Source organism: Arthrobacter antibioticus, from assembly GCF_030063205.1.
GTDB lineage: Bacteria > Actinomycetota > Actinomycetes > Actinomycetales > Micrococcaceae > Specibacter.
The window spans coordinates 1-57,671 of sequence record NZ_JASISQ010000003.1; the positions used below are offsets into that span (position 1 = coordinate 1).

Annotated in this window: 48 protein-coding genes and 1 riboswitch (1 of these 49 running past the window's edge); of the genes, 20 read left to right on the plus strand and 28 right to left on the minus strand. The window is 58.9% G+C overall.

Annotation, left to right across the window (positions count from 1 at the left end):
* Nucleotides 1-180 precede the first annotated feature (180 nt).
* The gene (locus tag QMG40_RS07620; protein WP_283530151.1) at nucleotides 181-1,314 is read right to left on the minus strand and encodes a lactonase family protein; all 1,134 of its coding nucleotides are present in this window, start codon (nucleotides 1,312-1,314) and stop codon (nucleotides 181-183) included.
* A 77-nt stretch (nucleotides 1,315-1,391) separates the two neighbouring features.
* Between QMG40_RS07620 and QMG40_RS07625 the strand changes: the two genes are divergently transcribed.
* Genes QMG40_RS07625 through QMG40_RS07640 form a run of 4 tightly spaced genes read left to right on the plus strand, consistent with a single transcriptional unit; the run spans nucleotide 1,392 to nucleotide 2,517 of the window.
* Nucleotides 1,392-1,688, plus strand: a complete 297-nt coding sequence (locus QMG40_RS07625; protein WP_283530153.1) for a PadR family transcriptional regulator — start codon at nucleotides 1,392-1,394, stop codon at nucleotides 1,686-1,688.
* Nucleotides 1,669-1,947, plus strand: coding sequence for an HAAS signaling domain-containing protein (locus QMG40_RS07630; protein ID WP_283530154.1), 279 nt, complete (start codon nucleotides 1,669-1,671; stop codon nucleotides 1,945-1,947). The genes QMG40_RS07625 and QMG40_RS07630 overlap by 20 nt, the downstream gene beginning before the upstream one ends.
* A 48-nt stretch (nucleotides 1,948-1,995) precedes the next feature.
* Nucleotides 1,996-2,286, plus strand: coding sequence for a hypothetical protein (locus QMG40_RS07635; RefSeq protein ID WP_283530156.1), 291 nt, complete (start codon nucleotides 1,996-1,998; stop codon nucleotides 2,284-2,286).
* A gap of 3 nt (nucleotides 2,287-2,289) precedes the next feature.
* Entirely contained in the window at nucleotides 2,290-2,517 is a 228-nt protein-coding gene (locus QMG40_RS07640; RefSeq protein ID WP_283530158.1) for an RNA-binding S4 domain-containing protein, read from the plus strand.
* Between the two features lie 37 nt (nucleotides 2,518-2,554).
* On the opposite strand, the gene QMG40_RS07645 is transcribed toward QMG40_RS07640, so the two are convergent.
* Nucleotides 2,555-3,208: an alpha/beta hydrolase gene (locus QMG40_RS07645; RefSeq protein WP_283530160.1), complete on the minus strand. Its 654-nt coding sequence runs from the start codon at nucleotides 3,206-3,208 to the stop codon at nucleotides 2,555-2,557.
* 149 nt (nucleotides 3,209-3,357) lie between these two features.
* Here QMG40_RS07645 and QMG40_RS07650 point away from each other — a divergent pair, with 149 nt between their 5' ends.
* Nucleotides 3,358-4,149 carry an SGNH/GDSL hydrolase family protein gene (locus QMG40_RS07650; protein ID WP_283530851.1) on the plus strand — a complete coding sequence of 264 codons (792 nt, stop codon included), beginning with the start codon at nucleotides 3,358-3,360 and terminating at the stop codon, nucleotides 4,147-4,149.
* 152 nt (nucleotides 4,150-4,301) lie between these two features.
* Nucleotides 4,302-4,628: a hypothetical protein gene (locus QMG40_RS07655; protein ID WP_283530162.1), complete on the plus strand. Its 327-nt coding sequence runs from the start codon at nucleotides 4,302-4,304 to the stop codon at nucleotides 4,626-4,628.
* A gap of 21 nt (nucleotides 4,629-4,649) precedes the next feature.
* Here QMG40_RS07655 and metX read toward each other — a convergent pair whose 3' ends face one another.
* The 3 genes from metX to QMG40_RS07670 all read right to left on the minus strand — a co-directional run bounded on the left by metX (nucleotide 4,650) and on the right by QMG40_RS07670 (nucleotide 10,111).
* A complete protein-coding gene (gene metX / locus QMG40_RS07660; RefSeq protein WP_283530164.1) occupies nucleotides 4,650-5,852 on the minus strand; it encodes a homoserine O-acetyltransferase MetX in 1,203 nt (400 codons plus the stop codon).
* Between the two features lie 9 nt (nucleotides 5,853-5,861).
* Nucleotides 5,862-7,184: a bifunctional o-acetylhomoserine/o-acetylserine sulfhydrylase gene (locus QMG40_RS07665; RefSeq protein ID WP_283530166.1), complete on the minus strand. Its 1,323-nt coding sequence runs from the start codon at nucleotides 7,182-7,184 to the stop codon at nucleotides 5,862-5,864.
* 76 nt (nucleotides 7,185-7,260) lie between these two features.
* Nucleotides 7,261-7,378, minus strand: a riboswitch (SAM riboswitch).
* 243 nt (nucleotides 7,379-7,621) lie between these two features.
* Nucleotides 7,622-10,111: a Tex family protein gene (locus QMG40_RS07670; protein ID WP_459252970.1), complete on the minus strand. Its 2,490-nt coding sequence runs from the start codon at nucleotides 10,109-10,111 to the stop codon at nucleotides 7,622-7,624.
* A gap of 113 nt (nucleotides 10,112-10,224) precedes the next feature.
* Between QMG40_RS07670 and QMG40_RS07675 the strand changes: the two genes are divergently transcribed.
* A complete protein-coding gene (locus QMG40_RS07675) occupies nucleotides 10,225-10,863 on the plus strand; it encodes a VOC family protein (protein WP_283530168.1) in 639 nt (212 codons plus the stop codon).
* Nucleotides 10,864-11,009: 146 nt separating this feature from the next.
* Here the strand turns inward: QMG40_RS07675 and QMG40_RS07680 are convergent, their stop codons facing one another.
* A complete protein-coding gene (locus QMG40_RS07680) occupies nucleotides 11,010-11,897 on the minus strand; it encodes a CPBP family intramembrane glutamic endopeptidase (RefSeq protein ID WP_283530170.1) in 888 nt (295 codons plus the stop codon).
* 119 nt (nucleotides 11,898-12,016) lie between these two features.
* Between QMG40_RS07680 and QMG40_RS07685 the strand changes: the two genes are divergently transcribed.
* The 4 genes from QMG40_RS07685 to efeB all read left to right on the plus strand — a co-directional run bounded on the left by QMG40_RS07685 (nucleotide 12,017) and on the right by efeB (nucleotide 17,099).
* A complete protein-coding gene (locus tag QMG40_RS07685; RefSeq protein WP_283530172.1) occupies nucleotides 12,017-12,718 on the plus strand; it encodes a histidine phosphatase family protein in 702 nt (233 codons plus the stop codon).
* Between the two features lie 149 nt (nucleotides 12,719-12,867).
* Nucleotides 12,868-14,484 carry an iron uptake transporter permease EfeU gene (gene efeU, locus QMG40_RS07690; protein WP_283530174.1) on the plus strand — a complete coding sequence of 539 codons (1,617 nt, stop codon included), beginning with the start codon at nucleotides 12,868-12,870 and terminating at the stop codon, nucleotides 14,482-14,484.
* Between the two features lie 89 nt (nucleotides 14,485-14,573).
* Nucleotides 14,574-15,809 carry an iron uptake system protein EfeO gene (gene efeO / locus QMG40_RS07695; protein ID WP_283530176.1) on the plus strand — a complete coding sequence of 412 codons (1,236 nt, stop codon included), beginning with the start codon at nucleotides 14,574-14,576 and terminating at the stop codon, nucleotides 15,807-15,809.
* Nucleotides 15,810-17,099, plus strand: coding sequence for an iron uptake transporter deferrochelatase/peroxidase subunit (gene efeB, locus QMG40_RS07700; RefSeq protein WP_283530178.1), 1,290 nt, complete (start codon nucleotides 15,810-15,812; stop codon nucleotides 17,097-17,099).
* A 141-nt stretch (nucleotides 17,100-17,240) separates the two neighbouring features.
* Here the strand turns inward: efeB and QMG40_RS07705 are convergent, their stop codons facing one another.
* The 6 genes from QMG40_RS07705 to hutI all read right to left on the minus strand — a co-directional run bounded on the left by QMG40_RS07705 (nucleotide 17,241) and on the right by hutI (nucleotide 23,572).
* Nucleotides 17,241-18,032 carry a DeoR/GlpR family DNA-binding transcription regulator gene (locus QMG40_RS07705; RefSeq protein WP_283530180.1) on the minus strand — a complete coding sequence of 264 codons (792 nt, stop codon included), beginning with the start codon at nucleotides 18,030-18,032 and terminating at the stop codon, nucleotides 17,241-17,243.
* A 34-nt stretch (nucleotides 18,033-18,066) separates the two neighbouring features.
* Nucleotides 18,067-18,918: a class II fructose-bisphosphate aldolase gene (locus QMG40_RS07710; protein WP_283530182.1), complete on the minus strand. Its 852-nt coding sequence runs from the start codon at nucleotides 18,916-18,918 to the stop codon at nucleotides 18,067-18,069.
* A 12-nt stretch (nucleotides 18,919-18,930) separates the two neighbouring features.
* Nucleotides 18,931-19,899: a 1-phosphofructokinase family hexose kinase gene (locus QMG40_RS07715; protein WP_283530184.1), complete on the minus strand. Its 969-nt coding sequence runs from the start codon at nucleotides 19,897-19,899 to the stop codon at nucleotides 18,931-18,933.
* Nucleotides 19,896-20,978, minus strand: a complete 1,083-nt coding sequence (locus QMG40_RS07720; RefSeq protein ID WP_283530186.1) for an ROK family protein — start codon at nucleotides 20,976-20,978, stop codon at nucleotides 19,896-19,898. The genes QMG40_RS07715 and QMG40_RS07720 overlap by 4 nt, the downstream gene beginning before the upstream one ends.
* Nucleotides 20,979-21,117: 139 nt before the next feature.
* The gene (locus QMG40_RS07725; RefSeq protein ID WP_283530188.1) at nucleotides 21,118-22,023 is read right to left on the minus strand and encodes an SIS domain-containing protein; all 906 of its coding nucleotides are present in this window, start codon (nucleotides 22,021-22,023) and stop codon (nucleotides 21,118-21,120) included.
* Between the two features lie 325 nt (nucleotides 22,024-22,348).
* Complete coding sequence (hutI, locus tag QMG40_RS07730) at nucleotides 22,349-23,572, minus strand: imidazolonepropionase (RefSeq protein ID WP_283530190.1); 1,224 nt, start codon at nucleotides 23,570-23,572, stop codon at nucleotides 22,349-22,351.
* A gap of 222 nt (nucleotides 23,573-23,794) precedes the next feature.
* Between hutI and QMG40_RS07735 the strand changes: the two genes are divergently transcribed.
* Nucleotides 23,795-24,439, plus strand: a complete 645-nt coding sequence (locus QMG40_RS07735) for a LysE family translocator (protein ID WP_283530192.1) — start codon at nucleotides 23,795-23,797, stop codon at nucleotides 24,437-24,439.
* A gap of 158 nt (nucleotides 24,440-24,597) precedes the next feature.
* Nucleotides 24,598-25,650 carry a formylglycine-generating enzyme family protein gene (locus tag QMG40_RS07740; RefSeq protein WP_283530194.1) on the plus strand — a complete coding sequence of 351 codons (1,053 nt, stop codon included), beginning with the start codon at nucleotides 24,598-24,600 and terminating at the stop codon, nucleotides 25,648-25,650.
* A gap of 807 nt (nucleotides 25,651-26,457) precedes the next feature.
* Here QMG40_RS07740 and QMG40_RS07745 read toward each other — a convergent pair.
* Nucleotides 26,458-27,669: a glycine C-acetyltransferase gene (locus QMG40_RS07745; RefSeq protein ID WP_283530196.1), complete on the minus strand. Its 1,212-nt coding sequence runs from the start codon at nucleotides 27,667-27,669 to the stop codon at nucleotides 26,458-26,460.
* A 40-nt stretch (nucleotides 27,670-27,709) separates the two neighbouring features.
* Nucleotides 27,710-28,759 carry an L-threonine 3-dehydrogenase gene (gene tdh / locus QMG40_RS07750; protein ID WP_283530198.1) on the minus strand — a complete coding sequence of 350 codons (1,050 nt, stop codon included), beginning with the start codon at nucleotides 28,757-28,759 and terminating at the stop codon, nucleotides 27,710-27,712.
* 118 nt (nucleotides 28,760-28,877) lie between these two features.
* Between tdh and QMG40_RS07755 the strand changes: the two genes are divergently transcribed.
* The gene (locus QMG40_RS07755) at nucleotides 28,878-30,005 is read left to right on the plus strand and encodes a LysR family transcriptional regulator (protein WP_283530200.1); all 1,128 of its coding nucleotides are present in this window, start codon (nucleotides 28,878-28,880) and stop codon (nucleotides 30,003-30,005) included.
* 110 nt (nucleotides 30,006-30,115) lie between these two features.
* On the opposite strand, the gene gatB is transcribed toward QMG40_RS07755, so the two are convergent.
* The 3 genes from gatB to gatC are packed head-to-tail and all read right to left on the minus strand — an operon-like array spanning nucleotide 30,116 to nucleotide 33,486.
* Entirely contained in the window at nucleotides 30,116-31,624 is a 1,509-nt protein-coding gene (gene gatB, locus QMG40_RS07760) for an Asp-tRNA(Asn)/Glu-tRNA(Gln) amidotransferase subunit GatB (protein WP_283530202.1), read from the minus strand.
* On the minus strand, nucleotides 31,624-33,186 hold the full coding sequence (gene gatA, locus QMG40_RS07765; protein WP_283530204.1) for an Asp-tRNA(Asn)/Glu-tRNA(Gln) amidotransferase subunit GatA: 1,563 nt from the start codon (nucleotides 33,184-33,186) through the stop codon (nucleotides 31,624-31,626). Before gatA ends, gatB begins: the two co-directional genes overlap by 1 nt.
* A 3-nt stretch (nucleotides 33,187-33,189) precedes the next feature.
* Nucleotides 33,190-33,486 (minus strand): Asp-tRNA(Asn)/Glu-tRNA(Gln) amidotransferase subunit GatC, encoded by a 297-nt coding sequence (gatC, locus tag QMG40_RS07770; protein ID WP_283530206.1) that lies wholly within the window; start codon nucleotides 33,484-33,486, stop codon nucleotides 33,190-33,192.
* Between the two features lie 189 nt (nucleotides 33,487-33,675).
* On the opposite strand from gatC, the gene QMG40_RS07775 reads away from it, so the two are divergent.
* From QMG40_RS07775 to QMG40_RS07795, 5 genes are all read left to right on the plus strand, one after another.
* Entirely contained in the window at nucleotides 33,676-34,833 is a 1,158-nt protein-coding gene (locus QMG40_RS07775) for an ROK family transcriptional regulator (protein WP_283530208.1), read from the plus strand.
* 73 nt (nucleotides 34,834-34,906) lie between these two features.
* Entirely contained in the window at nucleotides 34,907-36,247 is a 1,341-nt protein-coding gene (locus tag QMG40_RS07780; protein WP_283530211.1) for an extracellular solute-binding protein, read from the plus strand.
* A 157-nt stretch (nucleotides 36,248-36,404) separates the two neighbouring features.
* The gene (locus QMG40_RS07785) at nucleotides 36,405-37,328 is read left to right on the plus strand and encodes a carbohydrate ABC transporter permease (protein ID WP_283530213.1); all 924 of its coding nucleotides are present in this window, start codon (nucleotides 36,405-36,407) and stop codon (nucleotides 37,326-37,328) included.
* Nucleotide 37,329: 1 nt separating this feature from the next.
* A complete protein-coding gene (locus tag QMG40_RS07790) occupies nucleotides 37,330-38,169 on the plus strand; it encodes a carbohydrate ABC transporter permease (RefSeq protein ID WP_283530215.1) in 840 nt (279 codons plus the stop codon).
* Between the two features lie 5 nt (nucleotides 38,170-38,174).
* A complete protein-coding gene (locus QMG40_RS07795; protein WP_283530217.1) occupies nucleotides 38,175-39,584 on the plus strand; it encodes a glycoside hydrolase family 3 N-terminal domain-containing protein in 1,410 nt (469 codons plus the stop codon).
* Between the two features lie 18 nt (nucleotides 39,585-39,602).
* On the opposite strand, the gene QMG40_RS07800 is transcribed toward QMG40_RS07795, so the two are convergent.
* Complete coding sequence (locus QMG40_RS07800; protein ID WP_283530219.1) at nucleotides 39,603-40,100, minus strand: GNAT family N-acetyltransferase; 498 nt, start codon at nucleotides 40,098-40,100, stop codon at nucleotides 39,603-39,605.
* A 311-nt stretch (nucleotides 40,101-40,411) separates the two neighbouring features.
* On the opposite strand from QMG40_RS07800, the gene QMG40_RS07805 reads away from it, so the two are divergent.
* On the plus strand, nucleotides 40,412-41,338 hold the full coding sequence (locus QMG40_RS07805) for a hypothetical protein (protein ID WP_283530221.1): 927 nt from the start codon (nucleotides 40,412-40,414) through the stop codon (nucleotides 41,336-41,338).
* Nucleotides 41,339-41,352: 14 nt separating this feature from the next.
* Here QMG40_RS07805 and QMG40_RS07810 read toward each other — a convergent pair whose 3' ends face one another.
* From QMG40_RS07810 to QMG40_RS07855, 10 genes are all read right to left on the minus strand, one after another.
* Nucleotides 41,353-42,198 carry an inositol monophosphatase family protein gene (locus tag QMG40_RS07810; protein WP_283530223.1) on the minus strand — a complete coding sequence of 282 codons (846 nt, stop codon included), beginning with the start codon at nucleotides 42,196-42,198 and terminating at the stop codon, nucleotides 41,353-41,355.
* A 36-nt stretch (nucleotides 42,199-42,234) separates the two neighbouring features.
* Nucleotides 42,235-44,451, minus strand: coding sequence for an NAD-dependent DNA ligase LigA (ligA, locus tag QMG40_RS07815; RefSeq protein ID WP_283530853.1), 2,217 nt, complete (start codon nucleotides 44,449-44,451; stop codon nucleotides 42,235-42,237).
* A 258-nt stretch (nucleotides 44,452-44,709) separates the two neighbouring features.
* The gene (locus tag QMG40_RS07820; RefSeq protein ID WP_283528933.1) at nucleotides 44,710-44,979 is read right to left on the minus strand and encodes a WXG100 family type VII secretion target; all 270 of its coding nucleotides are present in this window, start codon (nucleotides 44,977-44,979) and stop codon (nucleotides 44,710-44,712) included.
* Between the two features lie 174 nt (nucleotides 44,980-45,153).
* The gene (locus QMG40_RS07825; RefSeq protein ID WP_283530225.1) at nucleotides 45,154-49,590 is read right to left on the minus strand and encodes an FtsK/SpoIIIE domain-containing protein; all 4,437 of its coding nucleotides are present in this window, start codon (nucleotides 49,588-49,590) and stop codon (nucleotides 45,154-45,156) included.
* Nucleotides 49,587-50,291, minus strand: a complete 705-nt coding sequence (locus QMG40_RS07830; RefSeq protein WP_283530227.1) for an FHA domain-containing protein — start codon at nucleotides 50,289-50,291, stop codon at nucleotides 49,587-49,589. The genes QMG40_RS07825 and QMG40_RS07830 overlap by 4 nt, the downstream gene beginning before the upstream one ends.
* 55 nt (nucleotides 50,292-50,346) lie before the next feature.
* Nucleotides 50,347-52,143, minus strand: a complete 1,797-nt coding sequence (locus QMG40_RS07835; protein ID WP_283530229.1) for a serine/threonine-protein kinase — start codon at nucleotides 52,141-52,143, stop codon at nucleotides 50,347-50,349.
* Nucleotides 52,140-54,245, minus strand: coding sequence for an FHA domain-containing protein (locus QMG40_RS07840; RefSeq protein ID WP_283530231.1), 2,106 nt, complete (start codon nucleotides 54,243-54,245; stop codon nucleotides 52,140-52,142). The genes QMG40_RS07835 and QMG40_RS07840 overlap by 4 nt, the downstream gene beginning before the upstream one ends.
* The gene (locus QMG40_RS07845; RefSeq protein ID WP_283530233.1) at nucleotides 54,238-55,257 is read right to left on the minus strand and encodes a PP2C family protein-serine/threonine phosphatase; all 1,020 of its coding nucleotides are present in this window, start codon (nucleotides 55,255-55,257) and stop codon (nucleotides 54,238-54,240) included. Before QMG40_RS07845 ends, QMG40_RS07840 begins: the two co-directional genes overlap by 8 nt.
* Nucleotides 55,254-56,789 (minus strand): RDD family protein, encoded by a 1,536-nt coding sequence (locus QMG40_RS07850; RefSeq protein ID WP_283530236.1) that lies wholly within the window; start codon nucleotides 56,787-56,789, stop codon nucleotides 55,254-55,256. Before QMG40_RS07850 ends, QMG40_RS07845 begins: the two co-directional genes overlap by 4 nt.
* A 16-nt stretch (nucleotides 56,790-56,805) precedes the next feature.
* Nucleotides 56,806-57,671: the 3' portion of a transglutaminase-like domain-containing protein gene (locus QMG40_RS07855; RefSeq protein ID WP_283530238.1), read on the minus strand. The gene runs 1,615 nt beyond the window's last position; the window shows 866 of its 2,481 coding nt (coding positions 1,616-2,481); its start codon lies beyond the right edge, outside the window; its stop codon occupies nucleotides 56,806-56,808.

Here is a 57,671-nt window from a genome sequence, read left to right on the forward strand (position 1 = left end):
CGCGACGTTTCGCGAGGGAAATGACCTGATCTAGCTTGGATTGGGGCGCCACTATCTACTCCTAAAAATTACGAGGCCGCTGGGTGCGGTCCGTCCGGGAACAACCCTACAGTCGGGTGCTTGCTTGTGCAGAATTCGTGCTGTTCGGCAGTGGCTGATCTGCCCCACAAAAAACTCTCTCTAGGCGATCAAAATACAGCTCGGGCTGCCAAAATCCAGTGTCTGTACAGGCTCTGTGCCAGGTAGTCCGTTCTTGTCCAGATCAAAGACTGCCACCGTGTTGGAGAGCTGGTTCGCTACATACAATTTACTCGCCCGGCCGTCCTTGGCTGGGCTTAGTCCGAAATGGCGTGGCCAGTTGCCAGCACTTGATACTTCACTCAGCACGCCAAGTGTCCTGGGGACCTCACCACCAGCACCCGCACTTTCCAGTGTGCTGACATCCAAAACAAGCACAGTGTTGGGCCCCCGCACCGCTGCATAGAGCTTGCTGCCGTCGTCGGAAAGCTGAATGTGTGAGGGATAAAACTCAGCGGCGCTTTCTAAATCTTGTGGATTTTTCGCCAGCGCTGTTTTGAAGAGCCAGCGCCAGAAGTATTCGTCCGCGTCACCATCCCCACTCGGTGTTTTCCGTAACACGTGCAGGTAGCCGTCCAGCTCGCCCGAGACAAGCATGAAGTCCCCCTTCAACGCCACATGCCGCGGACCGGTTCCTGGCGGGAATTGGGCGGATCGCAGAAGGGCAAAGTCGCCAGGGGCTAGGGCGTATTCATCGACCCTGTCCGCGCCAAGATCAGAAACCAGAGCCGTTCCCCAAGGGGTCGGCGTCACTTGGTGGGCATGAGATTGGCTTTGCCGCCCCGCAACTGGCCCACTTCCAGGGTGCTCCAGGAGAAGTGGGGCGCTGCTGCTGTGGGCACCGTTATTTTGGATAACGCCGGCCAACGGGAGTACTGAGGTGGTTCCGGAGGAGTAGTTGGCGCTCCAGATAAAATCACCAATCAACGCCGCATGGCAGGAATCCGCTCCCCCTGTTGGAGCCGTGCCCACAACCTTGAGGGTCAGCGGATCAAGCACCACAACGCTGCCAACGGCTTTCTCTTGAACTGCCACCAAGTAGTCCTCCGCGAAGATGACGAATGAAGGATTCACCAGAGCTGGATTTTCGCTTCGCTTCTCTCCCACCGAACCGTCGCTCATCAGCTTAAAGCAGCCCAGACCCGGACCAGCACCATCCTCGGTGTAACCGCTAACAAAAATAGCTAACTCGGTAGGAGTAGGAACAGGCATGGTGGGCTCAGCGTCGGAAAGCATGAAAGGTCTCCTCAAGTATTATTGCGGCCCAGTAATTTGGCCCTAATACAACGCTAGCCTTCTCAGCTCCTAAAAGCATGGGGTGTCCATTGATCGATTGCGGGGTAGACATCGCCGAACGGCTCCACATCCACGGTCTGCTCACCAGCGAGGGAACTCTCTATCCGCTGTTGGCCCGGTTACGACGCAACGGGCAGGTACAAAGCAGTTGGCGCGAGTCCAACCAGGGAGCAGCTCGGCGATACTACACACTGACCCCGGAGGGTAAAGACGCTTTGCATGCTTTTACTGGTGTCTGGAATGTTTTCAATAAATCCGTCAATCAGATAATCAACCCGGCACGGGAGGACTCAGATGAAGCACTTAATCGATGAGCCAACAATCCAGAACTACCTCAGCGCCTTAGAGAGCAGGCTGGTAAATCTGCCGCCCGAGCAGGCAGAAGAGATCCTCTTTGGCATTCGAGAACACATTATTCACGCGCTCTCCCGAAACGGCAGTTCAGTGTCAGAGGTTCTGTCCCAGCTGGGGAACCCTGATGATGTGTTGGCAGAAATGGCAGGTGCGGAAGCTGCGGACATCACCACAGTGCCGCATAGGTCCTCAAGACTGTGGATTTTTACAACGGCTTGACTTCTCAGTTTTGGCGGTTTCATCTTCGGTATCGGATGGTTCGCAGGAGTGGCAGGACTCTGGATGGGCACACGCTGGAAGCTCTGGGAAAAAGTCATTGGCACGGCTCTGCTGCCGGGCGGCGTCTTTGGCGGATGGGTTCTTTCACGTCTGATCCTCTGGCCCATGGCACCCTCCGCAAACGGCGGTTCCGAGCCTGTCATCCCGGGACTTCCTCCGGGGGCAACCGCTATTCTCTTGTGCGTTCCAGTGCTCGTCTGCGTATACCTCGTGGTCACCGGATTCCGGCGTCCCTCCGCACACCTGTCAGCAACGTCGGCATCCATACGGCACAATTAACCTATGAGTTCACACGAGATCATTGAGATTCCCATCCGCGACAACATGATCCGCCTGGGCCAGCTGCTCAAACTAGCTAGTCTGGTGGGGGACGGCGTTGAAGCAACAGAGTTCATCAAGAACGGCCAAGTGAAAGTTAACGGTGAGGTCGAAGAACGCCGCGGCCGCCAGCTCCACCCCGGCGACACAGTGAGCATCAACAATGAAACGGTCCGCATCACCAGCGAATAGGCCCGCGCAGGCAGGCTACTGCCACGTTCGGCTATGACTATAACGTGGCAGTGCTTGCATCGAGAACCTTGTACTGCAAAAATTCGCCAACGTGGGCAATTTCTTGGGCGTTGATGCCGTGCAGAATACCCGTGTATAGGACTTTTGTCAGCTTTACGTGTTGGTGCATCCATGTGTTGGTTGCTTCGATGGCGAACTCCGGAATCACCGGATCGGCCTGGTCCCGGCCCCAGAAGATCTCCGGTTTCAGGGCAGCCACTGCGGAGTCGTTAAAGTACGGGTCGGCCTCGGCATCCACTACAAAACCTGACAGACCCACCACCGCGGCATAGTTGGCGGGCTGGTGGCGCAGTAGCGAGGTGGCCATACACATGCCCTGTGAAAATCCGAGCAGGCTTACAGAGGTGTGGTTGTTCCGGATTCCCTCAAGCCAGTTTTCAACCCCGGCCGCTGCCTCTGTTACGGCCGCCACCGAATAGCTCAAATCATTGCGCAGCGGGAACCAGGCGTAACCTACTCCCGCTTGTAACGGTGCGCGTACGGACGCCACAGTAAAGTCTGCTGGCAGTTGAGCTGCCAGTGAGAAAAGGTCTGCCTCATCTGCGCCATAGCCGTGAAAAATCACCAGCAGCGGCGTTCCGGGGCGTTCATTCTCAGGACGTGACCAAAGGACTGTAAGGGATTCACTCATAGCCACATCTTTCCATGCAACGGGCACGGTCCAAAAAACCAAGTATAAATTAGGCCGGAATTTTGGACTGGCGAAAGTGCTCGTTTACGGTGCAGGATGGATAGGTGAATGATTCAGCGCAGCAACATCCCTGGTCCCGCTACGTCGCCATGGGCGACTCCTTCACTGAAGGGATCGGCGATCCCGAACCGACCAGCCCCGGCGGCTACCGAGGTTGGGCTGATCGAGTGGCGGAAGAACTCAGCAGTGGCTGCCAGGACTTCGGGTACGCAAATCTTGCCATCCGAGGCCGCCTCTTGGGCCAGATTCTTGGGGAACAATTGCAACCGGCCCTTGCGCTTAAACCCGATCTGATCAGCATCTCGGCCGGTGGCAACGATCTGATCCGACCGGGCTCCGATCCCGACGCCTTGGCGCAACAACTTGATGTTGCAGTGGAGGAGATGACCGCAACCGGGGCTACAGTTCTGCTGCTTAACGGGCCCGATATTCGGGATACACCTGTTCTGAGCATGGTCCGCGGCCGAATTGCCATCTACAACGAGAACCTTCGCACAATCGCCTCGCGCCATAATGCCATCGTGGCGGACAGGTGGTCACTGCGTCAGCTAAGTGACTCACAAATGTGGGCAGGTGACAGGTTACATTTCTCCCCGCTGGGCCACCACACCATAGCCCTGATGGTCTTGGCCGCACTGAACGTCCAGCACTCGTTGGAGCCACTTGAGCCAACACCGTTGCCGCAGCAAAAATGGCAGGTCGCACGAGCGGAGGACTTCGTGTGGGCCAAAGAATTTCTGTTCCCTTGGGTGTTACGACGCCTGCGGCATCAGTCTTCCGGTGATGGAATCAGCGCCAAACGCCCCACCCCGGGACCAGTTTTAAAGAACAACCATAGGACCTTGTCAGGACAGCCAACTTTTCCTTCACTACCCGACTAAGATGGGCACAGGTGCAGTATTTTTCGCACCCCACAAAGAAGAGGTGTGTTGTGCCAGTCATGCTCGGGTCACTAGCAGTTGGCAGTGTCGCTGCATCTTCTTCATCGTCTTTTAGTATTCAGCCCTTTTTTGTACTCGTCATCGTTGCGGGGGTGTTGATCAGCACCTTTGCCAAAGCGGCAGCTCGCAAGAAGCGCGCCAATCAGGGAAATCCCAATCAGCCCCATCCAACACAGCGTGTTGGAGTTGCCCACCAGGCAAACAACGTCCCCTACGTGGGAACCCTGCTCAATGGTGTGCCGATGCGCAATTATGACAACACCCATGGGCACCAGACAACTGGTTTCGCCAACGAGCGCATGCAGGCAGAGGTTGAGCTCAAACGCCAGCTTGATGCCCTGGACGCCGCTCGTCGCAGTGGGCAGGTTACGGCAGAACAGTACGGCGTACATCGCGAAGCGATCTTCAGGAACTTCTAAGGTTGCTCCCTGGCTGGCGTCCTAGTCTTTGAAAAATGACTTGCGCAAGATTTTCCCCACGGCGCTCACTTCGGTGAGGAACCCGTCATGACCAATCCCTGAATCGATCATCTGAACGCTAACCTCCCCTGGCAGCGCCTCCGCCAGGGATTCGGATTGGGCCGGGAAGTACAGCCGATCGCTGCTGACAGCAGCCACCAGAAATTCCACTCCATCGGCGACTGCCAGCGCCTGCGCAAGTGTGCCACGACCCCGGGTTACATCGTGGCTCATGAGCGCCTCAGTAATAGAGATGTAACTATTGGCATCGAACCTGCCCGCCAACTTGTGCGCTTGGTGGTCCAGATAGCTTTCGATCTGGTACCTGCCCACAGCGAGCGCTCCGAGCCGCTCGTGGCTGATGGTGCCGCCGTCGTCCTGGGCCTTTCTGCCAAAGCGCGAATCCATCTCAGTTTCACTGCGGTAGGTAATGTGCGCGATCCGGCGGGCAAGCCCCAGTCCCATGGTGGGAGCCGCGCCGTCGTAATAGTCCCCGCCGGCGAAGTTCGGGTCCTGGCGGACAGCCAGAATTTGAGTCTGGGCAAATGCGATTTGCTCAGCAGTGCTGGCAGCGCACGAGGCAACCACGGCACAGCGCTGCACCCGCTCGGGGTAGGTGAGCGCCCACTCCAAAGCTCGGGCGCCCCCCATGGAACCGCCAATGACAGCATGCCAGGAAGTGACACCGAGCTTATCCGCCAAACTGGCTTCCGCACGGACGGAGTCCCGGATGGTGATGAATGGGAAGCGGGAACCATAGGGCTTCCCGTCCCCGGCAATGCTGGAGGGTCCCGTGGTTCCGTAGCAGCCCCCCACCATATTCGCGCAGAGAACAAAGTATTTGTCCGTATCAATGACGGCACCGGGTCCAACCAGGCCTTCCCACCAGCCGTCCTCCTCGGAGTCACCCCGGCTTACGTGGGTGCTTCCCGTGAGTGCGTGCTGGATGAGTACCGCGTTATCACCCGCTTCGTTGAGTGTTCCCCAGCTTTCAAAGGCCACTGTTACCGACGGTAATGCCCCCCCTGCTTCAAGTGCCAGAGCGCCTATGTGAACCGAACGCAGTACACCTCCGCCCTGGCCAACGGCAGCTGAGAAGGAACTCCCGGCGCGCTCTGCTGAACTGGTTTCCGCATCTGTTGGAGCTGCGTTCGCCAGCCCTGCCCCTCTCATCACGTGACTCACATGGCTCACTCAGCTCACGGAAGACTTAGCAGCGCGAAACCCTGCCTCAAGGTCGGCAATGATGTCAGCAACATTTTCCAGCCCCACAGACAGTCGCACCAGGCCCGGGCGCACTCCGGCGGCAAGTTGCTGCTCGGGTGAAAGCTGCGCGTGGGTGGTGGACGCCGGGTGGATAACCAGGGAGCGGACATCGCCAAGGTTGGCAACGTGGGAGTGAAGTTCCAAGCCGTCAACGAAGCGCTGGCCGGCTTCCGCTCCACCCACGATGTCAAAGGAGATGATGGCACCGATGCCGTTGGGGGCGTACTTGCGTCCGCGCTCAAACCACGGGCTCGATGGGATGCCGGCATAGGCAACAGCCTCAACATTTGCATTACTTTCAAGCCACTGCGCAACACTCACGGCGTTGCTGACATGGCGCTCAACGCGCAGGCTCAGTGTCTCAATGCCTTGGGCGATGAGGAAAGCATTGAACGGGGAGATAGCGGAACCGAGATCGCGAAGCAGTTGCACTCGCGCCTTGAGGATGAAAGCCAGGTTTGCCCCAAGTGCACACCCCACGCCGAGGTCCCGGGCGTAGACCAGCCCGTTATAGCTCTCATCCGGGGTGTTGAATCCCGGGAACCTCTCAGGATTGGCGGCAAAGTCAAAGGTGCCGCCATCAACAATGACGCCGCCAATCGCAGTACCATGACCGCCCAAGTACTTGGTAGCTGAGTGGATGACAATATCGGCACCCCATTCCAGCGGTCGGAGCAGGTATGGAGTAGCCAAGGTGTTGTCCACAATCAGCGGCACGCCTGCTTCGTGGGCAATGGTGCTGATGTTTTCCAAATCAAGCACGTCTTGGCGGGGGTTGGAGACAGTTTCACCAAAGAATGCTTTGGTGTTCGGACGCACAGCGGAACGCCATTCATCCAGGTTGTCTGGATCGGAGACGAAGGTTACCTCGATCCCGAGTCGCTTCAGCGTGTGGGCCAGTAGGTTGAAAGTGCCGCCGTAAACGCTGGGGCTGGAAACAATGTGATCCCCGGCGTCGGCCACGTTGAGGATGGCAAGGGTGGTTGCCGCCTGGCCAGAAGACAGCAGCAGCGCCGCAACTCCGCCCTCAAGACTGGCAATCCGCTGCTCCACGGCATCGGTGGTGGGGTTGCCAATACGAGTGTAAATTGGCTCCAGCTCAGTCAGAGCAAACCGTGCGGCGGCACTTTCCGCTGACGGGAAGACAAACGAGGTGGTCTGGTAGATGGGCAATGCCCGTGCACCAGTTGTGACATCCGGCTGCTGACCTACGTGGATCTGACGAGTTTCAAATGACCAACCGTTACTCATGGATGGGTTCCTTCATACTAGGGGCCGTCCGTGAAACCCTCCGGCGCATACGGCTCGGAAGGGCCTTGGAATCTATGGCCCGCGCTTGCACCGTAAACCGGTCGGTTCGGTGCCAGGTCTTCACCCGGGGCACCCCACCGCGGATGGAGGGTTGCCGGTCAGCAAGCCGGGGCTATCAGCTGACACTCATGACCTACATCCAGTGTGAAAGAATCCCCGCATCATCGCAAGATTATGACCGGTTTGTGACTTTTTGCGAAGATTTGCTTGATTTTTGGGCGATAAGAGGAAGTTCACTGAACTAGTGAGAGATTTTTCGGGCAACAACCGCCCGAATCGTTTAAGCAGCTCCTGTGGGTGTTTGCCCAAAACACCCGCACGAGCTGCTTAACGGATTGGGGATTGCTCGTTACCTAGTGTTCCTGCTCCTGCCCCTGCTACTTTCCCAAACCTGCGCGCCGGAGCGCTTCGGCCATAGCCGTGTTTGCGCTGCTCGGAGCTGCCCCCGGAGCCAAGTTGGGCTTGGGCTTATGTCCTCGAGGCTGAGCAGTAGCGCCAGCCTCGGATGTGCCGGCTGGATTTCTGGCTCCTGGGTTTCTGGCCCCTGGGTTTCTGACCCCAGGGTTTCTGGCTCCTGATCTGGCTCCAGGCCTGCCATCAGGTCTGGTGTCAGACTTGGCGGCTGTGTCATCCAGGCGCAGCGTCAAGGAAATACGCTTACGCTCGGGCTCCACTTCAAGGACCTTCACGCGAACCACTTGGCCGGATTTAACCACTGTGTGCGGGTCAGACACAAAGGAATTACTCATGGCTGAGACATGTACAAGTCCGTCTTGGTGCACACCAATGTCAACGAAGGCACCAAATGCGGCAACATTGGACACTGTTCCCTCAAGGATCATGCCGGGGAGCAAATCGGTGATTTTTTCAATGCCATCTGTAAACGTTGCCGTTTCGAAGCGGGGCCGGGGGTCACGGCCGGGCTTTTGCAGCTCCGCAACAATGTCCTGCACAGTGGGCAGCCCAAAGCTGCCGTCAACGAAGTCGGCCGGGTTCACCGTTGCGGCACCAACAACCCCGCCTGTCACATCCTTTGCCGAAGCCCCCACCGCACCAAGAATTTTCCGTGCCACACCATACGCTTCAGGGTGCACGCTAGAGGCGTCAAGTGGCTCCGCTCCCCCGGTAATACGCAAGAATCCGGCACACTGCTCAAAGGCCTTCGGTCCGAGCCTGGCCACTTTGAGCAGGTCCCGCCGCTTGGCGAAAGGGCCATGTTCGTTCCTGTAAGCCACAATGTTCTCACTCAGAAGCGGCCCCACCCCCGCCACTCTGGCCAAGAGTGCAGGTGAAGCCATATTCAAGTCCACACCCACAGCGTTCACACAGTCCTCAACAACTGCGCCCAAGGAGCGTTCAAGTTTGGCAGGGGTGAGATCGTGCTGATACTGACCCACCCCGATGGACTTCGGATCGATCTTAACCAACTCTGCCAAGGGATCCTGCAGGCGACGGGCAATGGAAACAGCTCCGCGTAGGGTGACATCCATACCCGGCAGCTCAGCACTAGCCAGCGCGGACGCCGAGTAAACCGAGGCACCCGCTTCTGAGACCACAAGTTTAGTCACCTGACGCTCCGGAGCCAGACGCTTGAGTTCGGCCACAAGCTCGCCAGCCAGTTTGTCGGTTTCCCTGCTCGCCGTGCCATTGCCGATGGCCACCAGCTCTATCCTGTGCCGCTGCGCCAGCGAAACCAGAGTCGCTAGCGCCTCGTTCCAACGTTTAGCAGGGGCATGGGGGTAGATGGTTTCAGTAGCCACCACTTTCCCGGTGCCATCAACAACAGCAACTTTGGTACCTGTTCGCAGGCCCGGATCCAGGCCCAATGTGGCCCGGTTTCCAGCCGGTGCGGCCAAAAGAACGTCACGGAGGTTCGCGGCAAAGACTCGAACGGACTCTTCCTCTGCGCTTTGAAACAGTCGTACTCGCAGATCCACTGACAGCCGGGTCAGGATCCGGGTGCGCCAGGCAAGGCGGGCACTTGTCATCAGCCAGGTGTCGGCCGGTCTGCCGTCATCATTGATACCCAGGGAGCGAGCCACAGCCTGTTCGTATCGAGACCGGGCTTGGGCATGAGCTTCAGCATCCTTTGTGTCCGTCTCCGCCAGATCCAGCGACAGCACGCCTTCCTTCTCACCGCGCAACAGGGCCAGCACCCTGTGCCCCGGAAGTGTGTGTGGGGGCTGGGCAAAGTCGAAATAGTCCTTGAACTTTTCCCCATCCACAGATTTCCCGCTCTTCGCGGTGGAACGCAGCCGACCCGTTTTCCAGAGCCTTTCGCGCAGCTCCCCCACAAGCGCCGCATCCTGTCCGGCTCGTTCAATCAAGATGGCGCGAGCTCCAGCCAGTGCGTCATCAGCAGTGGCCACCCCTCGCCCAGTATCAACGAAGGAATCCGCCTCCGCAGAAGGGAATCTTGACGGGTCCTTGAGCAGTACATCCAGCAATGGCTCCAACCCGGCTTCACGGGCCGTGTCAGCCTTGGTCTTTCGGGTGGACTTGTACGGCAGGTACAGATCCTCAAGATCAGATTTGGTGGTGGCCGCCTCAATTGAGCGCCTCAGTGACGGCGTCAGCTTGCCCAGCCCGTGGATTGTTTCCAGTACCGCAGCGCGACGAGCTTCCAGCTCTCGCAAGTACCTCAGGCGCTCTTCCAAATCCCGGAGCTGGGCATCATCGAGTGTCCCCGTGGCTTCTTTTCTGTACCGGGCAATGAAGGGGACGCTGGCGCCGTCGTCCATCAGTGCAATCGCGGCGCGAACTTGAGCGGCACGCACACCCAACTCCGCGGCAATAACGGTGGCAATGCGGTCCTCACGGGCAGCGGGAGTGGGCAGGGACAGCGGAGCAATACTTGTTTCAGTCACCTCTCAATTCTGCCTCACGAGCGGCGCCCCGGAGTCCAAATGAGATCAGATGTCCTACCTCGATAAGGCAACGGTAAGTCGAGAGCTTCATCACAAAGTGCCAAGATGAAGCTATGCGAATGGACCATGTTTCTTACGCCAGTGAATCCGATGGATTGGTTGCCACCACGGAGCGAATCGCAACCGCCCTGGGGGTCGATGCTGTCAAGGGGGGAATCCACCCACGCTTCGGCACCCGCAATATGATTATCCCCCTCACCGACCACCATTATCTGGAAATTGTTGAGTGCTTAAACCACCCGGCATCGGATAAGGCGCCGTTCGGTCAAGCTGTCAAAGCGCGCTCGGCAGCGGGCGGCGGCTGGATGGGTTGGTGCGTAGCTGTTGACGACCTCATCCCGTTCGAAGAACGTCTAGGCCGCAGCGCCGTCCCGGGCAACCGCAAGTTCCCTGACGGTCAGGAACTGATTTGGCAACAGATCGGCATCAAGGGCCTGATCGCCGATCCGCAGGTCCCGTACATGCTCAAATGGGAGGGCGATCCCACCTTGCACCCATCACAGGCGCGTCCCTCCAGCGTCAGGCTTTCCTCGCTGACAATCGCTGGCAGCGCTGAACGTGTCACCGAATGGCTAGGCGAGCCCGTGGAAGCGCCTCTGGATGACGTCGCCGTGGAGTGGATAGCCCCGCGTGGCACCCCCGGAATCATGTCCGTCACCTTTGAAACGGCAAACGGTCCCGTTACTATCTAGCACTTTCGTGCGGCGGCACCTTCCCCATGCTGGGCGGGTGCCGCTTTTATGCCCTCACGTTGGATTGCTGCGCACCGTTGTCCACGAATATTGCGCCACCGGCACGGTGGCGCAGTATTGGCATGCCACCATGCGCTCTTGTCATGTTAGCCGCCGAAGCCCAACGCCGGGCCCAGCGTGAACGCGGCTATATCCACGAGTGCGTGAGCCGCCACAAGCGGAGCAAGCCTGCCATATTTTTTATACACCCAGCCAAAGAGCAGCCCCATGGCGAAGTTGCCTATGAACGGCCCAAAACCTTGGTAGAGGTGGTAACTTCCGCGCAGCAAGGCGCTGAGTAGGATGGCCGCCCAGGGTCCCAGCCCAATTTTTTCCAGGCGGCCCAGCAAATAACCATTGAGGATAACTTCCTCCAGTACGCCGGCACGAATGGCTGAAAGCACCAGCACCGGAACTGTCCACCAGTACTGGTTCAGGGCGCTGGGAATGATCTCGGTGGTGATCCCCATGGCCCGTCCGGCAGCATAAAGCCCCAGCGAAGGAACGCCAATAACAACAAGCAGTCCCAGCGCACCCAAGCCATCGCGAAAAGGGTGCCGGATATCCAGGCCTATCCGCGCGAACGCAGATTTCCCGGGTTCAGCGAGCAGATAAAGCACCAGCATGACAGGGACCAACGCAAAGAAGATGTCCAGAATCTGGTACGTAAAATCAAAAAATTCGCGGTTGTTGCGCACAACATTCAGGGTTGAAGTGCCCTGCGATATGGGCGCCCGGCTCATCTTATCCAGAAGTGATACCACCGAGTACACGGCCGACTGTCCCAGTGAGAGTCCCAGAACCAGCAGCACTTCACTAATCAGACGGCGGCGCGACTTCACTCCCCACCCCTGATGCTCGACGCCGGATCCGCCGGCTTTCGCCTGCGGCCCCGTCCCAGCCGCCGCAGCTGGCAACCCGGCACTTGGGGAAGGCTGGGCTGGGGCAGGGCTACCGGCGTCGTTCGCGGCAGAAGTAGGCACCGATTCAGTCATAGGGTAATCATGCCCGCACTGAAGCGAAATGGCATAGGCGGACTCGCGGCGAGACTTTCGCCGCAAGTCCGCGGAGGCGGAACAGCGGTTGGCGACAAGCAGGGGTTAGGCTCAGTGGCATGAGCTCCCCACGCCAGATCATCATGATCCGCCACGGACAGTCAGCGGCCAATGTTGACCAGAGCATTTACAACAGAATTCCCGATTACCGGATCCCGCTGACCGAGCTGGGTGTGGCCCAAGCCAAAGAAGCCGGCCGGAAAGTCAGGCAGCAGCTGGCCGGGGAAAAAGTCCGTGTCTATGTTTCGCCCTACTTACGCGCCTATCAAACCCTCGAGGCCATGGATTTGGGCGATCTCGTGGAGTCGATCATGGAAGAGCCTCGGTTGCGGGAGCAGGATTGGGCGAACTTCCAGAACCCGACGGAGATCGCGGACCAAAAGGAGCTCCGCAACTCCTACGGACACTTTTTCTACCGGTTTCGCGAGGGCGAATCGGGGTCTGATGTTTATGACCGGGTTACCTCCTTCATGGAAACCCTGTTTAGGCACTGGAATAGAAATGAATCCGCCCCCAACGTTCTGCTTGTTACGCATGGGCTGACAATGCGACTGTTCTGCATGCGCTGGTTCCACTGGACGGTGGAGTATTTTGAGTCGCTGAACAACCCCGGCAATGCGGAAACTCGCACCTTGGTTCGTGATGGCCAGCAGTATCTTCTTGATGCCAATTTTGAGCAATGGACACAGGCTGAGCCAACAACAACCGTGGTGGATCTCCCGGAGCATAGTTGGGGATCGGCTACAGAACCGCAACTGTAGGCTCTCCGGGCGTCAGTCGTGTGGGCTCCGGCTTCATTACGCCACACTTAGCTGGCCTAATTATGTTTTTTTACTCTGCAAAGGGTAGCCTTGCCTGAGTACAGGGGCAGACCCCCGTTGAAACGTCAACAAAAATGCGGAGTATCTGGGTGCTTGCTACATTGGTTATCGGCCTGCGAGAAGGTCTCGAAGCTGCGCTGATCGTGGGTATGATTGCCGCGTTCCTGCGCCGCAACGGCATTGCGTTGAAAGCCATGTGGCTGGGTGTTGGCGCGGCAGTTCTACTCAGCGCACTCATCGGCGTCACGCTTGAGATCGTCTCGGCGGCACTCCCCCAGCAGCAGCAAGAAGCCATGGAAACCGTTATCGGCGCCGTAGCGGTGCTCATCGTGACGTTCATGATTCTATGGATGAGCAAAAATTCGCGCTCCATGAAATCCTCTTTGGAGGCCCATGCCGGGTCCGCACTTAAAGGCGGATCCGTGTTTGCGCTGGCTGGCATGGCATTCCTGGCGGTGCTGCGCGAAGGCATTGAAACAGCCGTATTTATGGTTGCCGCCTTCCAGTCCTCTCTGAATCCGCTGGCGGCTGGAACCGGAGCAGTGCTGGGCCTGGTCATCGCCACCGGCGCTGGCTTGTTGCTCTTCCGTGGCGCCGTCAAACTGAACCTGGCCAAGTTTTTCAAGGCCACAGGCGTGTTCCTGGTGTTTGTTGCTGCAGGTCTGGTGATGAAGTCCCTGCGCACAGCCCACGAGGCTGGCTGGCTCAACGTTGGCCAGGGCAGCACCATCAATCTGAACTGGCTGGCCCCCAACGGCAGCGCGCGTGGAGCCCTCCTCACGGGCGTTTTCGGGATACCCAACGACCCTCGATTCGTTGAAATCCTCGGCTGGGCCCTGTATTTGATCCCCATGCTTGCCTTCATCTTGTGGCCGCGCACCTGGCGCCCCTCCGCCGCCATGCTGCCACGTGTACAGTTCATAACCGCCGGAGCACTTGGCGTATCAGCCCTGGCTTTAATTTTGGCTGCACCCTTGGCCGTACCGCCAGCTCCCTTAGCGGAAAGCTCGACGCCGACCATCACCACCTCCGGCGCCGTGGGCGTATCGCTGCGGGTCACCACCGCTGAACACGGATTGGGTGCGCAGGCAGCCGGTGCACAGGCAGCCGGAGCCAATATGCGCGCCGCAACCGCGGGTGAATTCGCAAAAACACTCGTTGCAACCGACCCCGATGGCACAGTAAACAGCTACGCATTAGAATCCCATGGCACCGAATCACATGCGGGCCGCACAGCATCCATCTACTCCGCCGCAGCGAACCAGAGTGCCCGCCCGGAACCGCCCACCATCACAGTCGCAGCACTGACCGAGCTCAACGGCGGCCGGATGCCCGTAGGCATCAGCGCCTCCAGCAATCCTGGTCCGTTTGAGGCCGCGTGGAAACACCAAGGCAATGTCAAGGTATGGCTTGTCAACGGCTCAATCATTGATGCCGTCAGCACACAAGGATCCTCATTGACACTTAGCGGTGGAGGGTTAGCCTCACCACGGACCATCGCGGTGGCCGATCACGATGGCTGGCAGGTGCCTGAAGAACACGTCACGGCAGCCGTCACCAAACTAAGCAGCTTTGAGGCCTCCACCGCCGAAAACGTGCTGTGGTCCCGCTACCTGCCCGTGGTGTTTATCATTTCTGCACTGGTGCTGTTCGCCGCCGGGCGCCGGAATCAACGCCAACTTCTAGTGAGCGCACCCTCGCCCTAGACACTGGCTCCCACCGCACACCAGCTACACCATCTACCCCTTCCGCACTCCTTGTCAGATCTGCAAAATTGCCCCACCTAAGGACTCTCATGACTTTTATTCCAAGCACCTACCTGCGCTCCACAGCTCCGGCATTGTTAGCCGGGGCTGCCGTCCTGGCGCTCACGCTGGCGGGTTGCGGCAGTGCCGAGCCAGCAGAAAAGACATCGGGAACCTCCGGTGGCTCGTCCGCGCCGGTCAGTAATGGCGCGGCGCAGATAGCGGTCAGCGTGGAAAGGATCGAGGGCGGGGATCAGTGCGTGCCTAACTATTCATCTGCTCCGGCGGGTCCTGTGACCTTCACCATCACCAATAAGGACGCCTCCGGTGTCAGCGAGGTTGAGCTGCTCAGCGACAAGCGCATCCTGGGTGAACGTGAAAATGTTATTCCCGGCCTGAAGTCCGTCAGTTTCACTCTCACCCTGGCAGGGGGTGAATACCAGCTGTACTGCCCAGGAGCAGCCACAGAGACTAAGCCGTTTAGCGTCACAGGTGCCGCCGCATCCTCATCCGCCAGCGGTGTCAGCGAGCTGCTCAAGGAAGGTACCGATGGTTATGCCAAGTACGTTTCAGGCCAGGTTGATTCTCTGGTTCTTGCTGCAGCTGCCTTGCAGGCGGCCGTGGACTCCGGTGATGTCAGTGCCAGTCAGAAGGCTTATGCCCAGGCGCGCCCATTCTTTGAGCGCATTGAACCGGTGGCTGAAAGCTTCCCCGATCTGGACCCAGCACTTGACCTTCGCGTGGCCGACGTCGAACCCGGCACCGAATGGACAGGTTTCCACCCGCTGGAAAAAGATCTGTTCGAGACTCAGGCGATCAGCGATTCTTCCAAGGCACTAGCGGCTGGTCTGGTAAAAAATGTTGCCACACTCAAGACTCTGACGGCTGCGCTGGAAGCCGACGGCTCCTACAAGCCCGAGGAATTGGCGAACGGTGCCAGCGGTCTGCTGGAAGAAATTCAGTCTTCGAAGATCACCGGTGAAGAGGAAGCTTATTCCAAGCTGGACTTGGTGGATTTTGCCGCCAACATCGAAGGTTCTCAGCAGGCTTTCGAATACCTGAAACCGGCGTTGATGGAGATCGATGCCGAGCTGACGGGCACTATTACTGACCAGTTTGAGATAGTCGATGCCGCGTTGGAGGGGTACAAGGATCCCTCCTCGTTGGGTGGCTGGAAGCCGTACACGGAAGAATTGAAAAAGTCCGACGCCGCTAAACTCACCGCTTTGATCCAGTCATTGCAGGCACCGTTGGCAAAGATTTCCGAAAAGGTGGCCACCGTTTAAATGACTGATTCGATTCCTCCTGCCGAGCGCGTATCCCGCCGTACGTTCTTCAGCGGATCGGTGGCGTTGGCCGGTGCCGGCGGTCTGGCACTGGGAGTCGGTGGCGGGGCTGCTCTGACCGGTGCCACGGCGTCCGGAACAACATCGGAAACCAATCACATGGTGGCGGGGTCCTCGCTCACGTATCCGTTTTATGGCGAACACCAGAGTGGGATTGCCACTCCCCCACAGGACCACTTGGTGTACACAGCCTTCGATGTCACAGCCACGACCGCGATCGAGCTTCAACTGGTACTTGCCAAATGGTCCGCCGCTATGGCTGAGATGACAGCGGGTGCCCCGGTTGGAAAAGTGGAACCCGCACGTGAGCACGCCATCCCTGGGGACACCGGTGAAGCTAGTGATATGGGCCCGCATGGTCTAACGCTGACACTTGGTTTTGGGCCGTCCCTGTTTGATCAAAGGTTTGGGTTGGAAAAGTTCAAACCTATCGATTTTGCTCAACTGCCAGCCATGGCAGGTGAGTCTCTTGAGCCGTCCATGACAGGAGGGGACCTCTGCATCCAAGCCTGCTCAAACGATCCACAGGTGGCCTACCATGCGGTTCGGAATTTGGCCCGTATGGCCCGGACAGCGGTAAAGACAAAGTGGACTGTACTGGGATTTGGTCGGGCGTCCGCCGGAGCTAACCAAACCACGCCCCGGAATTTAATGGGGTTCAAGGACGGCACGCGCAATATCACCGACGCCGAGGATCTTGGCGCACATGTTTGGGTGGGCTCGGAGGCGGGCCAGTCATGGATGGCAGGCGGAAGCTACCTGGTGGCACGCAAAATTCACATGCTCATTGAAACCTGGGACGAGGACCCAATTGGGGATCAGCAAAGCATCTTTGGGCGCAGCAAAAAGGAAGGCGCCCCGTTGTCTGGAACCAAGGAACACGATATCCCTGACTTCCATGCGCCCTCTCCTGGCAGCCAGGGGGAGGAACCCGCCATTGCAACGGATTCTCACATTGCTTTGGTGGCCCACGAAAACAACAACGGCACCAAGGTGCTGCGTCGAGGCTACAACTTCACGGATGGTCTGGACTCCGTGGGACGCTTGGATGCGGGTTTGATGTTCCTGAGTTTTCAGAAGAGCCCGGAGCATTTTGTACAGCTGCAACAAAAGTTGGGTCGCTCAGACAGACTCAACGAGTACATCAGGCATGTTGGCTCCGCAGTGTTTGCCGTACCTGCCGGGCTCCCCGCGCCAGGAAGCTACTACGGCAAGGAATTCTTCGACTAAAACCGCCAGCTCTTCCTGTTGAGGTTGGAGATGATGACACCGCGGAGGACGATGGCGCGTCATCATCTCCAACCTCAACAGGGCGGGGGCGTCATCATCTCCAACCTCAACAGGGCGGGGGCGTCATTGGAGGGGGCAGAGCTAGAGGGCAGGCGCCACTATCACGTTCGTTCCCGCTTCACGGAACGCCTCGAGCTGCTCCGGGGTGACGCGTGAGTCAGTGATGAGATTCCGGCATGCCAACTCCCCCATGGTCGCAAACGCCCGTTTGCCGATCTTGGAGGCGTCAGCCAAAATATAGGCCTCAGATGCGCGTCCGGCCATCTTCGAGTTCACTGACGCCTCTCCCTCATCGTTGGTTGTGGGACCGGCTCCCGGCTCAATGCCGTTCACCCCAATGAACGCGAAGTCCAGCGCCACACGCTGCAGAATCGAGTCGGCGTACGGGCCAACAAGCTCGTATGAGCGAGGGTTCACAATCCCCCCGGTCACCATAATTTTGAAGTTGGGCCTGATGGCCAGCTGAGCTGCAATATTGATGGCGTTAGTGACAACTGTCAGCGTTGGTCTGTTGGACGCGAGAATCAAGTCCTCCCGCGTGGACAATACCTGCGCCAGCGCTGTACTGGTAGTGCCCCCACACAAGCCAATAACGGCTCCAGAGGGAATTAAGGCGCTGGCGGCGTGTGCAATCTGCTGCTTTTCCTCAGCATGATCGTCACGGTTGTATCGTCCCGGAAGGTCATAGGAAACAGAGCCGCTGGTGGCACCGCCACGGGTGCGCGTCAACAGCCGCTCATTGGCCAAGGAGTCCAAATCACGGCGGGCAGTGGCCGGGGAAACACCCAGCTGGGCCACAATCCCATCAACTTCAACCTGGCCGTGAGCGGCCAACAGGTCCAAGATCGCTGTGAGTCGTTCAGTTCTGTTCATGCGCAACTCCTGGACGGCCAACCAGCCGTCACATCTAGTTTTTAGTAGGGGAAGCACCGGCAAACAACGCCAGCAACCGTGAAACTTCAGGCACCAGGGCCGCACGTCCGGCGCCCAGATACTTGCGCGAATCCACAACCGAAGGATTGGCTGTCAGGTACTCACGCACTGCCCGAGTAAAGAAACCGTTCAGGTGAGTAGAAACGTTAATCTTGGTCATACCTGCTGCAATCGCTGCCACAATGCTCTCATCTGAGACGCCAGATGAGCCATGCAACACTAGCGGCACCTCAAGTACGGCCTTCAACTCCGCGATTCGGACCAGATTCAAGGCCGCGCTGCGCTCTGTCATGGCATGCGAGGAACCCACAGCAACGGCGAGCGCGTCAACACCTGTCGCAGCAACAAACGCGGCTGCTTCTGCCGGGTCGGTCAGCACACCCGGGGCGTGCGCCCCGTCCTTGCCGCCAACCTTGCCCAGCTCCGCTTCCACATAGACACCCCGCTGGTGGGCATACTCGGTGACACGGGCTGTCACCTCCACATTGTGCGCATACTCAAGGTGGGCGCCGTCGTACATGACGGAACCGAAGCCCAAGTCAACCGCTTCATAGACCAACGTCTCGTCTTCGGCATGGTCAAGGTGCACGGCTACCGGCACAGACGCCTTGCGGGCCGCAGCCAAAGTTGCCAGGGCCACCGGTTCCAGACCGCCATGAAACTTTGCGCAATTTTGAGAAATCTGCAAGATAACGGGGAGCCCGGCGGCCTCGGCACCACCGATCAGTCCTTCGAGGGTCTCAAGGTGGATCACGTTGAAGGCGCCCTGCCCCGTACCGGCATTCGCAGCCAGTTCCATGATGGTGCGGGTATTTGTCAAAGCCATGAGGTGCGGTCCTTAGTTCTCTGTAATGATCAGTTTTTTGGCCAGTTCAGTGTATTGAGGGGAAATTTCACCGGCCCCTGGCATGAGCACGGCGGCCGCGCTCCATGCTGTAGCCTGGCGCAGTATTTCGCGCAGGTCATCCACGCCGGTGGCCAGTGCGACGGCGGCCGCACTCACCGCCGCGTCTCCGGCACCCGTGGGGTTGCCACACAGCGGTGCCGGGAGTTTGGCTTGGATGTAGCTACCTGGGTTCTCCGCGCTGAAAGCGAGCATGCCTTCCTCACCCACGCTCACGAGGACCCGTTTGGCACCCATGTCCATCAGTTTTCGAGCGGCCCTGACCAGGTCCTTCTCCCCCACGGCCTCCATGAGTTCGTGGTTGTTGGGCTTGAGCAGGTCGGCCCCGGCCTGGGCTGCAGCCAGAATACCGCTGCCCGAGGTGTCAATGATGGCCGGTATACCGGCACCGTGGGCCAACGCCACGAGCGCGGGATAGAAATCGGCCGGGGCCTGCTCCGGGAGGGAACCGGAGCCCACCAGCACACCGGGGCGGCTCACGCCGTCGGCGGTCTGTAGCCCGTTGAGATTATCTACGACGGCGGCGGCGAGCCCCTGCCATTCGGCGGGGGTGAGAGCGGGTCCAGTTTCGTTGAAAATACTCGTGGTGTTTTCATCTGCCGTATCCACCAGGGCAATGGTCCGCCGGGTCGCTGCCGCCACGGGCACCAGCTGATGCACAATGCCGGCAGTGACCAGGTCCTGCCGGAATTGTTCACCGGAGGCTCCACCCACTGTGGCGATGGCCAGTGTGGGGTGACCCAGCTGGTGTGCCACACGAGAAACATTCAGGCCCTTGCCCCCGGCCCGGTACAAAGGCGTAGGCACTCGATGCGAGGACCCCAAGTGGATACCGGCAACGGTATAAGTGACATCGACGGCCGGGTTGGGCGTGACCGTCAGAACCACGTTATTGGCGCTCATGCCTGCTCCCCCATTCCAGTGCCAGTACCAGTTCCAAGTCCGGCTCCAGCTCCGGCTCCAACGTTGGGCCCTGGCGTACTAACCTTCTCTGCTGCACTGACGAGGCTGCGCGCCTTTAACGCCGAACCGATGAGCCCAGCGTTCTCACCCAGGGCGGCGTGGACATAGTCAGGGCGGCGATGGAAGGTCAGCAACTCATCCACCCGTGCAGCCAGCGGAACAAAGAGTGCGGCTCCCGCCATCGACAAGCCACCACCTAAGACAACTGTTTCGGTACCCAGGATTGAAACGCATTGGGCCACACTGAACGCCAGTGCATCAATAGCCTGCCTCCAGACAGTGACCGCTGCGGCATCGCCTTTGGCTGCCAGGGCCACCACATCGCGGGCACCGGTTACGGCCTTTCCCGTAGCTTCGGTATAGCGGCGGGCAACCGCTCCTGCAGAACCCAGGGATTCCAGGATCACCAGCTGACCATCCGGCCCCGGCACCATCGCGTGCCCAATCTCCCCGGCATATCCCCCGCCAGCAACTCGGCGCCCGTCACAGAGCACAGCCCCGGCAATACCTGTGCCAATCACCAAAACCAGGGCATCTTTCCGGCCCACAGCGGCACCGAGACGGAATTCAGCTTCACCAGCCATGCCGACGTCGTGCCCAAAACCTACCGGTACCCCCAAAGCCTGTGTCAACGTGGCCGTGAAAGGGAAATCCTTCCAGCCAAGATTGGCCGAGTAAACACCGATCCCGGCTTCCTCATCGACAATGCCCGGCACCGTAACACCGACGGCGCAAATGTTAAGATCCGGGTGCGCTGCACGGTAAAGTTCCGTCAGCTCCACGATCCGCGCGCACACACTGTGACCCGAACGGGTTCCGTCAAGCGGGGTGCGATGGCGTTGAAGATCGCGCACACCCACGTCCCCCGGCACCAGCTCACCTAAAATGATCCCCGATTTCATGTCCGTCCCGCCAACATCAAAGGCCAGTACAACCTCTTTGCCTACCTCATTGCCTCCGGAAGCGTCCGCCGCAGCGTGAGCACCCGGGCCATGGGACGGATTCATCACAGTTTTCATGAAGTTCAAGTTCTTTCGGGTACAGATGCCCGCGGGCATGGCGTATGGCGGGAAGGTGGTTGGGTAAGCGCTAGGCACCCCACTTCAAGGAAGTGGGGTGCCTAACATTTTAGCCAGAGATCCTGACCCGTACCTGTTTCTAGTCTTCTAAGATGACCGAACGTGACAGGTTGCGCGGCAGATCCGGGTTCATGCCGCGAGCGCGCGCACGCTCCAACGTAACTCGGTGGATGCGCGCAAGCTCAGCCAACGGGTGCGTGGTGGTATTCACGTAGAGGGCACCAGTCTTGGCTACATCGCGGTCCAAACCCTCGGGCTGCTCGCCAAACATCCAGGTGACACGGTTAGGAGCCGCAATGGAGATGGGACCGTGGCGGTATTCCTTGGCCGGGTAGGACTCGGTCCAGCCCTGCACTGCCTCGCGCATCTTCAACCCTGCTTCGTGGGCCAACCCTACTGTCCAGCCGGTGCCCAAGAAAGTGAACTGCTCAGCGTCAATCAGTTCCTGCTCAACGGGGGCAGATACAGCGGTTTTGGCATCCTCAACGGCTGCGCTGAGATCCATGCCAACACTTGTCAAGAGGTATGTGAGCGCTGTTGTGGCAAAGCGGGTCTGCACCACAGAGCGCTCATCGGCGTAGGGAAGTTCAACAACGGCGTCAGCCAGCGTCATGATCGGCGAGTTGGTGTCACCTACCAGGGCAACCGTGTGAATCTTGGACTTGATCGCGGTCAAGATTTCCAAAACCTCAGTGGTGGTTCCCGAGCGGGTGATGGCAATGACAGCGTCATAGCCACGATCGGCGCCCAAGAATGCCTCGGAGGCTGCAAATGCATCCGTAACCCCCTTGCCGGCAGTTTCGCGAGCTGCTGCGTAGCTTTGGGCCATGAACCATGAGGTTCCGCAACCAATAACGGCAACGCGCTGACCGTCGGCCGGGAGCAGGTTTTCGCTTTTGGCTTGGGCAATAGCCTTTGCCCAAACCTCAGGCTGGCTGGTGAGCTCTGCATCCATGAAGGGGCCGAGCTGATTATTCTCACTCATGTTTTGCGTTCTCCTTGATTGGGGCCCGCTAAAGCCGCTACGTGGCACAACGGGGCGTATTGGTTGACCCAACTCTAACATAAGATGCTCAAAAGGTGCATGAAAACGTCATGTTCAATCACTATCCGCCCGTGTGCTGACAGCACGATTCAGGCTCCTGCCTCACCCACCACGTGGAGTGAGCGAGCGTCAGGACAAACACCACTCGGAGTGAGCGAGCGTCACAGTAAACACAACGTGGAGTGAGCGAGCGTCACAGTAAACACAACGTGGAGTGAGCGAGCGTCACAGTAAACACAACGTGGAGTGAGCGAGCGTCAGGGGGTTAGACCGCCCTGACGCCGGCCCGCCACACCGCGGCCGTCAGCGGAACCCCTGGGCGGTACGCCAAATGTGTGGCGGACGGGGCCTTGAGCATATGCAGATCAGCCCGATGCCCCACAGCGAGGGAACCCACTGCACGTTTCCCGTTTTCATCGAGCCCGGACTCGCGTCCCAGCGCCAGCGCACCCCCATAGGTTGCCGCACGGACCGCCTCATGAATGCTTAGCCGCATCTGCAGGACGGCAGTTGTGACACAAAACGCCATGGATGAGGTGTAAGAAGTCCCTGGATTGCAGTTGGAGGCAAGGGCCAGCGGCACGCCGGCATCCAATAGTTCCCGCCCCGGAGCCAACGGTGCACGGGTGGATAGATCACAAGCCGGAAGCGCCGTGGCGACCGTCCCGCGCTGACCGGACCCGCGCCCTCCATTGGCGCCACCATCCCACCCCGACCATGACTGCGCCAACAGGGACACGTCCTGCTCCGTTAGAAAATTAACGTGATCAACACTTGCCGCGCCGAACTCCACCGCCAGCTTCACGCCGTCGCCATGACCGAGCTGATTGCCATGGACGCGCAATCCCAACCCGGCGTCGCGGCACGCGGAAAGCACCTTTCGGGACTGCTCCGGGCTAAAGGCCCCGCGCTCACAAAACACATCAGCCCACTTGGCATAGGGACGGACCGCCTGGAGCATGTCAGTGCACACAAGCTCGGTGTACTCATCGGCATCCATACCGGCCGGGACCAAGTGGGCTCCCAAATAGGTCACCTCATCGGCAATGGTGCAAGCGATCCGGGCACTGCGGGCCTCCTGATCCACGTCCAGACCGTACCCGGTTTTGGTCTCCAAATACGTGGTGCCCTGCGAAACGGCTTCAGCTACCCTGCCCATGCCAAGACGGGTGAGATCGTAATCGCTGGCGCTCCGTGTTGCCTCCACGGAGACCGCAATCCCGCCAGCACTGTAGCTTTCACCGGCCATGCGCGCCTCAAACTCGGCGGTGCGGTCCCCTGCAAAAATGAGGTGCGTGTGCGAATCCACCCAGCCAGGCAGTACGGCACGTCCCTGGGCATCCGTATGGACATCCGCGGCTGGCGCATCAGCCGTGGGCCCGATCCAGGAGATCCGCTCGCCCTCCAGAACTATTGCGGCGTTGCGAAGCGTGCCGTGCTCTCCGTCTTGTGTCATTAACTCGCCAATGTTGCTGATTAATTCACTCATGCCCTTAGCGTACGACGCCGGGCAGGCACCTTGGGTGCGCGCACCGGGCATTGCGTCTGGCATTACAGATGCCCCCTTATGTGACTTCTCACACATGGCCGTGTGAGACGTCCTACATGATTGGGCCGCCTGTATGACACTACCTGGGTGCTGTCTGGAATTACGGACACCAGGGTGGGCGGGTGGTCATTTAATCGCACCAACCGCCCGGATAATTGCCTCATGACCTTCGTTTCTTTACTTGGCTTTGCCGGGCTGTGCATCATGTTGGCTCTCATCCCGGGGCCCGACACCTTCATGGTGCTGCGTATCTCTTTAAACCGAGTTGGTGCAGGTATCTCTGCAGCCGCGGGGTCCGCCACGGGCGCCTTGCTGTGGGGGGCCTTGGTTGGGCTTGGGCTGGCCGCCGTTTTGGAACAGTCCGCAGAAGTTTTTCGCTGGATTAAGGTTGCCGGCGGATTGTATTTGCTGTACTTGGGCATTTCCTCGTTTTTGAAGGCCCGCAGGGCAGTTAAAGCTGGCCTTGCCGCCGGTGGCGCTGCCCATCAGCCTTTGGTTTATAGCAAACGTGCTGGCTATGCTGCCGGGACGGTTTCAACCCTCCTCAATCCCAAAGTGGGTTTGTTTTACCTGGCCGTGGTGCCGCAGTTCATTCCACAGGGCGGGAACACGTTGGCCATGGCCATGATCTTGGGGGCCACCTTGGGCGTGATCGGCTTCTTGTACCTGACGAGTATTGCGATCGTGGCCTACAAAGCCATGAAGTGGCTTCGCAAACCAAAGGTCAACACCATGATTGAACGCATTAGCAGTGGCGTATTGGCTGTCCTCGGAGTAGGCGTCATAGCCTCCGGCGCGGCAAGCTAACACCGTTTCCGCGGCTTTATTCACAAATCCGGCGCACCCTTCCCCTAGAAGTACCGGCCCCACCCTGGTTTCTCAGCCCTGACTGGTCCTGGCTAGCCCTGACTGGTCCTGACCAACGCCTACAACGGCGCACAGTAACCCTGCATAGACTAGAGAACATGTCCTCTTTGGTGCCGCCCGATCCCCCGTCCAGTTGTTGCAGTCCAGGCCGGGCAGAGCACGGCGAACACGTCTCCACAGTTCAGCAGCTTTTTTCGCTGGAGGTGCCAGCGTCCACTCCCCATTCCCAGCAGCCCCAAGCGTTCATTCCCCCCGGGAGTTTTGCCATGGGCGACCCGTTCGATGAGGGCTATCCCAACGACGGCGAAACGCCTGTCCACCAGGTTGAGATTTCCGCTTTTCGCATTGACACTACGGCTGTGAGCAACACTGCGTTTGCCGCCTTTATCAAGGCCACCGGGTACCGCACGGAGTCTGAGGTCTACGGCAGCTCGGCCGTGTTCCATCTCGCTCTGCAGGCGGATGCTGCGGATGTACTTGGCTCTGCCGCCGGAACCCCCTGGTGGTTGAATGTCCGTGGCGCTGATTGGGCGCACCCGGCCGGGCCGCGCTCCTCATGGCTGGATATTCCCGATCATCCCGTCACACAGGTCTCCCACAGCGATGCCCTAGCTTATTGCGCCTGGGCGGGGCGCGCCTTACCCACTGAAGCCCAGTGGGAATATGCGGCCCGTGGGGGTCTCCAGCAGAGCCGCTACCCTTGGGGCAATGAGCTCCACGGACTGGATTCCTGCGGCCAGCGCCTGCACCATTGCAACATTTGGCAAGGGGTTTTCCCCACGGAGAACACGTGCGACGACGGATACCTCACCACTGCTCCCGTGAACAGTTTCAAACCCAACGCTTATGGTTTATATCAAACCAGCGGCAATGTGTGGGAGTGGTGCGCTGATTGGTTCCTGCCCAAGTATTACAAGAGCTGTCTGGCCAAGGGCATTGTTACCGATCCGCCCGGACCAACGATTGGCCGTGGGCGGGTCATGCGCGGCGGTTCATATCTGTGCCACGACTCCTATTGCAACCGCTACCGATTGGCTGCTCGAAGCGCTAACTCGCCGGAGTCGGCAAGCGGGAACTTGGGCTTTCGCACCGTCGCAGGGGCCAAGGTCAGCACGGTGGCGTCATCTGATACCTCGCCAATTGCTTTTTGATGCGATCTCAGCTCATGCATCAGACCCAGCGCTTCTAGGGTGGTACTGGTCCTGGCCAGGAACTCTTCGGGTCCACTGACAAGTCCCAAATCAACGGCACGCCAGGCTCCATCGCTTGCCATCACCATGAGCTCTGGAGCAGCAAGCTGTAACACTTTTGCGTGATCCGCAGCTTCCGGTTCCCTCCGGGCAACCCACAGCCGCCCGGGAGTATTGCGCAGTTCTCGGTCACGTTGCAGTTTTTCCCGCCGAGTCAGGGAGCTATCCCCGCTGCCAATAGCAGTGCCGCTGCCCGCACTGCCACTATCACTACCAGCACTGCCAGCATTGTCAACGTGAGCGTTTGCTAGCTGTGCCCGCACCAGATGAGTTGCGCCGTCGTGCGTCCTGACCACCACGGAACAGTCCGCCAGACTGGCAATTTCCACCCCCTGTGCATTCAATTGCGCCAGGGACAACGCCGCACTGGGGAAACGCACACGTTCGTCCCCTACCAACGCGTTTGCAGTAGCGTCAATGGCAGCAAGTGCCCCGGCCAGCACAGCCCTGACCCCCGATCGCCGCGGATCGGTGGGCGCCCCGGCCAGAATGCTGTTCAGCTGGGCAGATAACCACTGCGGATTTGAGGCGGCAGGTAACTCCAGTGGCTCCAACAAGGTGGTGGCGCCGTCAATGACCCACGCATTGGGCCCATTAAAACCGCAGCTGTCCTCCTGTACATGAGAATCGCCCTCGAACTGAACACGTGCCCGGATTTCCCATGCCAACGTCATAGTTTCATCCTGCCATGGACACACCGGTGAGTGGTTATTCGGCTCCCCCGCGAGCGGCAACAAATGCGCGCACGCATGCTTCGACGTCGTCCGCACTGTGGGCGGCCGAGAGCTGAACCCGGATGCGGGCTGCACCTTTAGGCACCACAGGGAAGCTGAAAGCTGTGACATATACGCCGTGCGCCAGCATGGAATCGGCTACGCGTGCGGCCTCTACGGCATCCCCGAACATGACAGGAACAATGGCGTGCTCGCCCGGGAGCAGCTCGAAGCCTTCCTCGGTCATGCGGCGGCGGAACAATGCCGCATTCTCGAAGAGCCGGGTGCGCAATTGCGCCGAATTCGCTACCAACTCAAGCGCCTTAAGAGTTGCCGCAACAATGGCAGGTGCCAGTGAGTTTGAGAACAGGTACGGGCGCGCCTTCTGGCGCAACATGGCCACAATTTCACCGTGCCCGGACACGTAACCACCGGATGCTCCGCCCAGGGCCTTGCCGAAGGTTCCTGTGTAAATATCCACGCGATCACTCACGCCGGCGTGCTCTGGAGTACCTGCACCGGTGGCGCCCATGAAACCTACGGCATGAGAGTCATCCACCATGACCAGGGCGCCGTACTTTTCAGCAAGATCGCAGATGGCTTCCAGCGGGGCCAGGAAACCGTCCATGGAGAATACGCCATCGGTGACAATAATTGTTCGGCGGGCTCCAACACCCTCACGCAGCTGAGCCGCCGCCTGCAGCGCAGTTTCCAGCTCCGCCATGTCCTGATTTGCGTACCGAAAACGGGCGGCCTTGGACAAACGGATGCCGTCAATGATGGAGGCGTGGTTCAGGGAATCGGAGATGATGGCGTCATCGGCACCAAAGAGGGATTCAAAAACGCCACCGTTGGCATCAAAACAAGAGGAGAAAAGAATGGTCTCTTCGGTGCCAAGAAAGTCAGAGACGGCGCGCTCGAGTTCCAGGTGGAGGTCTTGGGTGCCGCAAATGAAGCGAACACTGGCCATTCCGAAGCCGTGGCTGTCCATGGCGGACTTGGCGGCGCCAACGATCTCCGGGTGATCGGCCAACCCCAGGTAGTTATTGGCGCAGAAGTTCAGCACCGGCGCTGCGGGACCGCCCAACGGGCCTGCTAGGACATGGCTGGATTGGGCGGAGGTGATGGCCCGCTCGGTTTTAAACAGGCCGGCGGTGCGGATTTCACTTAGTTCGGTGGCGAGCTGGTATTTCATGGCGGTGTACATGGGAACTCCTTGGCTAGTGGTTGGTGTGGGTAAGGAAAAGCTAAGCGAAAACGCTCCAGTCGAGGATGACTTTTCCACCACTGCCGGAACGGGCAATCTCAAAAGCCTGCTCCCATTCGGTGGCGGGCAGCGTGTCTGTGACCACGGAGGCCACGGCTTCACGCAACACCGGATTGGAGGAAAGCATGGCAGACATGGCATACCAGGTTTCAAACATTTCGCGCCCGTAAATACCCTTCAGGGTAAGCATATGAGTGACTACTTTGCTCCAGTTGATGTCAATGGACTCGCTGGGCAGACCAAGCATGGCGATCCGTCCACCATGGTTCATATTGTCTATCATTTCAGGCAATGCCGTGGGGTGGCCTGACATCTCCAAACCAATATCGAAGCCTTCGCACATACCCAATTTCAGTTGCGCATCTCGCAACCGGGTGTTGGAGACGTTCACGGCAAGATCCGCGCCCATCCTTGCAGCCATGGCCAGCCTGGGCTCGGATACGTCCGTGATGGCGATCTTACGTGCACCGGCGTGCCGCGCTACGGCCACTGCCATCAAACCGATGGGCCCTGCGCCGGTGACAAGGACGTCTTCACCAACCAAGCCGAAGCTCAGCGCCGTGTGAACGGCATTACCCAGCGGGTCAAAGATGGCGCCAAGTTCGGGAGTGACGGAGGCGTCCTTATGAACCCAGACATTGGATTCCGGGATAACCACGTACTGGGCAAACGCTCCATCACGCTGGACACCTACTGAGATCGTGTTGATGCACATGTGCCGGCGTCCTGCGCGGCAGTTGCGACACATTCCGCACACCACGTGACCCTCGCCGGAGACCTTGTCCCCCACGGCTACGTCGTGAACATCGGAACCAATCTCTACAACTTCGCCGTAAAATTCGTGACCGGCGATCAAGGGGGCATTGATGGTTTTAGCGGCCCATGCATCCCACGCCTGGATATGCAGATCCGTGCCGCACAGGCCCGTTGTGTGTACCTGAATTTTCACATCCCGGGTCCCTGTTGTGGGCTCGGGTCGGTCAACGAGTTCGAACCCAGCGTGCGGGCCGGATTTGTAGAGTGCTTTCATGGGCGGCAGTCCTGTTCTTGGTTGATTGCTTTGTCCATTACAGCGCTCTAAACCATTTAGCACAATCGAGATTTTCTCCATCATCGATTTAGGGAATGCTAAATGGTAGTTTTGTCAGGTGGAACTTCATCAACTACAAATTCTGCGGGAGCTAGGCGAGCTGGGCAGCGTCAAAGCCGTGGCGGAGACACTCTCCGTCACACCGTCGGCCGTGTCCCAACAAATCTCGCTCCTCCAACGCCAGGTGGACACCCCGTTAACCCGCAAAGAAGGCCGGAATCTGGTGCTGACGGCGGCCGGAAGGGTACTGGCAGATGCTGGCACGGAAGTCATCAATGCCATGGCCGGGGCAAAAGCAGCCATCGGCGCCTACCAGCATGATTCTGGCGGCACTGTCACCATCAGTGGTTTCCACAGCGCCGGCCAGGCCCTGTTCGCCCCGCTAGTACGCCGGTTGGCCACTCTGCGAGCCAGCATGGATGCCACCATAGGCGTAGGCGCTTCGGGCGATGGTGCTTCGGGCACAGACGCTGCGGGCACAGACGCTGCGGGCACAGATGCTGCGGGCGATGGCGCTTTGGGAGATGGCGCGCGCACGGTCGGTTCGCAAGCAGGCGTGCCCCACGTTAGATTCTCAGATGAGGATGTAGCTCAGCACGATTTTCCGGCATTAACTGCCCGCTACGATCTGGTACTTGCGCATCGGATGGACCACAGCCCGGCGTGGCCGGACACGCGAGTACGGGTCATTCCGCTGGCCCACGAACCACTGGATATAGCTGTGGCACCATCCCACCCGCTAGCGGCCAAGGACTCCCTTTCCCCTGAGGATGTGGTTGCCTACCCATGGGTGACAAGCCGCAGCGGCTACTCACCGGCGGATGTCCTCACCGCCATTGGCGCCGTTGCCAGCCGCCCTGTAGAGGTGCTGCACCGCATCAATGACTACTCTTCAGCTGCTGCCTTAGTGTCTACCGGCGAAGTCATTGGCCTGCTCCCCCGCTACACTTCCAGCCCGGCTCTGGCCTCCGGCAGGGCTCTGGCTTCCAGCCCGGCTCTGGCCTCCGGCAGGACACTGGCCTCCGGCGGGATGCTTCCCCTTGGCGTGGTGCTGCGTCCGCTGACGGGGATAAGCACCCGGCGCAGAATCGATCTGCTGGCCCGTCCGGAAAATCTTAGGCGTGCCTCCGTGATGTTGGTGGCACAGGCGTTGCAGGATGTCATGGCAGAACTCACTGGCGAATAGGACCTCGCAATAAAAAACGGGCGCTCGCTCCGGCACTGTGCGCCCGTTTTCACGGGGCAAAGTGCCGGAGCGAGCGCCCGAGGTTTGCAGAACTCAAGCGGCGGGAAGGTTTAGCCTTCCACGCCCAAGGTTTTCAAGATCAATTCCCGCACACGGCCGGCATCGGCCTGTCCGCGGGTGACCTTCATAACCCCGCCAACAATTGCACCAACCGCCTGAACCTTGCCCCCCCGGATCTTCGCGGCCACATCCGGCTGGGCAGCAAGAGCTTCATCGATCGCGGTCTGGAGGGCGCCATCGTCGGAAACCACGGCCAGGCCACGCTTGGCCACAACCTCGGCGGGCGTACCTTCACCCTCAAGGACGCCGTCGAGCACCTTGCGGGCCAGCTTGTCGTTGATGCTACCTGCGGCAATGAGCTTCTCAATCTCAACCACAACAGCGGGCGTGACACCCAGCGCTGCGGGATCCACGTCAGCAAGCTTGGCGCGGCGGGCAATCTCGCCCATCCACCACTTGCGGGCCGCCGCAGCAGAGGCACCAGCCGCTACTGTCTCCTCAATTTCATCCATCAGCCCGGCGTTGACAACATCACGGAATTCCAGATCCGTGTAGCCCCAGTCGGCTTGCAGGCGCTTGCGACGTTCGGCGGGAGGTTCCGGCAAACGCGTGCGCAATTCCTCAACCCAGGCCGCCGAGGTGACGATGGGCACAAGGTCAGGCTCAGGGAAGTACCTGTAGTCGTCAGCATCGGATTTGGGCCGGCCCGATGTTGTGGACTTAGTATCTTCATGCCAGTGCCGGGTTTCCTGGGTGATGAGCACACCAGAGTCCAACACGGCAGCGTGGCGCTGAATCTCAAACTTCACGGCGTTTTCAACCGCCCGCAGAGAGTTCACGTTCTTGGTCTCGGTACGGGTACCGAACTTTTCCTGGCCATAAGGACGAAGGGAAACGTTGGCGTCACAACGGACGTTGCCGCGCTCCATCTTGGCATCCGAAACGCCCAGGTTCTTCACAATTTCCCGAATGGCGGCAACGTAAGCCTTGGCCAACTCGGGAGCACGGGATCCAACACCTTCGATGGGCTTGGTGACAATCTCCACCAGCGGCACACCCGAACGGTTGTAGTCCACCAAGGAGAAATCAGCACCCTGAATACGGCCCGTTGCCCCACCCATATGGGTCAGCTTCCCGGCGTCTTCTTCCATGTGCGCACGCTCAATTTCCACATGAAAAACGGTGCCGTCTTCTAGCTCAATATCGATCCAACCGTCGTAGCAGATGGGATCTTCATACTGTGAAGTCTGGAAGTTTTTAGGCGTGTCCGGGTAGAAATACTGCTTGCGGGCAAAAGTACAGTGCGGTGCGATCTTGCAGTTCAGCGCCAATCCGATCAGGATCGAGGACTCAACAGCTTTCTTGTTCACAACCGGCAGAACACCGGGCAGTCCCAGGCACACTTCATTGACGTTGGAGTTGGGTTCATCGCCAAACACGTTCGGGGCGCTGGAGAACATCTTGGTTTTCGTGTTCAGCTCAACGTGCACCTCAAAGCCCAGAACGGGATCATACTTTTCCATGGCTTCTTCGAAGCTCAAAATGTTCTCAACGCTCATTAGTTAGCCTCCTTGGCTGCGAAAGCGCCCTGGGCGGCGTTTACGCGCTCAGATAACGACGGCGCCTGGTTGAGCATGGTGGTGCCCCACTGGGCTTCCAACATCGATTCCAACACAGCACCCACACGGTAGACGCGGGCATCTTCTCGGGCGGGAGCCAGTAGCTGGATACCTACGGGCAAGCCGTCTTCATCAGCCAAACCGCCGGGCAGGGTCAAGCCGGGGATGCCGGCCAGGTTTGCCGGAATGGTGGCAACGTCTTGCAAGTACATGGACAGCGGATCGTTGATTTTTTCACCCAGCTTGAACGCCGTGGTGGGCGTTGTCGGAGACATCAACACATCTACCTGGGCAAAGGCCGCCTCAAAATCGCGCTGCACAAGTGTGCGCACTTTCTGAGCGGAGCCGTAGTAGGCGTCATAGTAGCCGGCGCTCAACGCATAGGTGCCAAGGATAATCCGGCGCTTAACTTCTGCCCCAAATCCGGCGGCACGAGTAGCCGCCATGACGCGCTCAATGGTGAGCGGACCTTCGGTGGGCAACGTGCGCAAACCAAAGCGGACGCCGTCGAACTTGGCAAGGTTTGAGGAAGCCTCACTTGGCATGATCAGGTAGTAAGCCCCCAATGCGTAACCAAAGTTGGGGCAGGAAACCTCAACGATTTCTGCTCCCGCACTGCGCAGCAATTCAACCGATTCGTTGAACCTGTTTTCCACACCATTCTGGAAACCTTCGCCGTGCAATTCCTTAATGACACCAATTTTCATGCCCTTGACATTGCCCATACGCGCAGCCGCAACCAGACCGGTTGAGGGATCACTCAGCGAGGTGGAATCCTGAGGATCGTGGCCGCCAATGACTTCTTGTAACAAGGCCGAGTCCAGAACAGTCCGTGAAACGGGACCAATTTGGTCTAACGAAGAAGCCATCGCGATGGCCCCGTAGCGTGAGACTGCACCATAGGTGGGCTTGACGCCCACCGTGCCGGTCACGGAACCGGGCTGGCGGATGGAGCCGCCAGTGTCGGTGCCCAAAGCCAGGGGTGCTTCAAAGGAGGCCACTGCGGCAGCCGATCCACCGCCTGAACCACCGGGGATCCGGTCAAGATCCCACGGGTTGCGGGTGGGGCCGTAGGCGGAGTGCTCTGTGGAGGAACCCATAGCGAATTCGTCCAGGTTGGTCTTACCCAGCATCGGCATGCGCGCAGCACGGATCTTCTTGATCACCGTGGCGTCGTAAGGGCTCATCCAGCCCTCCAGAATTTTCGACGCTGCCGTGGTGGGCTGGCCCTTAGTGACAATCAAGTCCTTGATGGCGATCGGCACACCGGCCAGCTCATGCAATTCCTCGCCAGCGGCACGGCGCGCATCAACGTCGGCGGCAACCTCGAGTGCTTCCTGGGTATTGATGTGCAGGAACGCATTGAGACCGCGTTCACCACCGTCAACCTCAGCAATACGGTCAAGGTGCGCCTGGGTCAGCTCTACGGCTGAAACCTCATTGGCGGCTAATTTAGCGGCCATTTCGGCCGCGCTGGAACGGATCAAATCATGTGCATTCATGGATCAGCTTTCCTCCAGAATTGCTGGAACTTTAAAGCGTCCATCAGCAGAATCGGGTGCCCCGGACAGGGCTTCTTCAGCGGTGAGCACGTGGCCAACCACGTCTTCACGCATGACATTTGTCAGTGGAATTGGGTGCGAGGTGGCGGGAATATCATCCCCGGCAACCTCACTGACGCTCTTCACTGAATCCACTATCACTGCCAGCTCTGTGGCCATGCGGTCCAGTTCGTCGTCACTCATCTCGATGTGAGCCAGTTGCGCTAGGTGCGCCACGTCCTCACGGTTGATCGCAGCCATGGATCTCCCCTGTAAGCAAAAGATTAATTGTGTCCCTTCTAGCTTAGTCTCCTTGCCACATAAAGATTTCCAGAAGCCCCCGGCTCACATACACCGTGCACCTGAGTGCTACATCACAGTTTGGCAACAACTATCCAAAAGGACAGAAACTCGTAGCATTTCTTTTGTTAGTAGAGTTTACTAACATCCATGAACAACTCCAGGAACCGCTACAGAACCGCAGGAGAAGGCCTACCCAGCCTGCCCTCGGATGGCCGAGCCCACAACCTCGCCCTCGCGCTCCGCACCCTGCACGCAGCAGGACCCATGAGCCGGGCAGACCTGTCCCGCGCCATGGGCTTGACACGGGTGACCATCTCCGATTTGGTCACCGAGCTCATTGCCCGCGGGCACGCTGTGGAATTGGGCCTTGATGAAACAGTTCGTCCCGGAAAACCGGCAATATTGGTAGACATCAACCGGCGCGGACTGCAAATCATCGGCCTTGATTTGACTGAGAATGCCATTCTGCGCGCGGCCGTCATGGATCTAGACGGCATGATCCTCGCCAGCTTTGCCAGGCCCATCACCAACGAAACCGGCGAACAGCTGACCGCTCTGATTGTGGAACTGGCCCAGTCCGCCGTCGAACTGGCTACCGAAACGTTGCTGGGTATTGGCGTCGGCTCCCCCGGCATCGTGGATTCAGCGGGGGTGGTTCTCACTGCCCCGAACCTTGGTTGGACAAACGTTCCGCTGCAGGCCATTATCCAGGAAGCCACCGGTCTCCCCACTCTTGTGCACAACGATGCCGACGCCGCTGTTCACGGCGAATACACCTTTGGTCACGGCGCTGATGACCTGATCCTGGTCCGAATTGGCCGCGGTGTTGGTTCCAGCCTGATGGTGGGAGGGGTACGCGCCCGTGGCGTTCACTCGGCCGCAGGCGAGATCGGCCATGTCACCGTCGGAGCTCCGGAGGCAGACGCCATCGTATGCCAGTGCGGGCGAACAGGCTGCCTGGAAACCTGGCTATCGGTCCCCGCCTTGCAAGCAGCTCTTGCCGCGACCACCCAAGAACATGACCCCAAAAAAGCCGCAGATGCAGTGTTGCACACGGCCGGGGAACGACTCGGAATTGCCCTTGCCCCCATTGTTGCGGCGCTTGATCTGGCAGAGGTTGTCCTCTGTGGTCCGCCGCAGCTATTGGAAGGGGCGCTGCTAGAAGGCGTCCGCGAAACGCTCGCTCACAGAGTACTTCGCCTCATACCACCCCCAACAAACGTCCGGCTCACGGACGAACCGGAAAATACTGTTCTGCGAGGAACTGCCGTCATGGTCCTTTCCAACCAGTTGGGAGTGGATTGAATCACCTGCACCATCCCGTTCAGGCACGGATTACCTCTAAGTAGTCACGGCCGCCCCTTTTGAGAGGTACAGCATGAAAAAGAAGTACATAGGAGTAGCAGCCGTCGCGGCCGCCACTCTGGCATTATCAGCTTGCGGAGGCTCCACCGCAGCAAACAACCCGGCCGACAACGCTGATCGCTCCATCACGTTGTGGCTGGTTGGTGGCGACACCAGCGATGATCTGCGCACCTACTTGACCGATACGTTCAAGACTAAGACCGGCGCCACGTTGAAGATTGAAGAGCAGGGCTGGGGTGACATCGTTACTAAAATGACCACAGCCATGCCGGATGCCAAGAACACTCCGGATGTAGTGGAAATGGGCAACACCCAGTCACCCACCTTCACCAACATCGGCGCATTCAGCGATATTTCGGATATGTATGAAGAATTGGGGGGCGAGAAGCTCCTGCCGTCCTTCGTTGAAGCAGGTGCCGTGGATGGCAAGAACTACACCTTGCCTTACTACTTCGGCTCGCGCTACATGTTCAACCGCACGGATGTCTGGACGGAAGCCGGTATCCAAACGCCCAAGACGCTGGATGAGTTCAACTCAGCTGTACAGACAATCACCGAGAAAAACCCGCGCGACATCAAGGACTTCTCGGGTTTCTTCTTGGGTGGTCAAGACTGGCGTAACGGCGTCTCCTGGATCTTCGCCAATGATGGCGACTTAGCCAAGAAGCAGGACGGCAAGTGGGTTTCCACCTTGTCTGACCCGAACACGATCAAGGGCCTGACTCAGCTCCAAGGCATCTACAAGAACGCCTCCAAGGCACCTGCAGATGCTAAGGATGCCACTCCGTGGTTGTACATCAACGACACTGACGTGATCCTCGATGATGACGGCAAGCCCACTGGCGAGACCAACCTCGCTGCAGCCACCATCATGGCTCCGGGCTGGGCTCACTGGTCCATTGGTGACGCTGTGAAGAAGGATGGCAAGGATGCTCGCGAGTGGAACGATAAGACCTTTGGTGCTTTTGTTCTCCCCGGCAATGACGGCAAGCCCGCCCCGGTTTTGGCAGGTGGCTCCAACATTGGTATCTCCGCTGCATCCAAGAACCAGGACTTGGCCAAGGAACTGATGCGCATTATCTACTCCGCTGACTACCAGAAAATGCTCGGTGGCGCAGGCCTCGGCCCGGCTAACGCCGAATACGTAGATGCTCTTGGCACAGACCAGTTCGCCAAGGCTGCCATTGCCTCAGCCTCCAACTCCAAGCTAACCCCCGCCGCTCCGGGCTGGGCAGCTGTTGAGTCCTCCTCAATTCTGGAAGAGTTCTTCGGCAAGATCCGTGACACGGATGATCTGGCTGCTCTGGCCAAGGAATACGACGAAAAGATCACCCCGAAACTGAACTTGAAGTAAACATAGTTAGCGGTGGCCGAGGCGAAGAACCTCGGCCACCGCATCTTTTCGCCACCGCAAGAAAAAACTGCCCCGCAGGCAGGAGAACCACGGCCACCGCCGTCACGAAAGGCCCCCTATGTCCACGGACGCCCCAGCGCCTCCAGCTACTCGCAGAATGAGTAGGCCGGCCCCGTCGAACAGTTTCGTCCCACGCAAGAAAAAGACTTCTAAGGTCCCTTTCTTCCTCATTTTGCCCACCATTATTGTCCTGCTTGCAGCACTGGGCTATCCCGTGATTTGGCAGACCATCACTAGCTTCCAGGAATTTGGTCTCAAGCAACAGTTTGGCGTCCAACCCGAATTTGTTGGTTTAGCTAATTACACTGCCTTGCTCACCAACCAGGAATTCTGGGTTGTCCTTGGCCGTTCACTGCTCTACTGCTTCATCTGTGCCGGCGCAACCGTGCTCATCGGAGGCTCGCTAGCCTTGCTGATGAAACGGGTTGGCACCTTCGCTCGGCTGGTATTGCAAGTTTCCCTGCTCCTAGCCTGGGCCATGCCCATCGTGGCAGCCATGACCGTATGGGTCTGGCTTATTGATTGGCGCCGCGGAGTACTTAACTGGCTACTCGTCCAGTTTGGCATTGATGCCCAAGGCCACAACTGGTTAGCGGACCCGGTCACGTTCTTTATCATCGCCGTCGTCATCGTTGTGTGGATCAGCGTGCCCTTTGTGGCCTTAAGTATCTACGCGGGCCTAACCCAGATTTCCGGCGAAGTCCTCGAGGCCGCGGCTATAGACGGCGCCAGCGGTTGGCAGCGTACCCGGTTTATCATCATGCCGCTGATTGCCCCGGTGCTCTCCATCGTGTTGCTGTTGCAACTCATCTGGGACTTGCGTGTATTCACACAGATCAAGCTGCTCCAGGATGCCGGTGGCATCGCGAACGAGACAAACCTGCTTGGCACCTACATCTACCAGCTAGGTGTTGGCTCAGGCGACTTCGGTACGGCCAGCGCCGTTTCCATCCTGCTTTTGATCATCACCGTTGCCATCAGCTGGTACTACGTCCGCTCCCTGATGAAGGAAGAAGTATAAAATGCGGCTGAAATCCGTCTCCAACACCCTATACACGTTGCTGGCATTGGTAGTTGCTGCCTTGTGGGCGTTCCCCGTCTACTGGATGTTCAACTCATCTTTCCTGCCAAACATCGTCTTGCAGTCCACAACACCGACTTTTCTGCCTTTCGGCGGGTCGCTGGATAACTTCAAGAATGCCCTCAGCGATGGCACATTCATGAAGGCACTTGGCATTTCATTGGCCGTCACCCTGACTACGGTTGCGGCTGTGCTGATTATTGCTTTCCTTGGTGCGCTGTCCATCAGCCGTTTCAAGTTCAAGGGCCGGAAGTCTTTCATTCTTGCCTTGCTGCTGATCCAGATGCTCCCCGCTGAAGGAATGTTCATTGCCCAGTACAAGATGATGAGCTCGGTTGGCATGCTGAACAACATCATTGGGCTGACAGTTCTTTACACGGCGGCAGTAGTCCCGTTCACGGTGTGGATGCTGCGTGGGTTCGTTGCCGGCGTTCCGGCAGAACTTGAAGAGGCCGCCATGGTTGACGGGCTTTCCCGTACGCAGGCATTCTTGAAGATCACCTTCCCGCTGCTCGCCCCAGGCTTGGTGGCATCCGGAGTGTACGCATTTTTGCAGGCATGGAACGAGTTCACGGTGGCATTGGTCATTATGACCGAGGACCAAAGCAAAACGCTGCCGCTCTGGTTGCGCGGCTTTGTTCAGGCTTCGGCCAACCGTGAAACGGACTGGGGCATGGTGATGGCCGCCTCAATGCTGGTAGCCGTTCCGGTGATTATCTTCTTCTTGATTGTCCAGGGCAAAATGAGCTCCGGTCTTGTCAGCGGTGCGGTGAAAGGCTGATGGTTATGAAATCTTCCCAACTTCGACGTTTGGCTGCCGGATCACTGATGCCAGGATTTGTTGGCACCACGGCACCGCAATGGCTTCTTGAAGCGTTCGACGACGGTTTGGCCGCGGTGTGCTTGTTTGGCACCAACCTGCAGTCATGGGAGCAGTTGAGTGATTTGTGCACTCAATTACGCCAACGCGCACCCCACGCGTTGCTTTCAGTAGACGAAGAGGGCGGTGACGTCACACGGCTGCATTACCTGACCGGCTCAAACCAACCAGGCAATGCCGTCTTGGGCCGCCTGAATGATCTGGAAGCCACCACCGCCTCAGCCGCAGCGATAGCTAGTGAACTTGCCGCTTTTGGCATCAATTTGAATCTGGCCCCCGATGCGGATGTGAACTCCGCAGCAGATAACCCTGTCATTGGATCGCGGAGCTTCGGCGCCTCGCCGCAGCTTGTGTCTGCACACACCATTGCGTGGATTGACGGGATGCAGAGCACCGGCGTGGCAGCGTGTGCCAAGCATTTCCCGGGGCACGGAGACACCTCCACTGATTCCCATGTGGATCTACCCCGCATTTTAGTGGATGCGCAAACACTGGCGGCGCGGGAGTTGTTGCCTTTCCAGGCGGCAGCGGCTGCCGGAGTGGCAAGTATTATGACCAGCCACATCATCGTTGACGCTTTGGATCCGCAGAATCCAGCCACGTTCTCGCGCATTGTGCTGATGGATGTGCTGCGCGGCCAGCTGGGCTTCACTGGCGCTATCATCACAGACGCACTGGATATGGTGGGCGCCTCCGGAGAGATCGGCGTTCCGGCAGCAGCGGTTAAGGCTCTAGCTGCTGGCGCTGACCTGCTGTGCATTGGTTCGGAAACAACACAAGAGCAGTACCTGCAGGTTCTTGATGCCATCGAGGCTGCTGTTGTGGATGGAACTCTTCCGCTCTCACGCCTGCGCGATGCTGCTGACCGCACTGCGGAATTGGAAGCCAACTACCCCGCCACGGTCAGCCTGACACCGGAGGCTATTTCGGCACCGGATCCTGTTCCCACACCAGGAGGCATCCGTGCCGCCTTTGAGGTCACACCCAAAGCCGTATCCTGGCTGGAAGACCCCTCGGATGCTGCCCTGGTTCAGGTTGAAACCACCACCAACTACGCTGTGGGAGTGGTCCCCTGGGGACCTGCGGCAACGGGTGCCACGGTTGACGTTGCTCAGCTTGTGCCTGGACAAAAGGTGGCTGTTTCCGGACGTGGACTGGCCAAGGACCACCAGGTGTGGGAAGTTGCACAGACGTTGCGCGCCGCGGGACACCACACCATAGTGGTGGAATGCGGATGGCCTCGCGGTGGCGCCGATATTGTCACCTATGGGGCCTCACTTGCCGTCTCCGAAGCCCTCGTGGAGCTGCTTAGCTAGGCTGCCACTTCGCTAAACTTATACTTCCAAGCGGTACACGCGCAGCATTTTGCCATTCTCCGGGACGGGCCAGTCTCGCTCGGGCACCCTAACGAATCCCATCTTCTGGTACAGCGCATGGGCACCATGCCAGTCATCGCCGGTGGTCAGGCTCACCGCGTTGATACCGTCCATGGCACGTGCTCTCTCCAGAATTGCCGCCACCATGGCTGTCCCGGCACCGCTGCGTTGAATAGCCGGGTCCACCACCAACAGGCGGAACTCGAGTTCATCCGGCAGTGCAATATCAGCCCAGACATCTCCAAACACGGCCAGGGTCGCCGAGCCGACCACCACTTGCGCACTTTCGGCAACAATGACAGTTGCCACAGCTGCCCGCTCCCCTACACGTAGGATCTTCTGCATATAGGGGTATTCAATGCTGTCAAAGTAGCCGGCGCCAAGGTATGCCTCGGCCGTAATCCGGGCCACTATCTCATAATCTGCTTCGGTGATGGGCCGGACAATCTGTGTCATGTCTCTAGTTTCTCTGGATGCTAATGCCTGGTGAATGCGCCACCACGGTGGAACGTGCCTTCCTAGTCTTCCGTATCGAGGTGTCACTGAGGAAATTCGTAGCCATTTCGCCGCATTTTCAGGCCACCAGGAAGAAAAACGACGCCCACATCCGCAGAATCTCCTAATCCTGATTCGTTTAAGCAGCTCCTGTGGGTGTTCGGGCCAAACACCCACAGGAGCTGCTTAAACGAAATGAAGGGCAGGGGCAGATGCCGCGAACCTGTGGATAACCGGCCGCAGGGTGGGCGTTTCTAGGCAAGACTTGATAGATGGTTAGCAGACCGCCACTTCCTGCCGCGTTGGGACGGAGGTCCTTCACTTACGAAGAAGGGCTCTCCGCCGGTGCGACCCTGAGCAGGATGCGCGCCAAGGACCTCTCCAGTCCCAGCCGGCAAGTTCGGGTGCCGCGGGGAGAATCGCAGAATCTACTTGACCGGGTTCGCCCGTATATTGCATTGTGTGATCGTGGCTGCATCTCCCATGTCACGGCTGCCCAATTACATGGGATGCCGCTTCCGTGGTTCGAGCAAGATATCAAAACTGTCCACATCACCCGGCCCGCCGCATCAGTTCAGCCGCGGCGCAAGCACATCATTGGGCATAGCATCAGACTGCCGGGGGAAGACATCATGGACTTTGGCGGTGTACCTGTAACAACCCCCGCCCGGACGTTCTTAGATCTGGGTCACATCCTGGATCTGCAAACGCTTGTTGCCGTTGCAGATTTTCTGATTTGTGCGCACAATCGGCATTTTGAGCCACCAAAGTTAGCCATCATCTCCGCTGCCGAACTGCGCGCCTACATCGCCAGTAAGCACAATGTCCGCGGTCTCACCAAGGCCAGAGCCGCCGTGGAGTTGATGCGTGTTGGTGTGGACTCGCCGAGGGAAACTCGTTTGCGCCTGCTCTTACAGCGGGCGGGGCTTCCCACATTCACCACAAATTACTCCATAGCCGGGGATCCACCGGTGGCACCTGACCTTGCCTGCGAAGAGTACAAGACATGCGCTGAGTATGAAGGGGACATCCACAAGACATCCCAGAAACAGCTTTTCGACCGCAACCGGGATGTGCGCACGGCCGCTAGAGGCTGGCAACAAGTAAAGGTATACAAATCCGATATGCAGCGAGGTGACGCGTTTGTCATCGCCATGGTCGCAAAAGCCCTCAAGCAACAGGGCTGGCATCCAGGCTGAGAAAAATTAGCGGATCACTCACTGGTTGGGGCGAAGCCGCCTTCTAAGCCCGGCACGCACGCGGCGGTCCATACCGCCAGCACTTCTTCGCGGGTGGGTAGCCCCTCAACTGCCGGGCTCAGAACAGGACGGTGCACCCAGGCACCGGCTTCTCCAGCTATCAGTCCACCGGCTGCGAAGTCGTGCTCAAACAGGCCGTATTCCAAGTAGGCATCAACCGATCCTTCAGCCACAGCGCACAATTCAAGGGCTGCCGAACCCAAACGGCGGAAATCACCAAAGTGATCCATTCGAGTGTTCAACTCGGACACCAGCTGGCGGCGCACCACAGGGTCATAGGTCAGTGCCGTTGACAGCAGCGTCCCACCCCGTGCTTGAACAGGACCGTTGAGACGGCGAACCGATTGCACACCGTCGGCCCGGATTTCATCTAGCCACGCCCCACCATCGAGGGAGGCAAAGTAGATCCTCCGCAGGGCGGGTGCGTTGACCACCCCGGCCAACCATTCGCCGTCGGGCCCCATCACCGCCACCGAAGTTCCGTAGTAGGCAATGTTACGGATGAAATTCATGGTGCCGTCGAGGGGATCGATGCTCCACCGGTACCCCGAAGGATCGGCGGGCAGGGCAGGCGCAAGTTCTTCCCCGGTGATGACGTCGTGCGGGCGGGCGCCGGTGATAACAGCCCGCACAGCATGTTCGGCGGCCAGATCAAAAGCTGTCACCCAATCGGCGTCGGACGACTTTTCCGTGGCCCCAAAACCATCAGGATCCCGGACAGCCAGCACGGCGGCACCCGCTGCGGCAGCGCGCAAAGCAACATCAAGTAGTTCGGCAACTAATACGGCGTTCGGGGTCATGGAGATCCTTTACAAGGTGATTGGTGGAGCGAGAAGTTAGTCAACCTCAGGTCCCGGAGCGGCTCCGGAAGCGAGCAACTCTTTGAATGCGTCCTCATCGAGTACTGGAATTCCCAGCGCCTCGGCCTTATCCAGCTTGGTTCCGGCAGCCTCCCCAGCCACCACATAGGAGGTGTTCTTGGAGACCGAACCAGCCGCCTTGCCACCACGGGCAATGATGGCCTCCTTGGCCTCATCCCGGCTAAGCGTGGGAAGCGTGCCAGTCACCACGATCGTCAGCCCCTCAAGCGTACGCACCGTTGACTCATCCGCGGCATCCGCCATAAGCACGCCAGCTTCAGCCCACGATTCGATGATCTCCTGATGCCAGTCAACTGCAAACCACTCGATCAGCGCCTCAGCGATAATGCTGCCCACACCGTCAACGTCGGCGAGTTTCTCCCGCGCATCCGGTGCCAGCAGTACCGTCTGGATGGCTGTCATGGTGCCGTACCGGGTTGCCAGCGCGCGCGAAGCTGTAGGGCCAACGTGCCGGATAGATAAAGCAACCAGCACGCGCCACAGCGGAGCACTTTTGGCTTTTTCCAACTCACGGTACAAATCCGTGGTTGTTTTCTTGGGCGCCGTGGCCTTCTTGGCCGTGGGTTTGCTATAGAAGTAGGGCACCAGCTCGAATTGGCCACTCCTCTCCCCCTTTGACCGCTTTTCACGCCACACCACGACGCCGGATAGGTCCAGTTCCGCGATGTTGAAGACCTGCGCTTCACTCACCAGCGGGCCGGGACCGGCCGGGGCGATCACCCCGCCATTGTTTGCGGGGTCAGGCCCGGGGCCGGTGGTCAGCGCCATGGCCGCCTCATAACCCAACGCCTCAATATCGAATCCGCCCCGGCCTGCCAGGTGCGCCACCCGCTCCGTCAACTGTGCTGGGCATGAGCGCGTATTGGGGCAACGAATATCAATATCGCCCTCCTTTGCGGGGGCCAGCTCGGTCCCGCAGGACGGACAATGCGTGGGCATAATAAATGCCTTCTCATTGCCCGTGCGCAGAGCAACAACCGGCCCAACAATTTCGGGAATCACATCCCCGGCCTTGCGCAACACCACCACGTCGCCAATCAGGATGCCCTTGGCCTTGACCACGTCTTGGTTGTGCAAAGTTGCCATCGTCACCACGGAGCCGGCTACTTTTATCGGGTCCATGATTGCGTAGGGGGTCACCCGGCCAGTACGGCCCACATTAACCCTGATGTCCAGGAGCTTGGTGTTGACTTCTTCCGGGGGATACTTGTACGCCACCGACCAGCGCGGCACACGGGAGGTGTGGCCTAGTTCCCGCTGTGTGGCAAGGTCATCAACCTTGATCACAATGCCGTCGATCTCATGGATGAGATCGTGCCTATGCGAACCGTAGTAGGAAATGAACTCCATAACCTCAGCCAGGCTGGAGACCACCTTGTAGTACGGGCTGGTGGGCATACCCCACGATTTCAACAACTCGTATGTTTGCGATTGCGTCTGGGTCGAGAGCCCCGTGCGGGCACCGATGCCATGCACGTACATGCTCAACGGCCGTTTGGCAGTTTCCCCCGGGTCCTTCTGACGCAAAGATCCAGCGGCGCAATTCCGGGGGTTGGCAAAGGGAGCTTTTCCGGCGGCCACCATGGTCTCGTTCAGGGCAAGGAAATCTTTGGACGCGATGAACACCTCACCGCGGATTTCAATTTCTTGTGGAAAGTTACTGCCGTGGAGCTTCTGTGGAATGTCCTTAATGGTGGCCACATTGTGGGTGATGTCCTCACCGGTGGTGCCATCGCCGCGGGTAGCTGCCCGGATGAGTATGCCGTCTCGGTAGAGAAGATTCACGGCCAAACCATCAATTTTTAGTTCCGTCAGCCACTGCGGTTCCTGCCCTCCGCGCTTCTGAATCGAGGCAACGGCTCGCACCAGCCACGTCTCAAGTTCAGCAAGCGAGAATACGTCCTCAAGTGAGTACATTCTGGCCAGGTGTTCCACGGCGGCGAAGACTTCCGAAACTCCCCCACCCACCACCTGGGTTGGGGAATCGTTGGCTACCAGTTCAGGATGCAGCGCCTCTAGGGTTTGAAGTTCTCTATACAGTTCATCGAAATGTGCATCAGAGACTATGGGGGCATCCTGGTTGTAGTACGCCGTGCGGTACTTTTCGACCAAGTCCACCAGGACGCCGTAGCGTTCCCTGTCCGCGTCTGCAGGAATGACTTCCAGGCTCATTTCGGGTTCCGCCGGCGCAGACTCGGGCGCGGACTTTTTCTCGGGCGGTGTCTGGCCCGGGTTCGTCCTGGCGGGAATTGGCTGGGGTTCTGTTGGCTCGCTGCTCACGGTACTATCTTGCCCCACTTAGGCACTGTGGTGCACCACCGCTTATTCCATTTCTTAACAGAACAAACCCACAGTAGTGGAGGAATGTAGGCCACTTGGGCACTATTTTCTCGCCAGTACTGCAGGTTTGTTTGAGCTTGTGGGCTCTGCTTACTTGGAAGCGTCGAGCTGCTGCTGCTTCTGCTTGTTCACAATGACCTTGACGTCGCCGAGGTCGCTGATGACGCGGGCAAGTGACTTCTTGGACGTGGGCCACTGGGTGCCCTTGAAGCGGGTGGCGTCGGGGCCTTCCCACTGAACGGACTGTGCCTTGCTGTCCAGGGTAGACATGACCTGAGTGATCTGGTCAATGGCGGTGCCGAGCTTTGAGGCCAAATCGGCCATGTCCTGGGGATCGTTACCAATCATTCCAGCTGCCATGCTGCACATCCTTATGTTGAAGTAGATGCCCCGCTGGCTTGTCCAACCGGGCGACTAATAGAAATCTAACAAGATTGCGGACCAACGTCGATGGGGACATCTCCCCGTCGGCCGATGTGACGTCATTATCTCCAACCTCACCGAGGGGTGTGAGGGTATTATCTCCCGCAATTTTTACCGCTCGTGGTCCATAGTGGTGGCCACCTGCAGCTTGAACGCCTTTCCACGACCAACCACATAGCCCCGGCCCGGGATGAACTTATTGTTGGAGACCCGTCCAAGGGAAGTGTTCATCAAGGTGTCCCCTTCCACATCACCGGGGTTCATGAGCAGCCCGCGCCGGCCCGCCTTGAAGAGTCCGGCTAGGCTCCACGCCCCGGACCAGGTGGAGGTTTCTCCCTCACCCACAACAAAGCAATTGGTCTTCACCGCCGCTTTGATCAAGGTCACCAGGTCCATTTCGGCTTCGGAGTCGGCAAACTCGGTTACGCCCTCCATGAAGAAGGCAACCGCTTGGCTTTCACTTTCCACTAGGTCAATCAAGCGCTGCAGTTCAGGCTCCAGCTCCCCCGGCGTCACAATGGATTCATCCCACAATGGCAGGTTGGCGATGGCGGAGCGGCGCGAACCAAAGTAAATGCGCCGTGTTCCCGGAGTTGAACGTTTAAGCGCTTCAGCCAGGGTCACCAGAGCTGTTGTGCGCCCTGACGACGGCGGACCCGTGAGCATGAGCGCACCGGTGGCCTGCAGACCGGTGGGTTCAAGATTGTAATCGTCAACACCAATGATCACATTTCCTGGAGTTGCTGCCGGCAGCACGTCCAAGTCAAGCATTTCAGGCAACGACTCCACTCGGGGAGCTGCCACCACGCCTTGGCGCCGGAGGGTCTCGGCCAGGCTGGCCACTTGGCGGGCCTGGAGGGCCAAGTTGGAGGTGCCACCAAAGATTGCCACCTGGATTTCACCGCCGTCAATCATGCCGCGGCCGGGCGGTGAGGCCGGAGTCAGGACGTCGCGCGGCAAGCCCAGGTTGGAGTAATCATCGGCGGTGGCCAAACGGAACACCAAGAGGCGCTGAACAGATGAAGCCAACGACGCCGGGAGCGACTTCGGGCTGTCACCGGCAATGACAATGTGCACGCCCATGGGACGGCCATCGGTGGCTATCTGCTGCAGTGTTTCAAATTGGTTCATGCCCACGCGGAACTCGTACAGTTCACGGAACGTGGCCAGACCATCGACCATGACAATGATGCGCGGTTCATTCGGCTTGTTGGCCAGCTTTCGGTACTCGGCAATACTGCCGGCCTTGACCTGGGCAAAACTCTCCGCGCGCGTCTCGATGATGCCGCGAACGTACCGCAGTAGACGCCCAACCCTTTCGCTGTCCTCGGCGTTGATGATCCCACCGACGTGCGGGAGTACCTCAAGCATTTGTAACCCGTTGGAGGCAGCGTCGATGCCGTACACCTGCACGGGACCGCCGCGTGGTGTGATCGCCGCGGCGATGGCAATGGTACGCAGCGCGGCCGATTTGCCGGAGCCACTGGCCCCCAGGACGGCCATATTTCCATCCTTGTCCGGCTCAAAGAACACGGTTGGCTGGGCCTGGTGCTCGGGATCATCCATGACACCGAGAAGAAGCTGCTCATCGGTGCGTGGTGTTGGCAGCTTCGAGAAGTCATAGATCTCGGGCAACTCACCCAGCCACGGTTTGCGGGGAGGCTTCACGCCGAGTTCCACGGCAGCCAGAGAAATGTTGGAAACCACGCGGGAGATGTCATTGGGCCCGGCCGAATCCTCCACGGGTGCGGCAACCATTTCCTGCTCCCACGGTGCGCCAGCCCCAAAATCCATCTCAACAATGTCAATGCGCGGACGCTGCGGGGTACGGCTCGTCCAGCCACCGGCATAGCCGGTCTGGAATCCCTGGATCCGTCCGGGCCCCGTTTTAGCCGCGCCACGTCCCGGGATGGACGGGCTAAAGTACGCTGCCGTGGAGTCACCGAGAATGTCCTGAGAGTCATCCACATCTGCCATACGCAGAGCGATGCGCATATTGGTGTTGGCCCGCAGGCTGTCCTTGATAACACCTGAAGGACGCTGCGTGGCAAGGATCAGGTGCAATCCCAGGGAGCGTCCGCGGGCAGCAACATCGACAACACCGTCCACAAACTCGGGAACCTCCTTGGCCAATGCGGCAAACTCATCAACAACAATGACCAACGACGGCGGTGCTTCCGGATCTGCTTCACGCTCCATGGCCAGCAGGTCTTTGGCCTTCTTGCGGTTGAGCAGGTGTTCCCTGAAGTGCAGTTCGGCTCGCAAGGAAGTCAGCGCGCGGCGGACCAGGTGCGGGGACAGGTCAGTAACAAGACCCACTGTGTGCGGCAACTGCACGCAGTCAGCAAAAGCAGCCCCACCCTTGTAGTCAACGAACAGGAAGGAGAGCCTATCGGGACTGTAGGCGGCAGCCATGCCCAGCACCCAGGCCTGCAAAAATTCGGACTTTCCAGCACCGGTGGTACCGCCAACAAGGGCGTGCGGGCCTTCAGTCTTTAGGTCAAGGTACATGGGTTCAACACCTTTGGAACCAACCAGAGCTCGCAAGGAACCCTGGTGTTTACGGTTCTTCACTGCCCGGGAGGAGACAGAGTTATTTTCCAGCCACCTATCGGTGATCCCGGAGGTGCTTTCCACAAGATCGTGTCCGGCGAGCGCAACGTAGGAGACGCTGCGGGGAAGGTCGGAATCATCATCCACTGGTTTGCCTGCATCAACCACCGGTGCCAGCATGCGGGCCAGCTGTGCGGCAAGTTCCAAACTTACGCTTTCACAACTCACCGGAAACGTTAGCTGCCCTAGCCGGACCTGACCTGTTGTTGCCGTTTCAGCCACGTGGATGAAGTCACGGCAGGAAGCAGGCAACGCTTCAACAGATCCTGCTACCCACATAATGTGCACGCCCACATCGGCACCGTATTCGGTCAGACGGGTGAGACGGGCCCGGTCAACCTTAACGTCGTCCTCAATAATGACGAGCAACGCGGGCGTGGCTGGCGCGGGAATCTCAAGCTTATTGGGATCCAGGATACCCCTGTGGGCTGCGCCGTTTGCCGCCATATTGACACCGCGGTGCACCATTAAATCTTCAAGAGCTGCAAGCAGTACGCTGGCCGCACCGTTACCTGAGGCCAAGTGCTCGCCGGTCAGCGGAGAGTGCACGGAGCCTACGTGAGGGAGCCATTGGAGCCATTCCCACCGCTTCTTGGATTCAGCAGAGGTCATGGCGGCCACTGCCAGTTCGGCCGGCGAGTGCAGCCCAACCGCTTGAAGCACCAGAGCCCGTGCCACATCATCAACCACTCCCCGAGGCCCGGCAACACCCAATGCACCGCTGGTGCGGAACTGGGCTACAACGGGAACTCCATCAATATCGGTAAATTCCGTTTTGATGTCCTCGATCTCCGCCATGTACTCGGGCAGAGTTTTATTATCGCTTGGCGCCTTCACGGGAGTGCGTGAGGGTTGCCGGCCAACACCCAAACGCAAGGAAAGAAACGATTTGTGTTCAGGTCGGTGGGTCCACATCAGCGGACCGAGTTTGTAGATCGCATCAACTGTTTCAGCCGTTGAGGGGCTTTCAGCCAACCGCACGGCACGTTCCACCTGTTGGCGTTTGGTCATTTGCCGACGAAACTCAACAATTGCCCCGCGGAACTGAACTATGGCCTCTTTTAGGTCACGTTTGGCGTTGGCTTTTTGATCCATCCAGCTGCCAATCATCATCAACGGCATCATGGCCATGAAGACAACACTGAACAAGCTCCGGGTCACAGCAAACATGACAGCACCCATCAGGATGGGTGCCACCAACATGATGGTTGGGAAGCGCTGGCGCTGCGGGCGTTGGGGTCCGGAGGGCAGCATTTGTTCTTCAATTTTAAACTGCGCCACAACGCGCGGTGACCGGTTGAATTCAACCAGAGGGCTGCTGGGACCCTGCTGTGCGCCCCGGCCCAGGCTCACAACTGAAATAGTTGTCTCGCCCAGGGTGACTTCATCGTAGGATCCCAAAACGGCACGGGAAACCTGGGTGCCTTCCATCATCAGACCATTGGCAGATCCGGTGTCAGAAATCTCGATAGTCTCACCGACGGTAATACGGGCATGCCGTTTTGAGGTCATGGGATCGCTCAGTCTGACATCTGCGTCATAGTCGCGGCCCACATAACTTGTCCCCGCAGGCAACGCGAATTCAGCGCCCGCATCCGGTCCGGAAACCACACGAAGGGTCGCGGCAGCCGGTCCGCGGTCCTGATTTACTGCTGCGAAGCTCTCGCTAACCTGGGTGAGAGAGACGGTTGCGCCAGGGCGCAAACCCGATTCAAGGAGGTTACTTTCCGGTGGCAGCGTGCGGCCGCGAACACCGCCCACAATGGATTGCTCCACCAATAATGAGAGGTTTTGCGGGGCACTGGCCCCCTTGCGGGAAGGGTCAGCTAAATATAGTTCTGTGGCGATGTCCCCCACAGACGCCAGTCCGTCCACTGTGACGGCTAGGTTTTTATCCTCTTGCGGTTCACGCTTGAGGGTCAGCCTGATCCTCATTCAACTTCCGTTCCACGCTGAGAATCCAACAAGGGAAGATCATCCGGAGTGACCAAGTGGGAGGTGACTGAGTGTTCAACCAGCCTGGCTCGCCTGTTTGTGGCCAGTTTCCCACCACCTCCACGCAGCCCAACCACACCAACACGGTCAAGTTTGTCGCAGACATTATCCAGTTTCCGGTTGAAGCGCGTCAGCGCCCAGCCCAACCGTTTGGCGGCCTGCGCCGAGGAGGGGATGGAGCTGAAACCGGTTCCGCCACGACGCAGCATGGGCTCAGCCAGGGCAACTATTAAAGCCTTCTGCGAGTCGGTGAAGACCACCGGACCAATGGTGGTGGAACCGGCTGAGTCTTCTTCGCGGCTTTGGGACATGAAGGACGGCGCCGTGAGGTGAACCGAGAACTCGTAGGTGGTGGGACCGGCAGTGAAGATCACGTTTGTCTGGCTAAAGACAAGCGGAATCCGTGCCCCGGGAGCCATCCAGGCCTGCATGCCACCGGCGGCGTCAGCAATGGTTGCCGAAAGCATGGTGCCGGCGTTCGTCAGCCACCAAATGCCGTCGTACTTGCTAACCTCCAAAAACTTCCTGTGCAGGTAGGGGTTGTCATCTACCTCAATATCGCCTTCACGGCCGATGCTGAAAATGGTCTCCGGTGACGGTTCGTACCATTCGCCACAGAAATCTATGGTTAGTTCGGCCATGATGGCAGCCCCCTTGTTTGCTTGTAAGTCATCTGCCTGTGTGCGGTCCCGATCGTTAGGAACACTTTTTTGTCTCCGGCGAGGTCTGCCCGTTCTTACGAACAAGCTTCACTGAAATACAGGATTGATCGTTGGAACTGTTGACAACAAATGCTCTGGTCTCGGTACTTGCTTTGAACACCCCGGAGTCAACTGCGCTGACTGAGGCCCACAGATATTTGTCTCCGTCTTGCGGATCTGGGTTGGTCCAGGTCCATTCGGAGCCGCCATTTTTCGGTGTGGCCTTCAATTCGGTCACGGCTGGAACCTCGGCGCCTACAACCAGCGCCGTGGGTGGCACTGAACTTTGTTGCGCAAGCGTATCCTCTGGGGCTGTGGGGCCTACCGTCATGAACACAATAATTCCCACCACGACGGCGGCCACCAGTCCCAGCCCCGCCACCAGTCCCGGCCATAGTCGTTTTTTTCGAACCGGGGCTACCGCCGCAGCTGGATGAGCATCGGGGGTTGGTGCCAACAGTTCACTGCGTTGAATGGTTGAGTCAAGAGCAAAACCCGGGACAATTGGTAATTCCCCCCGGTAGGCCACGGAATCATTCCACGCTGTGGGCGAGGCCATGTTTGAAAAGCCTTTGCGGAACGTTGGGCCATCTACCGAGTCTGCAGGGGCTCCAGTGTCAGTGCCGGAGTTCGGGTGCACAGAAAATTCTGACCGCTGTGCCGGTCTCTGTAGCTGTGCCGGTCCCTGTGCGAGGCCCGATCCCTGTGAGGGTACAGTCTGACCGTTGCGAGTCAGCCCAGAAGTTGAACCGGATGTTGAACCAGTCATAGAGCTAGCGGTTGAATCAGTTGCCGTTGATGCCGCTGCACGTGATGGGAAAGTCGGGTTGGAGAAGCCAGCCTCAGGGTCAATGGAGACAATGCTGCGAATTCGTGTCTCTTCGGCCTGATCCCCCGGGCGCGCCTCATGGGAGGGGACTTCTTCCTGGACTTCAAACGGGGTGACAGACAAGTTCAAGTCCGCTTGTACACGCATTAAAGCACGGGCAAAGTCCTTGGCCGAACCGTACCGGGAGGTGGGCGATTTCGCCATGGCAGTAGCCAACACCAATTCAAGGGCTTCGGGAATGTCGGCACGGCCCAACCGGGGCAGGGGTGCTGAATTGATCCGGTCCATCAGTTGCCGTTGGGAGTTGTCGGCCCCCGGGACAACAAAAGGTGAGTGCCCCGCCAACAAGGTGTAGATCGTGGCACCGAGGGCCCAGACATCCACCCTGACACCGTCCGTTGCCCCGGCTCCAAAGGACTCTGGTGGCGACCATGGGATTGACATTCCACCGCCGTCGGCCTGGACGGTATCCATGGCACCGGAAATACCAAAGTCGGTCAGGGCGGGCCTGTTGTAGTCGGTGACAAGGACGTTGGCCGGCTTGATATCCCGGTGGGCAATGCCTGCGCGGTGCGAGGTTTCCACCGCTGAGGCCACCTGAATACCAATTTCCAGCGCCTTGTCCGCGCTGAACCGCCCCTGTCTATATTGCAAGTCAAGACTTGGTCGGGAGCAGTACTCCATCGCCAGGTAGGAGTGGCCCGATTCGGTGATCTCGGCCTCAAAAATGGTGACAATGTAGGGGTGCGCCGACAGTTGGGCCATGAGGTTGGCCTCCGACTCAAAACTGGCTCTGGCCCCTTCAGTCTTTAAATCCGCGGTCAGGACTTTGATGGCCACTTTTCGGCGTGGCCGATCCTGCTCATAGAGGTACACATCCGAGAACCCACCCGAACCCAGCACCGAAATGAAGCTGTAGCCAGGCAGGACGGGAGGCGCTGCCGGAGGGCGTCTGGCACTCACAGCAAACCGTCGAAGAGCAGCGAAACACCGTCACCCAATTCGGCAATGTCCCCGTTCAGCAAGATGGCTTCTTCTCCCTGGCTCAAACGACGCGGGGCGGCACCCTCACGAACAAGCACAGTGCCGTTAGTGGCCTTGAGGTCAACAAGGAGCACGTCCCAGCCGTCAAGACGGACTTCCACATGGGAACGGGAAATATCGTCGTTACCGCTCTGGACTTGAACCAGGCGAGGCATGGCTCCACCCATGACCCGGGACACTGAAGGCTGGCGGCCAATGATGAGCGAATGGTCAAGTTCCACCAGTTCGCCGGTAGAAATGTGCATGGTGCCAAGCCGCGGCCGGCCCACTTCACGCGGTTCCGAATTGATACCGGCACCGCAGGCTGAACACTGCGAGCGGCTTGGCGGGTTGGCATGGCCATGGGGGCACATCCGGGCCAGAACCATGGGACCTGTTGGCGGACGGGACTCCAGAGGCTCGGCAACCGGTGGTGCCGACTCGGCGGCAACATCTCCGCGCATCACAGTGTGACCGTCATGATCGGGATCGTAGGATTCGTTGGCTTTAGAAACATCCTGCCCCGATGCCACCGGAGCAGACTGGTTCTGGTTCTGCTTCTGGTTGCCAGAATTCCCCCAAGGCACGGAGTCGATCATCTGGCTATCCGGGTTCGCCTCCGGGCTCTGGAATGTTCCCGCCACGGAATCAACGGCTTCCTCTGCCTCGCTGCCAGAACCTGAGCCGGAGCCGCCAGCATCTTCGGAGTCAACTGCGGCATCTTCTGCCGGTGCGCCTGCCACATTGCCTGCCACGGGGGGCTTCGGTGGTCGCGGCGGCAGGGCAGGCTCCGAGTTTTCCTGTTGCAGAGGCTGGCCGTTTTCATCCAATCTGACAGCAGCAGCTTCCACACTTTGAGCCATGGTGGTGGCACCAAACAAGTAGTCGTAGTTGATGGTGAATCCATCATCGACTTGTTCCTGCCCCGACGGTGCCGATTCCCCGCCCAGGGTACCCGCAGCGCTGGCAGAGGGCTCATGCTCGTCAGTCTTCTCGACTGGATCATGGTCACCACTGAGGTCCTGGTCTTCGCTGAGGTTCTGGTCTTCACCCAATTGGTGGTCTTCACCCATGTCAGGGCGGATCGTGCGGCTTAAGTCCGGCTCTGGTCCGTCACCTGCCACGTCCAGGGGCGCCAGCTGGGCGTTCCACTCGGCGTCGGCAGCCTCTGCGGCTTTTGCAAAATTCGCTAACGCTTCTGCGTCTTCGTACCTGTCATCAGCTTCGTAGTCGCCATCAGCGGAGTTCTCTGCCTCCGCGTTCTCTGCCTCCGCGCCATCTGCCTCAGCGGAGCTCTCATCTTCCGAGTCTGAGCCGTCCTCTTCTGCTGGCTCGTGGCTAGGTGAATCATGCACGGCTACAGCATCCTCGCCACCATGAGCCTGCGAATCCCACAGCCTGGTCTCGGTTTCTGCGTGAGAGCCGGCGTCCCCGCTGCTGGCATCAGCGACAAAAACCTGTGCGTCATTTGCTTGCTCGTGAGCATGGGCGGCGAATGGCAACAGAGGCGCCACCGCGTCGTCGTACGTTTCGGCTGAGGAGGCGCTGTGCCCCATGACTGTCCCTGAAGGCCCAACGAAATCGGCAGACTTGGAATCCACTAGCCGAATCGTCAGCGACTGCAGGGCCACAACCCCTTCGCCAAGCGGCAGAACAAGTGCCGTACTGTATGAATCGGGCTCGGCCATTGTCAGTTCAATAGATTCGGCAAGCGGCAACGAGCGCTCACTCCAGGTGGTGACGTCCCGGCCCGAAACAATCTCCGTGCCGTTCTCCGTGTGCGCCAGCAAGGTGATGTCCCCACGCAAAATTGCGTGCAGGCGGTCACTTTGAACCACCACGGCGAAGTCCGGCATGCCTGTGAGGCCCGTACCAAATTTCTCGGTGACTTCATTCAGGACCCCGTGGATGGTTGGCTTTTGGCCAAGGTACTCCCACAGGTAATTGACGGTGGCCGAATCGGTCTGTGCTTCTAAAATGATGACCGAACCTGAGCGCACAATTCCAAGCCAGGAACCTGTACTGTACTGGGTGCTAACCATGATTCTCCTCGTGCAAGGGTGCTGCACTATTTTCTAGCAATGCAGTGGGTTGGACTGACGGGACTGATTTTTCGGGTGTTCGTACAGACGCCGGGATGGACTCCAGAACGTCTTCGGGAATAACTTCGGTAGGAGCTTCCAAGGTGTCCTTCTCCGGGGCCAGCATCCGTGGAAGTGTGTCATCACCGCCGGTTTGAACTGCCATCTGAGCGGTTTTCGGATTGTTCAATGTCTCATCCCCGGCCACTCCATTGACATGGCTGGCGTCAACCACAATAACTGTGATGTTATCCCGGCCCCCGGAGCGTAACGCGGACTGAATCAGTGAATCCACGGCATCTTGAGGGTGGCTCAGGGTACTGAGCGTCCTATGAATCGCACTGTCGCTCAGTTCCCCCGACAGGCCGTCCGAGCAGACAAGAATTCTGTCCCCTTCCTCAACCGGCACAAGCCAAAAGTCAGCTTCGGTGTCGGAACCGGCGCCCAGCGCCCGTGTGACCACGTGGCGGCGGGGGTGGGTCAGCGCCTGCGCGGGTGTGATGAACCCTGCATCAACGAGTTCCTGAACCTCGGAATGGTCCACACTGACCTGGCGAAAGCTGCCCTGACTCAAGCGGTACGTCCGGGAGTCGCCCACGTTGAACACCAGCCAATAAGGCACCCCGCGTTCCTCTACCAAAACCACACCTGAGACGGTTGTTCCCGCTTTATCGCTGGTGACTTCACGGATCCGTGCGTCCGCGCGGCGAAGCGCCTGTTGCAAATCAGCTGCGGTAGCCGTGCGGGAGGCGGCAGTGAGGAAGTCCTGGTTGCTCAGAATGGCAATACATTCGCGGCTGGCAACCTCGCCCGCCTCGTGTCCGCCCATTCCGTCGGCAACAGTGAATAACGGGTCTGCCGCCAAGAAGGAATCTTCGTTCAATTCCCGGCGCAGGCCACGGTCAGTGCCAAACCCAAAGCTGAGTATGACACCCGCAGAGGTATCTTCGCCAACACCATCTACCGGGCTCATGCGCGTCCCACCACAAATGAGCGGTCGCCAAAGTGCACTCGGGAACCAACATCAGCTAGTGCGGGCGCGCCAGCGCTCAAGGGTTTCATGGCACCGACCAAGTTGGTTATGGCGCTACCGTTGGTGGAGTTTCGATCCGTGACCCAGAGACCATCCGCGCCCACGCGTAGGTGCAGATGTGTTTTGGACACGGACCTGCTGGAGTCCTGAACTGAGATGAGTCGCGAAATCATCTCTCCATCGTAACCGGCGGGGTTGCGTCCAATGAGTGCAAGGGCATTAACGTCCTCGAAGCGGCCATCATCAAAGGTCAACCGCAGGGCTGGGATGGCTGGCTCGGGGCGAACCCGGGTCTCCCCCACCTCATCGTCTGCACCAGCTAAAGGAGCGTGCGCAAAGGGATCCGGGACAGTTGGCGCGGTTTGGCCGGTTGGGCGTTCGGGGACAAACTTGGCGCTGAACCCCGGTATGGAACTGATGGGGCCCTGCTCAGCAGGAGTCTGGATTGGCTGGGCTTGCTGGTTTGGCAGAGCTTGCGGGTTTGGCTGGGCTTGCTGGTTTGGCTGTGCTTGCTGGGACGGCGGCGCAAAAGGATTCTCTTGCTGGCCCTGTTGCTTTGGCTGCTGTTGGTTTTGGAACGCAACGGGCTGGGGCGCAAACAGCTGGGGCGCAAACAGCTGGGGCGCAAAGGAATCCTCGGCACGGTTGGTTGCCGGGCGGCTCAGCGGTGATCTGACCTCGGAAATTGTTGGCACGCCGGCTGGAGAGAAGTTCTCCCGTTCAGTGATTCCGCCAGTTTCAAGGGGGTCGCGGCCCTTTTTTACGTTGAAAACCAGTGTGTGCGCCACCTTGTCATGCCAGCCCTGCTTCTTCTGGTTTGAATCCCAGGAGTTGGAAATGATCACCAGCAACGGACCCACCGTTGGAACAATGTTGCTCACACCGATGATCAGGTAGCGCAGAAAGATTGCCAGGACCCCTGCCGGGCTACCTTCCATATTGGTTGTTCGCAGTCCCACCATGAGGTTGCCAGGTGTTTTCCCGGACTTCGCTTCCCAAAGCCACAACCAAATGCCATAGGCCACAGAGAGCAGGCTGGCGATGCTGATCAGGATCAGCAACCAGCTCAAGTCCAGTTGGACTGAACTCCCCATCTGGGTGGACTTGATGTTTAGTGCACCAATACCAGCGGCTGCGCCCACCAAAATGAAGGGCAAAACACCGTCGATGACTTTAGCGCCCAGGCGGCGTCCTGCACCTCCGGGCACCAGCGCGGTTGCAGCAGCGATGCGCGGGTCAACGCCAACCTGTTGCGGAGCCATGAGCGGCGCCGTCGATGACATGCCTACTTCAATGATGCCTGGGAGTGTGGAAGGCTGCGTATTTTGAGCCGGACCTCCCAAGGGTACCGATGTTGGCGCCGGCGAGGCGGCACGATTAGCCACAGCGGCACCGCACAGGGTGCAGAAGGCTGCACCGGGTGCCAGCTCTGCTCCACAGTTCCGGCAAAGATCCGACTCTTTTTGCGCCATTTGACTCATACCCTTCTTAGGATTTCTTCAGAAACCGGGCCAGCTTGGAGCGTTTTTCCGCCCCGCCCTGGCTATTGGCCACACCACTACTATTTGCCGCTTCGCTGGAGCGAAGACCACGCTGACGTGCTTTCTTGCCGGCGCGCACTTTCGCCTCAGCCAGCAGCGACCGTGGGGAGAACTTGGCCCGTTGCCGCTTCCAGAAGCCTACCGACCCAGTCATGCCGTTGACGGAATGGTCCACGTTCTGCCAATAGGTGGCTACTTCCTCTTCACTTGGCTGACCGGGGCCAAAAATAGCCGCATCCGCCCGCTCGGCCAGCAGCGCCGTACTGGCTTGGCTTGCCGGGAAGGCGCTGCTAAGCGAGGCTGCGCTTTCCCGACGAGTCCCGTTGCCGCCCACTTCGGCACCAAGGTCGGTGGCCAGACTCAATACTTCAGACCATCCCCCACCCACACGATCGGTGGGAAGACCTGTGCTGTGACGCTTCTTGCGGCGCCGAGTCTTAAGCACCACTATAAGAACCAAGGGCAGGGCAATGATGATGATGGGGATGGCTGCCACCCCAAGAATCATCAGAATTGTTCCGAAGATCCCTGCTTGGTTATTCTTTTTACCATCAGTGTCCAAAGCATCGGGGGCGCTATCTGGTGGCAGGTCGGCCGGCTCCTGCGGCGGCGGCGGAGGCTGCAAGACCTGAGGCTTGGGTTTCGAAGCATTCTGGGGCTCTGGTGGGTTGGGGATGTGGTCTTTATCCGGGGTGGGGTTGAAAGGTACCCAGCCCACGCCGGCAAAGTTCACCTCAACCCAGGCGTGAACATCGGATCCTTTGACAACCACACTCCCGGCACCATTGTTAGGGTCCTTCTCATCCAGGTAGA

What these genes read in the sequence shown, in the direction of transcription:
- QMG40_RS07805 (WP_283530221.1), top strand. Translation starts at nt 40,412, where the DNA reads ATGGTTAGCAGACCGCCACTTCCTGCCGCGTTGGGACGGAGGTCCTTC.
- efeB (WP_283530178.1), top strand. Translation starts at nt 15,810, where the DNA reads ATGACTGATTCGATTCCTCCTGCCGAGCGCGTATCCCGCCGTACGTTC.
- QMG40_RS07625 (WP_283530153.1), top strand. Translation starts at nt 1,392, where the DNA reads ATGGGGTGTCCATTGATCGATTGCGGGGTAGACATCGCCGAACGGCTC.
- QMG40_RS07680 (WP_283530170.1), bottom strand. Translation starts at nt 11,897, where the DNA reads ATGACTGAATCGGTGCCTACTTCTGCCGCGAACGACGCCGGTAGCCCT.
- QMG40_RS07725 (WP_283530188.1), bottom strand. Translation starts at nt 22,023, where the DNA reads ATGAGTGAGAATAATCAGCTCGGCCCCTTCATGGATGCAGAGCTCACC.
- gatB (WP_283530202.1), bottom strand. Translation starts at nt 31,624, where the DNA reads ATGAGCGTTGAGAACATTTTGAGCTTCGAAGAAGCCATGGAAAAGTAT.
- QMG40_RS07840 (WP_283530231.1), bottom strand. Translation starts at nt 54,245, where the DNA reads ATGGTTAGCACCCAGTACAGTACAGGTTCCTGGCTTGGAATTGTGCGC.
- QMG40_RS07780 (WP_283530211.1), top strand. Translation starts at nt 34,907, where the DNA reads ATGAAAAAGAAGTACATAGGAGTAGCAGCCGTCGCGGCCGCCACTCTG.
- QMG40_RS07705 (WP_283530180.1), bottom strand. Translation starts at nt 18,032, where the DNA reads ATGAACAGAACTGAACGACTCACAGCGATCTTGGACCTGTTGGCCGCT.
- QMG40_RS07745 (WP_283530196.1), bottom strand. Translation starts at nt 27,669, where the DNA reads ATGTACACCGCCATGAAATACCAGCTCGCCACCGAACTAAGTGAAATC.
- QMG40_RS07720 (WP_283530186.1), bottom strand. Translation starts at nt 20,978, where the DNA reads ATGAAAACTGTGATGAATCCGTCCCATGGCCCGGGTGCTCACGCTGCG.
- efeO (WP_283530176.1), top strand. Translation starts at nt 14,574, where the DNA reads ATGACTTTTATTCCAAGCACCTACCTGCGCTCCACAGCTCCGGCATTG.
- QMG40_RS07830 (WP_283530227.1), bottom strand. Translation starts at nt 50,291, where the DNA reads ATGGCCGAACTAACCATAGATTTCTGTGGCGAATGGTACGAACCGTCA.
- QMG40_RS07685 (WP_283530172.1), top strand. Translation starts at nt 12,017, where the DNA reads ATGAGCTCCCCACGCCAGATCATCATGATCCGCCACGGACAGTCAGCG.
- QMG40_RS07785 (WP_283530213.1), top strand. Translation starts at nt 36,405, where the DNA reads ATGAGTAGGCCGGCCCCGTCGAACAGTTTCGTCCCACGCAAGAAAAAG.
- QMG40_RS07665 (WP_283530166.1), bottom strand. Translation starts at nt 7,184, where the DNA reads ATGAGTAACGGTTGGTCATTTGAAACTCGTCAGATCCACGTAGGTCAG.
- QMG40_RS07845 (WP_283530233.1), bottom strand. Translation starts at nt 55,257, where the DNA reads ATGAGCCCGGTAGATGGTGTTGGCGAAGATACCTCTGCGGGTGTCATA.
- QMG40_RS07630 (WP_283530154.1), top strand. Translation starts at nt 1,669, where the DNA reads ATGAAGCACTTAATCGATGAGCCAACAATCCAGAACTACCTCAGCGCC.
- QMG40_RS07645 (WP_283530160.1), bottom strand. Translation starts at nt 3,208, where the DNA reads ATGAGTGAATCCCTTACAGTCCTTTGGTCACGTCCTGAGAATGAACGC.
- QMG40_RS07800 (WP_283530219.1), bottom strand. Translation starts at nt 40,100, where the DNA reads ATGACACAGATTGTCCGGCCCATCACCGAAGCAGATTATGAGATAGTG.
- QMG40_RS07825 (WP_283530225.1), bottom strand. Translation starts at nt 49,590, where the DNA reads ATGAGGATCAGGCTGACCCTCAAGCGTGAACCGCAAGAGGATAAAAAC.
- QMG40_RS07710 (WP_283530182.1), bottom strand. Translation starts at nt 18,918, where the DNA reads ATGGCTTTGACAAATACCCGCACCATCATGGAACTGGCTGCGAATGCC.
- QMG40_RS07790 (WP_283530215.1), top strand. Translation starts at nt 37,330, where the DNA reads ATGCGGCTGAAATCCGTCTCCAACACCCTATACACGTTGCTGGCATTG.
- QMG40_RS07640 (WP_283530158.1), top strand. Translation starts at nt 2,290, where the DNA reads ATGAGTTCACACGAGATCATTGAGATTCCCATCCGCGACAACATGATC.
- QMG40_RS07735 (WP_283530192.1), top strand. Translation starts at nt 23,795, where the DNA reads ATGACCTTCGTTTCTTTACTTGGCTTTGCCGGGCTGTGCATCATGTTG.
- QMG40_RS07820 (WP_283528933.1), bottom strand. Translation starts at nt 44,979, where the DNA reads ATGGCAGCTGGAATGATTGGTAACGATCCCCAGGACATGGCCGATTTG.
- QMG40_RS07740 (WP_283530194.1), top strand. Translation starts at nt 24,598, where the DNA reads ATGTCCTCTTTGGTGCCGCCCGATCCCCCGTCCAGTTGTTGCAGTCCA.
- QMG40_RS07620 (WP_283530151.1), bottom strand. Translation starts at nt 1,314, where the DNA reads ATGCTTTCCGACGCTGAGCCCACCATGCCTGTTCCTACTCCTACCGAG.
- QMG40_RS07850 (WP_283530236.1), bottom strand. Translation starts at nt 56,789, where the DNA reads ATGGCGCAAAAAGAGTCGGATCTTTGCCGGAACTGTGGAGCAGAGCTG.
- QMG40_RS07775 (WP_283530208.1), top strand. Translation starts at nt 33,676, where the DNA reads ATGAACAACTCCAGGAACCGCTACAGAACCGCAGGAGAAGGCCTACCC.
- QMG40_RS07675 (WP_283530168.1), top strand. Translation starts at nt 10,225, where the DNA reads ATGCGAATGGACCATGTTTCTTACGCCAGTGAATCCGATGGATTGGTT.
- QMG40_RS07810 (WP_283530223.1), bottom strand. Translation starts at nt 42,198, where the DNA reads ATGACCCCGAACGCCGTATTAGTTGCCGAACTACTTGATGTTGCTTTG.
- tdh (WP_283530198.1), bottom strand. Translation starts at nt 28,759, where the DNA reads ATGAAAGCACTCTACAAATCCGGCCCGCACGCTGGGTTCGAACTCGTT.
- QMG40_RS07795 (WP_283530217.1), top strand. Translation starts at nt 38,175, where the DNA reads ATGAAATCTTCCCAACTTCGACGTTTGGCTGCCGGATCACTGATGCCA.
- QMG40_RS07650 (WP_283530851.1), top strand. Translation starts at nt 3,358, where the DNA reads ATGGGCGACTCCTTCACTGAAGGGATCGGCGATCCCGAACCGACCAGC.
- hutI (WP_283530190.1), bottom strand. Translation starts at nt 23,572, where the DNA reads ATGAGTGAATTAATCAGCAACATTGGCGAGTTAATGACACAAGACGGA.
- gatC (WP_283530206.1), bottom strand. Translation starts at nt 33,486, where the DNA reads ATGGCTGCGATCAACCGTGAGGACGTGGCGCACCTAGCGCAACTGGCT.
- gatA (WP_283530204.1), bottom strand. Translation starts at nt 33,186, where the DNA reads ATGAATGCACATGATTTGATCCGTTCCAGCGCGGCCGAAATGGCCGCT.
- ligA (WP_283530853.1), bottom strand. Translation starts at nt 44,451, where the DNA reads ATGAGCCTGGAAGTCATTCCTGCAGACGCGGACAGGGAACGCTACGGC.
- QMG40_RS07715 (WP_283530184.1), bottom strand. Translation starts at nt 19,899, where the DNA reads ATGAGCGCCAATAACGTGGTTCTGACGGTCACGCCCAACCCGGCCGTC.